Consider the following 57,671-nt stretch of genomic DNA (forward strand, 5'->3'; position numbering starts at 1 on the left):
AGGTCTGCCGATTTGGGGAGAAATTGAGCTTGGTTATTATTTTGAAAAGGGCCGAGTGCTTGCAATCACAGGGACAAATGGAAAGACGACGACGACGGCTTTACTAGGTAAGATTATGGAAGCGGCATACAACCATTCTTTCGTAGTTGGGAACATTGGAATTCCATATACATCGATTGCGGACCAGACGATGGAGGATTCTGTTACCGTGGCAGAAATTAGTAGCTTTCAGCTTGAAACAGCAATTGATTTTAAGCCTCAAGTGAGTGCAATTTTGAATATTACGCCGGATCATTTAAACCGCCATCATACGATGGATTGTTATGTAGATGCCAAGATGGCCATTGCGAAGAATCAAGGACCATCGGAATATATGATTTTGAATTATGAAGATGAAATACTTCGCAAAAGAGCGCAAGAAGTAAAGGCAAAAGTGATTTATTTTAGTTCAAAACGTCGCCTTGAGGAAGGAATTTATCTGGCAAATGACCAGATATTTCTTAAAATCGGAGACGATTATGAGATGATTGCCAAGGTGAAAGAATTGCAACTGATTGGCAATCATAATTATGAAAATGTGATGGCCGCTGCTGCAATGGCATATTGCGCCGGCGCCGGTGTAGAGACGATTTCGAAAGTGGTGAAAGAATTTGTTGCGGTAGAACATCGTATTGAATATGTGGATACGGTCAATGGGGTTCGTTATTATAATGATTCAAAGGGAACGAACCCGGATGCGGCAATTCAAGCGATCAAAGCGATGCAATGGCCGACTTGTCTGATTGGCGGAGGTTATGATAAACAGTCCGAATTTGATGAGTGGATTGCCAGCTTTGATGGTAAGGTAAAGAAGCTTGTTTTGATTGGACAGACAGCTCAAAAAATTGCGGATACGGCCGAGAAGATGGGATTTAAAGATTATGAATTTGCAGATTCTTTGGAAGAAGCAGTTAGAATATGCGCAGAAAATGCTAAGAGCGGAGATGCCGTATTATTATCCCCTGCTTGCGCAAGCTGGGGAATGTTTGATAATTATGAACAGCGCGGTGATATGTTCAAAGAATTTGTCAGGGAGATGAAGGGATAGCGGATGAGGCGCCAAAAAGCAGAAGGCACAACACGTACAACAAAATATTTTGATTATACCTTGCTGTTTTTGATTATCTTCATGCTGGGATTTGGTTTGGTTTTGTTGTATTCAACAAGCTCGTATGAAGCGATGAACAAATTTGGAGATTCGACCTATTATCTCAGGCATCAGCTTAGAAATATGATGCTGGGATTAGTATTGATGGTGTTTTTTATCGTGGTCGATTACCGGAGATGGAAGCGCCTTGCACTGCCAATCTATGGTTTGTCATTACTTGCATGTGTAGCCGTAATCTTCTTTGGAGTAGAGTACAATGGGTCAAAGCGCTGGCTTGAAATTCAAGGAATTCAGTTTCAGCCGTCCGAGATTGCCAAGATTGCAATTATTCTTTTTATGGCGCTGATCATCAGCAGACGACCCAATTGCCTTGGAACCTTCAAAAACTATTGTAAGATGATTGCGTTTGCGGTACCGCTTGGCGGAATCGTAGCAGTAAGCAATTTAAGTACCGCGATTATCATTATGGGAATTGCGATGATTATGCTGTTTGTAGCCGGACCAAAAGCGCGGTATTTTATAGGGCTTATGGTGGCTGGAGCGTTCGCAGTCGTTGCTCTTATTTTGGCACAGGGATATCGATCTTCCCGTATTGGAGCATGGCTGCATCCGGAAGATTATGATAATGGGTATCAGACTCTGCAGGGATTGTATGCAATCGGTTCGGGAGGTTTGTTTGGAAAAGGTCTTGGAGAAAGTGTACAAAAGCTTGGCGGGGTTCCGGAAGCGCAAAATGATATGATTTTCTCCATTATCTGTGAGGAACTTGGCATCTTTGGAGCAATTTGTATTATCTTGTTGTTTGTTTTGATGCTTTGGCGTTTTATGTTTATTGCAAACAATGCGAAGGATTTATTTGGTTCTATGATTGCAGTAGGCGTATTTGCACATATCGCATTGCAGGTGATTTTGAACATTGCCGTTGTAACGAATACGATTCCGAATACCGGTATTATTTTGCCGTTTATCAGTTATGGTGGAACGTCGCTGATCTTTTTAATGGCGGAAATGGGATTGGTACTTAATGTATCGAGAAGTATACGAATTGAGGATAGATAACAGTTGATTAAAGAAGAACGAAGACAGGAACGAAAAAGAAAAAAAATAGGGAAAATCATTCTTGTGATTGTCATCGTATTTGCACTGTTGGCACTTATTGTCTGGAAGGTATTTACCGTGAAGAATGTGGAAGTGTCCGGTAATGAACTTTATTCCGATACGCAGATTCAAAATAGCGTATTAAATGACAAATATTCCTGGAATACGCTATATGTTTTTTTCAAGTATAAGTTCAAAGATACACAGGTGATTCCATTTGTCGACAGTATGGAAATTAGCATGAAGATTCCACATACAATTAAGATTGAAGTGTATGAAAAAGGGCTTCTTGGTTATGTGACACTGGAGTCGCAAAAGAACCAATATGCATATTTTGATAAGGATGGTCTGGTTGTTGAAGTTTCGAAAAGAAAGATTGAAGATGTTCCAAATGTGACCGGATTGTCGGTTGAGAAGGTGACAGCAAATGAGACGCTGCCGGTTAACAATTCGCTGCTTAAGGATTTGTTGAATTTGACACAGACACTCAAGAAATATTCGATTACACCAACAAAAATAAAGTGTAAAGACAATGGTAGGTTCGTGCTGAAAATAGGCAAGATAAAGGTTAACTTTGGAGATGCGGACAATCTTGAGAATAAGGTATTAAGACTCAATGAAATTCTGCCGCAGCTTGATGGTTACAAAGGAACACTGCATATGGAGAATTATTCAGAACAAACAACAGACATAGTGTTTGAAAAATCAGAATGATGGTTAACAATTGAGATTGTGGAAAAACATGGAAATGGGCAAATTTACGGTTGATAAATTTGCCTTTTCATTATATTATAGAAAAGTGTAAAAAAGTGTCGAGGCCTGTTAACTAAAGGGGCGATGAGGTTAACAATGGGCATGAGACGGCATATAAATAGATAGTGTGAACGTAGGAGGGAATATCCGTGCTGGAGATTAAGACAAATGAAATGGACTCCGGGGCAAAAATTATTGTCATTGGTGTTGGTGGTGCAGGAAATAATGCGGTGAATCGTATGGTTGATGAAGCAATCGGCGGAGTTGAATTCATCGGTATTAATACAGATAAGCAGGCGCTTACTCTTTGTAAGGCGCCAACTTTAATTCAAATAGGTGAAAAATTAACGAAAGGGCTGGGCGCCGGAGCTAAGCCTGAAATTGGAGCTAAGGCGGCAGAAGAGAATGCAGAAGATATTCAGGCTGCAATCGAGGGAGCCGACATGGTATTCGTAACCTGTGGTATGGGTGGCGGAACCGGTACAGGAGCTGCTCCGGTTATTGCGAATATTGCGAAATCAATGGGTATTCTTACGGTAGGTGTTGTAACAAAGCCGTTCTTGTTTGAGAATAAAGCAAGAATGAAGAATGCGGTTATGGGAATTGAGAATCTGCGTGATACGGTAGATACATTAATTGTGATTCCAAATCAGAAATTATTAGAAATCGTAGATCGACGAACAACGATGCCGGAAGCATTAAAGAAAGCGGATGAAGTTCTTCAGCAGGCAGTACAGGGTATTACAGACCTAATTAACTTACCGGCTCTGATTAATCTCGACTTTGCAGATGTTCAGACGGTTATGAAAGACAAGGGAATGGCACATATCGGTATTGGTATGGCGAAGGGAGATGAGAAAGCGATTGAAGCGGTTAAGCTTGCAGTTGAGTCTCCACTTCTTGAAACAACCATTACAGGTGCATCTCATGTAATTATTAATATTTCCGGAGATATTTCTCTTATGGATGCCAATGATGCATCAAGTTATGTGCAAGAGCTTACAGGACCGGGAGCGAATATTATCTTCGGTGCGAAGTATGATGAAACGATGGCAGATGCCGCAACCATTACGGTAATTGCAACAGGTCTTGGCGAGGAAGCTCCGATGCAGCCGGAAGTGCCGGTAGGAAGTATCAGTGCCAACCTTGGTAATGTCACCAGTCAGATGAGATACTCGAATACGCAGGCGCAGCAGATTCCGAACAATGTGCGTCAGTCACAGGCTATGACAGGTGGATTTTTAAATAGAACTGCACAGACAACGCAGCAACCACAGTCGAATGGTTTGCTTAGACAGCAGTCTACAATCCAGACACCGCCTACGACATTGAACTCTATGCCGGAAGTGAAAAAGCCAGAACCTACTGTTCCGCAAAAGGATCTTAAGATTCCGGACTTTTTAAAGAATGCAAGAAAGTAAGAAAATAATAAGAACGCTGTGAAAAAGCATTACGCTTTTTCGCAGCTTTTTTTGTTGTAGTGTAAGATGATTATGTAAAGTAAAGCTAAAAAACATTAAAAGTTGAAATATTCTATCAGACAGTGCTATAATGACAAAAGTCTATGGAAGCAGAAAAAGACGAGGAGATGAACAGATGGCAAAAGTTGCAATTGTAACAGATAGTAATAGTGGTATTACGCAGGATCAGGCAAAAGAACTTGGAATTTCAGTTCTTCCGATGCCGTTTTTTATAAATGGAAAGTTGTTCTATGAAGATATAGATTTGACTCAGGAACAGTTTTATGAAAAGTTAGAAGGTGGTGCAGAGATTTCAACTTCACAGCCGGCAATTGGAGATGTACAGGCTGTATGGGATGAACTTCTAAAAGAATATGATGAGATTGTACATATCCCGATGTCTTCGGGGCTTAGTAGTTCTTGTGAGACGGCACTTATGATTGCACAGGACTATGATGAGAAAGTGCAGGTTGTGAATAATCAGAGAATATCTGTAACCCAAAGAAGAAGTGCATTAGATGCGTTAGAACTTGCCAAAAGAGGAAAAAGCGCAAAAGAGATTAAGGACTATTTAGAGAAGACGAAGTTCGATTCTTCTATTTATATTATGATTGATACACTTGAGTATCTGAAGAAGGGAGGACGTCTTACTGCAGGTGCGGCAGCACTTGGAACGCTTCTTAAAATCAAGCCGGTATTGCAGATTCAGGGGGAGAAGCTGGATAGTTATGCGAAGGCAAGAACAATAAAACAGGCAAAAAAGCAGATGCTTCAGGCTGTGATGAATGATTTGAAGAACCGTTTTGGCAGTGAAGATGGATCGGGCTGTTGGCTGGACATGGCATATACAAAAGACATAGGTCCGGCTGAGGAATTTAAGGAAGAAGTGCTTGCCCAATTAAAAGATGAAGGGTTAGTAATCAATCCATTATCCTTAAGTATCTCGTGCCATATCGGACCGGGAGCGTTAGCGCTTACGGCAACTAAGAAATTACCGGACAATGTATAATTCAATGAGGAACGAGACCGCTGTAAAAACACTTTACAGCGGTCGTGTTATGTAAACTATGACGAGAGATTTAACGGTGGGATCACCACCTAAGATATTAATACAATTTGCACTGCCGCTTATGGGAAGTGTGGCATTTCAGCAATTTTATAGTATTATGGATGGCATAATCGCCGGAAGATGTATCAATGCGGATGCACTTGCGGCAGTAGGGGCATCTTATCCGATTACGATGATTTTTACGGCCATAGCAATTGGGTTAAATAGCGGAGGAATGGTACTTTGCTCGCAAAAGTTTGGAGCAAGGAAGATGGACGAATTTAAGACGGCGGCGTACACCAGCATGATTACAGCCTTATTACTGGGCATGATGGCAATGGTGGTTGGACTTATTATTTGCAATCCGATGATGACACTTTTAAACACTCCTGCCGATATATATGCGCAGTCAGCTGCTTATCTTAGGATTTACTGCGTCGGACTGTTGTTTGTATTTTTGTATAATATTTGCAACGGAATCTTTAGCTCTATGGGAGATTCGATGACGCCGTTTTTGCTGCTGGTCGTTTCCTCTGTGTCTAATATTGTTTTGGACATTTTATTTGTTGTGGGATTTCATATGGGCGTTGCAAGTGTGGCTTTGGCAACCTTGATTGCACAGGCAGTCGGAGGCGTCTTGGCAATTGCTATTTTGCTAAGAAGGCTTAGAAAAATGCAAAGTGAGTCAGCGCAGCTGTTTTCAGCAGAGATGTTTCGCAAAGTTGTGCTGGTATCGATTCCGTCGATTTTGCAACAAAGCTTTGTTTCGGTATGTAATTTATTTATCCAAAGATATGTCAATGGATATGGAGCGGCAGTGATTGCCGGATACAGTGCGGCAATCAAGCTAAATACATTTGCCATTATGTTGTTTGGTTCGCTGTCAAATGCTTTAACGACATTTTCAGCGCAAAATTTTGGTGCACACAAGATGGATAGAATACGCCGAGGATTAAAAGATGGAATCTTGTTAAGTCTTATAATTATTGTGCCGATTACCCTGTTGTATGTGTTGGCAGGCGATCGTTTGATGATGCTTTTTATGACATCGGCAAATGAAAAAGCCGTGCATACCGGGCAATTGTTTTTGCGGATTGCCCCTCCGTTTTATGTAGTGCTGGTGATTAAGGTGATGCATGATGCCGTGCTTCGCGGAGCGGCGGCAATGAAAACATTTATGATATCGACATTTGCGGATTTGTTTTTAAGGATTATATTGGCCTATTGGTTTCAATTTTATTGGGGGTCAATGGGAATCTGGCTTGCCTGGCCGTTTACCTGGGGAATTGGTATGGTGATTGCGGTCGGCTTTTATAAACATGGTGGCTGGAAGAAAAAACATATGATATTGTAGAAAAGAGGTAACAAAATGAGTAACAACGCATGGGAAGAATTTACAAATCCAACACACGGATTCATCAAATATCTGGGTGTTCATATTGATGAGGTAAGAGAGGGATATTGTAAGGGAACACTGAAATTGGAAGATAAGCATGGTAATCCAATCGGTTCTATTCATGGAGGTGTGCTGTTTAGCATTGCGGACACGGTTGGCGGTGTATGCGCAACGGCCGGCGGAAGAATTGTCACGACGGTAGATGCAGATATTCATTATATGAGAGCGGCTTACATTGGGGATACCTTAATTACTAAGGCGCATGAAGTAAAGTCGGGAAAACTTTTATCAATCGTCGAAGTGAAAAATTATAATCAAGATGGTAAATTGCTGACGAGTTCCACCTTTACTTATCATTATTTAAGTAACCAGATGGATGTAGATGTAGAACTTGAAAAGTTAAAACAGTTGTAGACATTAGTTTTTGATAGGTGTATAATCTTAAACGGCTTATTGTTAAAAGCGATAGTGAAAAGCAGGAGGTAACGAAAATGGTAAAAGCAGTCGTTGGTGCAAATTGGGGCGACGAAGGTAAAGGGAAGATTACAGATATGCTTTCGAAAGAAGCAGATATTATCTGTCGTTTTCAAGGCGGTGCAAATGCCGGTCATACAATTGTCAATGATTATGGCAAGTTTGCGCTTCATACTCTTCCATCCGGTGTGTTTTACGATCATACAACCAGCATTATCGGAAATGGTGTAGCCTTGAATATTCCGGTTCTCTTTAAAGAGATTAAGTCAATTACAGATCAAAATGTGCCGATGCCTAAAATCAAGGTATCAGATCGCGCACAGATTGTGATGTCTTATCATATTCTCTTTGATCAGTATGAAGAAGAACGTCTCGGTGGAAAGTCCTTTGGATCAACGAAGTCAGGAATTGCACCATTTTATTCAGATAAATATGCAAAGATTGGTTTCCAGGTAAGTGAGTTGTTCGATGAGGAACTGTTACAGGAAAAAGTGGTTCGCATCTGCGAGACAAAGAATGTGCTGTTAGAGCATTTGTATCACAAGCCACTCATTAAACCGGAAGAATTATTAAAGGAACTGCATGAATATCGCGATATGGTTGCTCCATATGTATGCGATGTATCTGCATTCTTATATGAAGCGATTAAGGAAGGCAAGAACATCTTGTTAGAAGGTCAGCTTGGCTCCTTAAAAGATCCGGATCATGGAATCTATCCTATGGTAACCTCGTCTTCCACATTGGCAGCTTATGGTGCAATTGGAGCAGGTCTTCCACCATATGAAATCAAGCAGATTATCACGGTATGTAAAGCTTATTCATCCGCAGTCGGAGCAGGCGCATTTGTCAGTGAGATTTTCGGAGAAGAAGCAGATGAACTTAGAAGACGCGGCGGAGACGGCGGAGAGTATGGCGCAACAACAGGTCGACCAAGACGTATGGGCTGGTTTGACTGTGTTGCATCTAAGTATGGATGTCGTATTCAGGGAACAACAGATGTAGCCTTTACGGTGCTTGATGTATTAGGCTATCTAGATGAGATTCCGGTATGCGTTGGCTATGAAATCGATGGAGAAGTTACAACAGATTTCCCGACGACCGCCAAGCTGGAAAAAGCAAAGCCGGTTCTTAAGACACTTCCGGGCTGGAAGAGCGATATTCGCGGTATTAAAAACTACGAAGAGTTACCGGAGAATTGTAGAAAATACATTGAATTTATCGAGCAGCAGATTGGATTCCCAATCACAATGGTTTCGAATGGTCCGGGACGAAATGATATTATTTATCGCAATAAATAAAGATAATTTATGCAGAGGTCAATTTGACCTCTGTTTTTTTTCACATAAAAAACACAATAAGGACAGTCTATTTTCACATAGTAAAATTAGAATATTTACTAATGTGGGTACTGTGCATTTCTTATGCAGACTCAAGGTATAAATATATAGTAGGAGGAAATTGTTGTGATTGAAATCAATCATTTGGTTAAAAAGTATGGTGATCATACAGCAGTAGACGATCTGACCATGAAGATTGAACCAGGTAGAATCTACGGATTTTTAGGTCCCAATGGCGCAGGAAAATCTACAACCATGAATATTTTAACGGGATATCTGGGGGCAACATCCGGAGAAGTAAAAGTGAATGGATTTGATATCTTAAAGCAGCCGGAACAGGCAAAAGCATCGGTAGGATATCTGCCGGAGATTCCACCATTATATGGGGAAATGACAGTGGAAGAGTTCTTAAAGTTTGTGGCAGAACTTAAGAAGATTGAAAAGGAAAAACGCCAGGGAATGGTAGAAGAAGTAATGGAAAGAATCGGTCTTGACGACATGAGAAATCGTCTGATTCGAAACCTTTCTAAAGGATATAAGCAAAGAGTTGGCCTTGCACAGGCAATCATAGGATATCCGGAAATTATTATTTTGGATGAACCGACGGTTGGTCTTGATCCGCAGCAGATTATTGAAATTCGTAATCTGATTCGTGAACTTGGAAAAGAGCATACGGTAATCTTAAGTTCTCATATCTTAACGGAAGTAAAGGAAGTCTGTGATTATATTTTCATTATTTCGAATGGTCGTCTGGTGGCAAATGATGATAAGGAAACGTTATTGTCCCAGATGGACGGAGAACAGCATGTGCATATGTTTGTTGAAGCTTCTGAAGAAGAAGTGAAAAAGACACTTGCACAGGTGGATCAGATTGATGAAGTGAAGGTATTAGAAAAGGAAGGTGGCTGTGAAGTCGTTGTAGTGATGAGCGCCAAGATCGATCTTAGAAGAGACTTATTCTTTGCATTTTCGGACAATCAGCTTCCGATTTTGGAAATGTATGTTCAAAAGAAGTCACTCGAGGAGGTATTCTTAGAGCTGACCGGAGAGCAAAGCACTAACGAAATGGATTTTCCGACCGTATCTTCCCTTGATGATTCCGCAAAGACGCAGGGGGACAATAAGGAGCAAGAAGTTCCGGCTATGACAGTAACAAAAGTGCTTGAGCAAGAACAGCAGGAAGGAGATGAACAGTAGTGAGCGCAATTTTTAAACGAGAATTTAAATCCTATTTTCAAAATGTAATTGGATGGGTATTTATTGCGGCAACGATGTTTTTCTTCGGGCTGTATTCTTATGCATATAATATGGTCAATACCTATGCAAAGATTGATAGTGTATTGCAATCCATTACATTTTTGTTTTTGATAACGGTACCAATTCTAACGATGCGTGCCATGGCAGAAGAAAGAAAAAACAAAACCGACCAGTTGATTATTACGGCGCCGGTTTCGGTTGGTAAGATTGTAATTGGTAAATACCTTGCGATGGCAGCAGTTTATACGATTACCGTGGGAATTATATGTATATTCCCGGTGATTTTGTCACGCTTTGGCTCAATCGCCTACGCAGAGACCTATGTGGGAATTGTCGGACTTTGGTTATATGGACTTTTATGTCTGGCAATCGGCCTGTTCATTTCTTCCTTGACAGAAAGTATTGTGTTAGCAGCCATCATATCCTTTGCGGCATTATTTGTAGCCTATATGATGGGATCTATTTCCAGCATGATTTCCGCAAGCGGAATTCTGGAAAAGATTATGAGTGCGCTTGATATTACAGCTGGAATTGAAGATTTTACAGGAGGTACCTTTAGTGTATCAGGGCTTGTTTATTACGTTTCGGCCGTAATCTTGTTTTTGTTTTTGACTTGCCAGTCTATCCAGAAGAGAAGATGGAGCGGTGCAAGCACAAGAAAATTACAGCTAAGTATGTTTTCCGGCAGTCTGATTGCAGTTGGTGTGGTAGTTTGTATTTTGGTAAATGTAGTAGTGGCACAGCTTCCGGAAGCTGCGAAAAGTATAGATATCACATCCAATAAGGTATATACATTAACGGATGATACACTTGAGTATCTAGATACATTAGAAGAGGATATCACCATTTACGTATGGATAAAGGAATCTTCTTGTGATGAAACTCTTGCCAAGACATTGAGTCGCTATGAGGATGCATCAAAACACATTACGGTTGAATATGTAGACCCGAATGTATCGCCGACATTCTATGAGAATTATACAGATGAGGCACCGACAGAAAATTCGTTGTTCGTTGTAAATGGAGATACTTCTAAGGTTGTTTCTTATGATGATATTTATGAGACGGAAGTTGATTACACAACCTACCAGTATGAGACAACCGGTTATGACGGAGAAGGTCTGATTACAAGTGCAATTAATTATGTAACAAGCACGGAGCAGCCAATCATCTATACGCTGGATGGACATGGTGAGACATCATTAGATGACAGCTTTACACAAGCAATCGAGAAGATGAATATTGCAATCGAGACAATCAGCCTGTTGCAGGAAGATGCAGTTCCGGATGACTGTGAGCTGCTCGTTATCAATGGACCGACATCGGATCTGAATGAAGATGATGCACAAAAGGTAATTGATTATATAGACAATGGTGGTAAGGTCTTAATTACACTTAGTTATACAACAGAGGATATGCCGAATTTTGAAGGTATATTAGAGTCTATGGGCATGGGAACCGTGGAAGGCGTTGTAGCGGATAGTAATTCAAGTTATTATTATCAATATCCGTACTATCTGATTCCGGAAATCTTATCTACAGACCTGACATCAGATGCAGCAGATGGATATATCTTTATGCCAACAGCGATTGGTCTTGATTATTCGACGGATGATTTATCTGATAATGAGACCATCACACCGCTTTTGACAACCTCAGACGATGCCATTTCGAAGGTAGATGTTGCAAACGCAACGCCCTATGAAAAAGAAGATGGTGATATTGAAGGACCATTTAATCTGGGATTGTGGTATCAAAATACCGGAGATGATGGAGAAGGTACCGGTGAGGCGGTTGTAATTTCCTCCACGATTACATTCTCTACCGATGCAGATGAGATTGTATCCGGAAACAACCTGACGCTGTTTAGCAGCATTGTCGAGGAAATGGTAGACACAGAAGGAACCAACACCGTATCCATTGCGGTTAAGGATATGTCTACAAGCTATCTTACGGTAACACAGGCAGTTGCAAGAGCTTATGGAGCAATCGCAATTTATCTGCTTCCAATCGCTCTTTGCGTAGCTGGTATCATAATCTGGATTAAGAGGAGAAGAAACTAATGGAAAGACAAAAGAAAAGTATGTTCATCCTTCTTATTGTGATAGCAGCATGTATTGCCATGTATTTTATACTGACCAGAGTAAATGCGGCTTTAGAAGAAGCAGATGAAGAAGATACACAATATGCGCTGTCGATTGACAGCGCAGACGTGACAGGATTTTCTTATATCTATGGTGATGAGACCTATACCTTTACACTTGCGGATGAGGAATGGACCTGCGATCAGATGGAAGGTGAGGATCTAGATGAGGATTCTGTCATGGCAGTTGCACAGGAACTTTGTGCAATTGAAACAGAGCAAGTGATTGAAGCACCGGATGACCTTGAACAATATGGTCTTGAAAATCCGTCCAATACCTTTACCGTAACTTATGGTGACGAAACGGTTACCATCCTGATTGGCGACTATAATGATACAACCGGTTATTATTATATCAAGAATGCAGATGCGGATGATGTATATGTTGTGGATTCTTCTGTGATTACTTCGATTGAAACTGACCCATCCGGCTTGGTGGCAGAGGAGGAAGAAGAGTCAGGCAGTACAAGCGAATAAGGTGCTAAAGTGATAAGACGCATACGAGTTTTGAAAAATGAAATATAAATCGAGATGATAAACGAAGGCTATCGCCATAGATGGGTTATGACCTGTCTAAGGCGAGGGCCTTTTTTTGTTGTGTTTGTGGGAAATATTTATACAAAAAAGGGCAAAATCCTTGTTTTTAGTATAGTTAAAGTTTATATTATATATAGGACTTTAGTAGGAGGATGAGAGATATGGATTATGAAATGATAGCTGCTCTTATTGTATTTATAGCTTCTCTTATTGGATTTTTATATGGGGTAGTTACCATTGTCGTCAGAAGAAATGCGTTGTATCTCAAGATGATAGCACTGGGAATAGCTTGTATTATGATAAGTTATTTTTATTTCACGCTGCAGCTTCTTACAAGAGAAATGATACCGTCCGGGTTTAATGTCGGTATGTTAGGACTTGTAGGGTGTTTTTTGTTTTTGCTTAGTGCCAATTACGGACAGATGGATTCATTAGCAGATGATGGTAGCAAAACATTTGCCAAATACAGATATATCAGTTATGTCGCACCGATTGTGCTGGCAGTTGTTTTTGTGTTTGCATATATGACAAGCGCAGAGCTTGCCAAAAAGATTTCTTATACGCTTGTTGCGGCAATCGTGGTGGCGGCATCTAGATTTCACCTCAAACATATTATTTTTCCGGATGTTGATTATGGAGTAATCAAATGCATTCGCGGCTATAATATGATCGCTTTGGTATTGTGCGCAGCGACCATAATCATGATGGTTTCAGATTGTGCCCAAATAGCGGGATTATATATCGTTTCCAATATCATCATAGCAGGATGCTGCGTGATTGTATTGCCGGTGCTGAAAAGAGAGGTGGCAAAATGGACAATATAATATATATACTATTTATCTGCATAATCGTACCACTCGTTTTGATGCTTCCGCTTCTTACCGGAAGATCGAGACTCTATGTAGGATATATGATTATAGGCATCTGCGCATGTTTGTTTGCAGCAGAGATTAATGGATATGTCAGCAATCTAATGGATCGTGATATGTATTATATTACAACCAATATTACGCCGGTGATAGAAGAAATTATAAAAGCACTTCCGGTGCTGTATTTTGCGTTTATATTTAGTGACAATAAAGAGAAACTGATTCCGATTTCATTTGCCGTGGGAGTGGGATTTGCCGTACTTGAGAATATGGTTATTCTGGTACAGAACATAGACAGCATCAGCATATTCTGGGCATTAGTAAGGGGATTTGCATCAGGAGTTATGCATGGAATCTGTACCGCCTGCGTGGGATTTGGTATTTCTTATGTAAGAAAGAGAAGGAAGTTATTCTATTGTGGAACCTTTGCATTACTTGCACTTGCCATTACGTATCATGCGTCATTTAATACTTTGGTGCAGTCGGATTCGTACAAATACTTTGGATTTGTAATGCCGATGGTTACCTATGTACCGGCAGTCCTTTTCCTGGTCAAAAATCAGAAATTGCCGTCTTTCAGAAAACAAGGCTAGCGCCGGGGTGATAGGATGGGATTTTCGCACATCGTACAGATGACAATTGAAGGATGGGGCACCTTTTTTTGCATAGTTGCGGCGATTGTGATCTGGCAGACTAAGGTAGCCGACAAAAATAAAGCAATCGGACTGATCCGCTTTGTGCTGGCGGATGGACTGTTATTGCTAAGTGATGCAATAGCAATTGGATTTCGTGGCAGAGAAGGGGAAGCTGCGTTTTACATCGTACGTATTTCCAATTTTTTGGTGTTTGTTTTAGGATATCTTGTTATTGTGGCAGGGGTAGCATACTTTAGCAGGATGATAGAAAAACGAGCCAAAGTATCTGTGAAGAATTGGAGAAATATAGAATATATCATTGGAATTATCGGAATTATAGCGATCAGCATGAATGCGATATATCCTTATTTATATGATTTTGATGAACATAATCGATATTTCAGACTTCCCTATAACGGGATTATTACCTTTACCTATATGGTCGGCATGCTCCTGATATTAGCGCTTTTGCTTAATTTCTTTAAAGAACTTGGAACGCTAGAAAAGGTTGCAGTCTTATCGGCACTGATATTTCCCTTTATATCGCTGATATTTCAGCTAAATCATTATGGGATTTCATTTGTAAATATTGCATCGTGCGTTTCGGTTATCTTTACCTTTGTCGCATTCATGATGGATTACACGAAGGAAGTGGCAGCAAGAGAACGCGAAAGAGAGCGCTGGATTACAGATGAAAAGATTCGACTGCTTCATAATCAGATTAAGCCACATTTTATCTATAATACACTTACCAGTATTTATTACGGGTTGGATGAAGATACGGAAAAATCCAAAACGATGCTTAAGAATTTATCGGGATATCTTAGGGGGAGTCTTGATGTTCTAGATGTTACGGATTGTATAGAATTTGCCCGTGAATTAGAGACTGTAAGATGTTATTTAAATGTAGAGTCGGTTAGATTTGAACATCAGATAAGTTTTGATATGGATATTCAAGACCTTGCTTTTAAGGTTCCGGCATTTTGTGTGCAGACATTAGTTGAAAATTCTCTAAAACACGGGATACGAAAGAAGAATCCACCGGAAGGCAAGGTTATCATAAGGAGCCGCGAAAAAGAGCGGGAACATATCATAGAAATCGAGGATGACGGAGTAGGATTTGACGTAGAATTACTCGCAAAACAAGAAGGAAAGCATATAGGTGTTGTGAACACGATAAAGAGAATCAAGCTTATGTGTAATGGTACGATGGAGATTGACATAAAGCAGGGGATAGGAACTTTAATCACCATAAGGATTCCGAAGGAGCAATGATTATGAAGATATTAATTGCGGATGATGAAAAGATGATGCGCACCGGTATGCAAAAAGAAGTGAGCAAGGTGTTTGCACCGAAGGTGCCGCAATTTTTTCTTGCAAGTGATGGGAAAGAGGCCGTAGAAATATTTGAGAGCGAGCCTGACATTGCGCTTGTTTTTTTGGACGTGGAGATGCCAAGGCTTAATGGACTTGAAGTTGCCAAGCGCATCAAGGAGATTTCTGCGGATGTTGATATTATTATGACGACTGCATATAGCGAATATGCAATGGACGCGTGGAGGCTTCATATTGGCGGATATTTGTTAAAGCCGGTGGATGCACAGGATATTAAAGCGGAGCTTGACCATCTCAAAATAACGCCCGAAGACAGTAAGGATGATAACGGCATTAAGATCACATGCTTTGGAGAATTTCAAATAGAAGCAGATGGTGTGCCGCTTCATTTTTCAAGAACCAAGTCGAAAGAGATGGTGGCCTATCTGGTTGCTAAGAATTCGGCTACGGCAACAAGAGCACAAATCAGTGAAGTTCTTTGGGAAGGAAAAGGCGGCAAATCCAAAAATTCATATATGAGTGCCCTTGTTTTAGATATTAAGAATACACTAAGGGAAGTTGGATGGGAAGAAATCTTTTATCACAGCCATAATGAATACCGGTTGCTTAGCGATAAAGTATCATGCGATTATCATGAGTTTTTGAAGGGGAATCCGCTTGCAATAAGAAAGTACAGAGGCGAATTTATGAGCCAGTATAGTTGGGCGGAAGAATATATCTGGGATTTGGAGAGTATGAAAAGGACTGATCATTAGAAAACGCAGGTTTGAGGTGCCCCTTTTGGTGCATCACAATCTGCGTTTTTTTGTAACAGATTTGTAACAGGCGCTGTGATAAGATTGGCATAAGATAACAGGAAAGACTTGATTTGGAGGTGCATACTCTATGAGAATCATAAAAATGTTTCCGCTAATAGGTATATTGATGCTGCTTTTGTTTTCGGTGTCGGTATATGCAAAGGAAACAGATCGCGATTCCTTTACTTATGAGGTTGTAGCCGCTGACAGTAAAGAAGAGGCGAGAAAAATATTAGAAGCAAATGGATATACGCTGATCGATAAAAATGTTGCAGACTATGAGGATGCCATTTCAGATAAAGCGGTATATGTTGGATATCGAATCGTAGACGAAGCACAAGCTGATAAAGCGGGAGCGTATAGTGCAAGCGCATTTGGAAAATCATCTATCGTTATGATCGGTGGAACCGGCGTGGTAGTTGGTGTGATGATAGGGATGCTGTCTATGAAGTACAAGAAGATAACGAAGGAGAATGCAGATGAAACATAAAATGATTAAGAAAATATCTGCAGTCATTCTTACGGCGGCTCTTTGTATAGGGCTTTATCCGGGAGGAATGCTTAGCGCGAAAGCGGATAATAGCGCAAGCTATATTACGGATTTGCAGATTATGAGTGGAGCAGATGCCATAACGAAGTTAGAAGATGCCGGATATACCGCGATGAGCATAAGTCTGAATCCGGTAAGCAATGCAGAGGAATCATCACTTCTATATCTTGGTTATAAGATGGGATCAGCCGACAATGCAATAACAGATATCAGAGTTGGAAGCGGCACGAGCCTTAGCATAGATGGATGTAACTATAGCAAAGTCAGCAATCTAAGCTTAAATCAAGGTACCGGCGGCAGCAACATTTATCTGTATGCCAGTCGAAGCTTAGATGCCGGTGAGCCGATAAGAGGAATTGCATTTCAGGTTATAAAAAGCCAGGATGGATTTGAAACAGACCATAAGATTCTTAGCTCGGACGGTTCTTTTGTTGTTCGAAATGCGCAAGATGAGGTGGCGGATTTTGATGAAGGGATATCCGCTTCCGAGATGTATCTTAAGATGTATAAGGGAAATATCTACAAGCCTTATATCGACAAGGTCGTAGCAGTTAAGGCATCAGATGAAAGTGCCGCAGCTAAAAAAATCGCATCGCTTGGTTGCAATTATTATCTGGGATATGCGATAGAGGCTACAGATGCAAATGTTTATCTGGGTTATACAAGAACGGACGATAAAAAAAAGGCGATTAGATCCTTGATCGCAGCGCCGGGGAAAAAAGAAATACAGGTAGAGGAAATAACTTATCAAAAGGTTTCCGGAGGTGGCAATAAAGCATTAGACGGATATTCGTTTTATGTGACTTATGATCAGGATGCAGGAGAGCCGGTCATGGATCTTATCGCATATGGATACGGACCGGAAAATGCACAGATAAAAACAAAAAAGGAAGAATCAAAAGAGACGAAGGAAGATAATAGCGATAAAGAAAGCACAGACGAAAGTGAGAAGACCACAGAGCAACAAGAAGAGACTAAGCAAGAAGAAGTAAAAGAGTCTGAAACTAAGGAGAGTGATACTTCCTCAGATGATGAGAATGCACAGACACAGTCACAAGAGGTATCGTCAGACGAGTCAAGCCAAAGTGAGGAGACAAAAGGAGAATCGTCTGAGGAAGAGACAAAGGAAACAGAGGATGATGTGCAGCCTAAGACGACAAAGGAAGATAGCTCGCAGGAGGAAAATGAAAATGAGGTCTCGCAAGAAAATACGAAGATAAACAGTAGCGACGCTGAAAGTGATAATGAAAATACTAAGGAATCGGCGGACGAAGAGACCAAGGAAGAAGATAAGACGCAGGCAAAGGAAGCAGACAGTGAGGAAGAAACGATCCAGGAAGACGAAGAACAATCGACACAGGATGATGAGGATACGATTTCCTATGCGCCGGGAATAAGAGTATATAAAGAGATTTCAACAAAAGACTATATCTCTCAATATTACCTTAAAGGAGGGGATGTAGGTGCGATCCAATATCTATATGATGAAAAGGAGTATCAAAGCGCATCAAACAGTGATAAAGTGCTGTGGGTTTCCAACATCTATTGCAGCGACAAAGATGGAAACCAGTTTATAAATAATATTGGTTATGTCACAAGCGCAGATAGCGTCAAAGATGCTCCATTTGAAACGTTATACAGCATAGATGATAAGAGCACCATGACAACGGCAAGTGCAATTTCAAAGAACTCTTCGGCAATACCGATTATCGTAATCGCAATTATAATTGCCGCAGTATTTGGAGCAAGTGGGATAGTGAGAAAAAAAGCGAAAGGATAAGATTATGATGAAAAAGATGGTAAAGAAAATAACATCAATTGTATTAATAGCTGCATTAACAGCTTCTGTATCCGTTATAAGTGAACAAAAAATTGCAGAACCGCTAACAGCATATGCAGCCGAAAAAGAATACGTAAAAGCAATTAAGATTAGCTATGCAGACACAAAGGAGAAAGCAGCGAAAGAGATCGGAGATGAGTATACCATTTTGGATAAAGATTTTAATGATGGTATGAAGTCACATGCCTGGATTGGATATTCGACAACGTCGGATCCGGATTTGGCAATAACCGATATTAAGGTTATGAATATGAACGGTGGATTTAATTATTCCGATTATGAAGCTCTTTTAAACGAGCAAAAGGCGGCGATTAAGGAACAGGTTGATACTGTAGTTCCGGCACTTGTAGAGTATGCCAAAAATTATGATGTGGGAATGGATACCGCAAAAGGAATCTATGAGATGCTGAATGTATTTTACGAAGATGACAGCGAGAAGAACCTGGGTGATTTTCTTCTAGAAGCAGGTAGAAAGCTTGTAAAAAACTCGTCTGATTCAGAGGCAAGAGAAGATGTGGAAAAGGTATTTCTTCAAGGAAATGATACCGTAGTAACGGATATAGAGAATCTGTTGGTATTGGCGCAGGATACGAAAGTTGTAAAAAAAGGTTCATGGCTTAGCCGCTTAAGCGACTTAGGACCAGATGGCCTTGTTGCAATCTATAAAACGGCAAAACCAAAGCTTAGCAATGAGAAAATCAAGGCGCAGATCAAGAGTGATTATGGGGATGACGCAAAAGCGATTTTAAATGAAATAGCAAGTGTCCAAGAGACTTTTAAAGATTATGAAGAGACGTCTCTTGCAACGGCGATTGAAAATGGTAATGAAACTGCGATAGAAAAACAGATGGCAGAGGCAATTGATGTATCAGATAGTGTTACAGAAGATGAGACCTTCAGTGATGAGGAGGATGCAATTGAGTCATATGTAGAGCACACAAGCGAGGCAGCGGATGTGGTAGAAGCGGGCGAAACGCTCGTTACGGCAGGGATTGTCGAGAGTTTAAAGGCGGCATCATACGGTAGCATAAGCGCATATGAGTTCTTTATGAGAGAGGATCTTACGGCTGAGGATTTGTATCCGGTTGCATATGTGATGAGTAATGGGCAAAAAAGTATTATGCAGGATACGGGACTTTATGGAGTTTTTGAGAGCGTTCTGGCAGAAGATTGTGAGGAAGCAGACGCCACCTGGGATACTTCCCTTGGAGAAGGTGTTCAATCAATCTATGAAGGCGTTGACAGAAGCATATTTGAATCGGATACCGCGATAACCGGAGAGGCATTAAAGCGATTATCATCGAAAGGTGATTCTATTGTATCGGACGTTGTATTTTTTGGAGTTTCTGCTACCGGATTGTTGGTTTGTGGTATGGCAGGAATGAGAATTGTAAAATATTCAAAGGCGCTTTCGAAACTTACACAAGAGGGAGTGTTATTAGAAAATAGTACCATTGAAAAATCTTTGAGTGAATATGCAGAAAATCTGACAAAAGAAACAAAAGCACTCTATCAATCGAATCAAGCGTATCAACTTAGCGTAATGCAATCTGAAGGAATGCTTCGCGGAAAAAACATTACATTTCATATAAAAAATTTCGCCAAGTTGTCGGAAACGGAACAACGAGCTATATGGCTGAACGCAAAAAAAGGACTTACTGATTATGAAAAAATGCTTCTTTGGACTAAGAATGATTCGAGGGTGAAATCTACTTATATTAAGCTGTGGGTGAAGAATGACACTGAGGGAAAAATTGCCTCGAAAAGGACGCAGCTTTCAGAGCTTAGAGAAGCGAAAATTTCAACCAACCGAACGGCACAAGCAACAGCTAGAAAAGCGATTCTTGGGGCAAGAGTTGTATTTGCAGTGGCAGCAGTGGTATCCATAGCATCTGCAGTATATGAGATATACAATCTGTGTAGTGAGGATAACACGGAATTTACGAACATTCCTTTTAATATGGTGGATCGTACCTATCCTTCAGGATCAGAAGCAATAACCTATGTATATTACACTCTTGTTACAACAAAAGATGATTCTAAGGCTGATCTTCACAATAAAAAGGGTAAGGAATGGATTGGCATTTACACCACAACGGCAAGTAGTGCAGGAGATCCGATTTTGGCGGAATCGCTCATGGTATCGGAGGAAGATACAACAGCGAATGCAAATTATGAGCCGGTCACCCTTTTTGGAGAGGCAGGAGCGTACAATCTTTGTAACAAGGACATCACTGGTAAATCTATTGATAGTACATATATTTTCTATACAAAAGATGCGGATAGCGTGGTTGACAATGAGGAACTTGAAGAAGCCGACGAGACAACAGAGGGCGATGTTTCCGATGTAAGTGCAACAGGTTCGACATTTGCAGATGGTGGGCTGATCTGGATTGTGCTTATCATAGTTGCAATTGCAGCGATTGTATCTGGAATTACTGCATACAGGAGAAAAAACAGGGGCTAATATCTTGTGCGGCGAGACTTTTGTACATTTCTAAAGGTGAGAGTATGAAAAAACAAAGATTTCGTAAATTATCGATAACAGTGGCAGCAGTTCTTATGGGAGTGATACTCTTTGGACAGCCTGCAGGCATATATGCGAATTTGATGCCGGGATTTACCGAAACGGTTTATGCCGATGAGGTGGAGGAAGAGACATCATCTGAAGATTCGGATAAGGATTTGGTTTATGTAAGTGATGTGCGTCTTTTTGATTCCAATGACAGCAAAAAGGCCAAGCAGGCTTGCGAGGACGCCGGATATACACTTGTAAATTCTGACCTGAATCAGGGCACAGGAAAGAATGTGGTAGAAGATTGGGTTTCGGATGCCGGAGACGGGGCATATGTATATCTGGGTTATAAAACCACTAAAAACAGGGATGAAGCGATAACGAGTATGAAGATGGTTGAGATGGATACGGGCTATACTTCATTCGACTATGAGAGCGTAGAGGAGAGTATGAGTCCGTCCATGGCTTACCTGGCGGAAGATATAGTTTCAGCAGCTTGTGAGGTTATAAAAAACAAAGCACAAGGAGATATTTGTGCTTCAAAGGCTCAAGAGTATCTGAATCTATACTATATACCATATCTGAGAGATAAGGGACTTGGCGATTTTTTGATTGGAGAAGGTGCAGATGTAAGTGCGGTAACAAAGCTTTTAAAAAGAAGCAATCCTTCTGTGATAACATCTATTATGTCGGGACTTACTCTTGGCGTATCACAAAGCGATGTGACCGGATATTCCGGAAATCTTGCCAAGAGGATTGCGGATGCTTCTAGCAATCTTGAGGGATTGAAAAAAAGCGATTATATCACATTGGATTCGTATTATAGTGATGATGTAAGAACATTAAAAGAGCCGTTGCAATCATTTTCTAATGAATTAGAATCGGCGCTTAAGACCTATTATGATAAGGGAAGCGTATTAGATGAGGATTTTATTAAAGATTATCCATATGAAGCTCTTTATGTGCAGGCTTATAACAGATTGAACGAATATACGATGGCGGATGAAACAGGCGTGGGAGATTATCTTCTGGCACTTGGTTCCTCTTCGCTTAGTGCAAAGTCAGATATCAGACAGGGGTATGCGCTCATGATGGCACTTAGTGCGGGGCAACTTCTTATGATGAAATATTCAGGGATTCTTGAGGCTGTTAATGATATGGATGCATCATCAGATTCGCTCGGTTATTGTGATGAAAGATTTCGTGCAGCACAAGAAAAAATAAAAGCGGTAGGTCTAGATGCGACGAAAGATGGTACGGTGCCGGTTTATGCAGGAGATAATGATACCCTCTATAAATCAGAGGTTGCTATGAGTGATGCGGCAAAAAGAGCGGCCTCTGCAAAAAACGAGTATTATGCGCTGACGCAGTTTGATAAGGATATGGAGCTTTGGGAAGAAGTATTGAAATGGAGCAGTGCAGTTATAAGTATCTCGATGGGAGCTTATTTTATGGGAGCACTAGCGGTCAAAGCAATTGTCTATTTCGTTGGTAAAGAGGTCTTAAAAAGATTTCTGGCGACTTCTGTAGGAATGATATTTAGTGCACTTGGATGGACCGTTAAAGCATTGGGATATAATCTTATCACACTGGTAGTTTATGTAGTCGTTATGGTGGTCTGGTATGTTGCGGTGAAGATTAAAGGCTATATAGATAAATACAATCCGGATATGTCTACGGTGCCACACTTCCTTTATGATGTCGCTACATATAAGGGAGAAGATGGCAAAAAGCAAACAAAATATACCTTATATACGTCAACCTATAATGTGCATGATAGTTACGACTCATCTGAGAATTGGATTGAGTATTATTTGACGGATTCAGCGGATACAATTAAAAAAGCAAAGAAAGCGAATTCGAAGCTCTACAATGACTTTAATGCAGGGCAGGGCAAGAAGTGGAACGGACTTTATGTCACAAAAGATCCGGATGTTGGAAGCCCGATTTGTGCGGAGGATGTAGAGGATATCTTTTTAGTAAAGAAAGGGGAATACAAAAGGAAAATCAGTGGTTATGAAGCATTTAGCGAGATTGGAAGCAGCAATCCGGTAAATCTTAATTCGAACCAGTATCATGATACTGTAAATGGAATATATCTCTATTACAAGACCGAGAAGACGATTGAAGAGCCGGATTGTGCGATGTTTGGGACAGATGGCAAATACGTATCCGACCTTGTTATCGTATCTGAGAAGAAGGAAAATAAGGCGAAAGCCGAGATTAAGATGAAGCAGGGAGATTACGAGTTTATCGACTATAATCTGACACCGGACAATGGCTATTATACTTATCTTGGATATGCGACAACCGATAATGTAGAAGATGCCCTAAGAGATATCAGGGTAGACGTAACACAGGTAGCAAATGCAGCATCGGGAGGATATACGAGAGGAAATATCAGTTATGGCTATGTGGGCACGACCGGTACAGGCATATCCTTGTATCAAAGTGCGGTAGCATCAAATGAAAGTGACTCGGATACCTATATATCTGCTCCGGGTGCACCGATACTTGCAGATTTTGTTGTTACAGATGGTCCTTATAAGGCGCCGGCAGGATATGAGCCGATTATCTTGGGAAGTGGATCTGCACCTTATAATTTTAATACGCAGTTTGACTCAAAAACAGATAAGAATATGCGTTTTGTCTATTTCCAGCCGTCCGTGGCATATGTGCCGGAGGGAACTGAGGTGGAAGAAAAAGAAGGCGTAACCTATATTACCTCTGACACGAAGTATCTGGCGGGCGTCACAACGGTTGTAGGAGGTATGAGCGGAAACGTTGTAAGAGAAAAGGCTAAGAAACTTGGATATGAAGTAGTAAATATCAATGTGCTTCGAAACCATGATTATAAGAACTGGCATTCGTTCTATGGATATTTTTGTTATGCTACGACCTACAATCCGTATCGAGCCATAAGCGATATCAGATATTTCAAGGGCTCGGCCTATGCAAATAGTGTTCCATATACAGCAGGATCTGAGGATGGCGCATATCTGGCGTCGGATGTATATATCTTTGAATGCAGTAATTTGATAGACGGATACCAGGGACTTGCCAAATCAAAGGCTTATAGCGGATTTTCGGAAGAACTTTTAAGACTTTATCCAAATTACGATTATCCTTATGAAATGTCGGAAAATTATGAGAGCTGGCAAAAGGTGAATCTGGACAGATATTTTGGATTTGCGGCTAGAGGATTGTATACGCTTGGCGTGGATGAAGACCACCCTGCCATAAAAGCATCGGACTTTAACATAACCAAGAATACCACTGCTCCTTCCGGTATGCTTCCAATTGCTTATATGACAGATAAGTATTCCACATACAATTACGATCTGGCAGTGGCAGATTATGAAATTCATTTCTATTTGAAAAGGCAGGCAGTAACGAAGGGCAAATATATAAGCAAAATTAACGTTTCAAGTTTTTCTATGCCAAGTGGAGCTACGGGTGTTGCGAAAATACTTGCATACAAAGGCGCGGATGATTCTACGATGCTTCGGGCTGCGGCATATGGAGGAGAAGTGCTTTCGACAAATATTGCGGTTACGCCTAAGTATGCCTGGTACAATTATCTAAAACACAACAATAAGGTTTTGAAAAAAGGAACCGGCATTGTGGCAAAATACGATGAACTAAGGGAAAGATATCTATATTCATTTAGTTATTCTGCTATGAAAGATTCTTTGCCTGATATAGCATGCAAATTCTCTTATGTCGGGGTATCAAGAACAGATGATGCGAGTGAGGCGATAACGGGAATTATCAGATACTATGTAGCAGGGAAAGAGGCACCAAATAAGATAAGTGTCGGAGGCGTGAAGTACACAAAGGCAGGAGATAAGGTTGGAGATTACTGCTATTATTATACGAAATCTGCAAACGCCACACCGGGAGTTCCGATTACGAATCTTGAATTTACCGAAAAATCAGTAGTTGGCGACAGCAGTGCAGTTTTGACGGCAGAAAAGGCAGATCCAAGTGACCTGCAAGAACGCCTTGCAGCAGTGGATGATGATGATGACCTTGAGCCGTATGAGAAGATTTTGAAAAAGGCTGAGATAAAACAGGATGCAGCCAGTCTTGAAGTGAAGCCGCAAAACAACCTGTATGGCAAGCTGTCCATCGATTTGGAGGATTCATTTATAACGGATTTCTATGTAGGAACAGGTTCAAGCTATAATGCCGCGGCATCGGATGCATTTCGCCAGGGAGCCTCTTTTGTATACAGTTACAACACTAATATGGAGCTGATAGGACATAAATGTGCCAATCGGTCAAAGACTACAAAAACATATGTATGCATCGGCTATGATTTGGTGAGCGAAAAAACGTGTGACGAAGAAGAACTAGAAGAGAACCTTATGCTCGCAACAAAAGATATTTTGTTAACGGTAGGTAAGCCGTATGATGAGGATGGATTTGTTAAGAACGGCTGTGAATACTATCCGGTATCTGAGATATCATTAAATGAAGGAACGGATGGTAAGGAAATCTATATGTATACGACGATAGATGAGACTTCACAAACGAGCTCGCCGCTTTGTGCTTTGGCGTTATCGAAGGCCGATTCGATCCCTTCAAAGGCGGGAAAGGTGCGATATGAGTACATTCTTACGGATGAGGGAGCGAGAGCGAATCTTAATGACTCAGCTACGGCATTGGACGGCAAAAAACTTATAGATACGCGTCTTTGGCTCTTTGCCGCAAGATATGATAACACGGTAAAGTCTGCTGCAAGGTATGACATAACAGACTATGGAAGAAATACGTTAAGGTACGATGTTAAAGTAAGATAAGAATCGGAGGGAGAGCATAAGATATGGGAAAGACATTAAATAAAATAATCTTTATCATAGGCTTTATATTTGGCATAGGCTGTGCTTTTTCATTTGCAGCTCCCGCCTGCGCTTTTGCAGCTGTGTGCGAGGTGACGACATCCGATGGACAGACGGTAGGATTTGATACATTTAATCAGGGATGGGCCTATACCTGCTATAAGTCATCAAGCAATAAAAACACTACTACGGTATTTAAGCTGCTGTCTGATTGGGAATCATGGACATCAAAGGGAAAGCATTCGATGAATGGCAGTAATTATAGCCACTCCAAGTATGATCTTGGTGTCGATGTTAAGAGAAAAGATGTACCGGGTCTTGATGACTCCAAAAGTAAAGTGGATTGCTTTGACGATGGATTCATTTGGGTTCCGCATGACAAGAGTATTACAATAGACTTAAATGGTCATAATATAAACCGGCAAAGAGGCAATGACCAGACGGATGACGGGGAAGTAATTAACGTGTCATCAGGAGCCGTTCTTACGATAAAAGACTCCAATCCAAACAGACAGCAGACGCTTTATGGCTACGATGTGAAAGGCGGCGCGATAATGGGAGGTGCAAGTGAGGACGGTGCAGGTGGTATTCATATTAAGAACAAAGCCACTTTGATAGTAGAAGGCTGTAATATCTGTGGGAATCAGACAAATGATCACGGCGGTGCGATAAAGCTGGAGGGTAAAAAGTCTAAGCTTGTCATGAATAATTCTACCGTGTTTGCCAATAAGACCAGGGATGCCAAGAGTAATACCAATGGCGGAGCAATCTATTGTGACGGTGGCACGGCAACCATTACAAAAACTACTTTTATCGGAAACGAGAGCGAGGATTATGGAGGAGCCATCTTTTCGGATGAAGGTAACGTAAATCTTACGGTTACAAACTGTGTCTTCCAAAACAATTATTGTAGGGATTCAGGCGGAGCTATCTATATGGATGCAGGAAAGCTTGAGATGAGCGAATGTGAGTTTTTGGGAAATTCATCGGGCGATGACGGAGGAGGCATTTATATTGACGGTGAGGAAGGAACTGTGATACGAAATTGTCAATTTAAGTCCAACTATGCAAAGGATTCAGGTGGAGCAATCTATGTCTACGATGATTATGTTTCGTTGCTTGATTGCATTATAAAAAACAATTCCGCTGGAAAGGATGGAGGCGGCATCTATGTAGATGGCAAATATAGAATCTCAATCCAAGGCGTGATGGAAGTGTGTGACAATACCGCAAGCCATGGCAGAGCGGATGATTTGTATCTAGAGGATGCCAAAGAGAATGCAACCGTCTATTCCGGAGGTCTTATGGATGGATCAAAGGTAGGAATTCGAACCGGAGGTGATGATCCGAAGTTGAAAAATGTAACGAAACAGGAAGTAGAGGAGTATTTCTTTACTAATTCCGGAAGTTTTTCGTCGACAAAGAACAGTGAGAAGAATGAGTCCTATTATGCTAGTGTTTTTGCAATCGGTAATAGATTTGTGATTGTGCTCGTGACAATTTTGGTAGCTGCATTTTTGGTTGCAGGTGCTGTTGTTGTAAGGAGAATAAGAAGTAGATAAAGGTGTAAAGATACAAGAGAAATGAAAAAGCCCTGAAAAACAAAAAGCTGTTTTTCAGGGCTATCGTTATCAATTTTATTTTGTTGGTAATTCAGAATCTTTATAAACGATTACAGTAGAATCCTTTACTCCGTTTGAAGGAGGAATCATACCGAATTCTTTTACATTGTCAAGAGTCATCATAGCAACATTTTCTTCTAATTCGCAGTCTACAAAACCATCACGTGATGAGAAACGATCCCACTTTTTAGCAGCACGTTCATCTGTGAACATACGGAATAAACCATCGAAATAAGGAGGCATATCGCCTTCTTCAATCTGTCCGTAAGGAATCAGCATTGCAAGGAATTTGTCACATCCTGCTTCAGCTGCAGCAGAAGCAGCCTCTTCGTTTCCAACAATTGTATAATCCGTTGTGCCTGCAAAAGCATCTTCGTAATTAGCACGCTGTGCACTGTTATCTACTTCATAAACAGTGTGCTGTACACCATTTACAGTGAAGTCATACAAAGGCTCTTTGTCAAGCTGGTATTTGTTCTCCATTGTCTTAATATAATCCTGATCTTTGTAAGCGATGATAGCTGGAACAGTCTGAACCTTAGTATCCTTGATTTCAGCTGTAAGCTTAGCGCAAGCAGACTGATCAGAATCCTGATGTCCTTTGATAACGTGAGAAACATATTCTTTTACATCAGCAGCTGCAATAACAGCAACGTATGTTTTGTATTTTGCAACCATGCGATATACATAGTATGCAGGATCATCGACCTGTTTTAATTTGCCTTCTTTTAATTTTACTTCAACTTCTGAAGCACCCCAAGTTGCTGCGATTTCTACATCATCCTTTGCCGGACGAATTGCAGAAAAAGGTATCATGTTTGCCATTTTAAACTTCCTCCATTTATTAAATATATTTATGTTTAAACCCACCTATGGCTATTATACCCTTTTGCAATTGTATGCAGATATTCGATAATTTTGATTTGTTATGCGGAAATGGAATAATCTACCTAACAGGCAAGAAAATTATTCATTTTCCTTTTTTTCCTCGAAAGAAGGATCTTCCTCGAAAGAAGAATAATTCTTCTTAAGCAGGCGGGCAATCATGCCCATTGCCCAGATGAGCACCGGGATGATGACGGTTGCATAGATAGAAATCTTAAGCATAGCAAAGGAATTAGGAGAATCTATTAGGGCGAAGACCAGTGTGGAAGCATATAGGGCAACCAATAAAATGACACCGATCAAAGCACAGATCTGCCTTGCTTTTTTCATATTTATCACCTCGCGATTTGTTTCATGATAGTTCGGTTACATAATATATAGAAAGAACGCTTTCGTCAAGATAGAAAGGTATTCATAAATTGTTTACAGAATTCTAACAAATGAAACATATCACAGTCATAATTCATGCATACAATATAATTGTCCGAAAGATAGTAATTAAGCTCTACTATTCTCGCGGTTTTTGCTATATAAGCGAGAGCGAAGGGATGATGTTAGGGCTTCGTTACGATACTTTATAAGAATCTGCAAGACTTGCTTTTTCACACACAAAACTTTTTCATATGAAGGCCGGTGGCATCATAAGCTGCCGGCTTCCTCTTTTTTGTGGATTGGAAAATGTTTGTTTTTGTTAGTTGAATATGATAAAATCAAACAAAAAAATAGGAGGGGCACAGTGATGGATCAAGAACAAAATCATAGCAATGGAACAGGTGAAAACCAGCAGCAACATCCATACGGGAATCCGACAAATCTTAATGCCACAGTAGATGAGCAAAAGACTTCTACTGATTGGGCACAGGGTTCGGAAGAATATATTAGAAAAGAAGAAACTACACACAGTCAAGGATATGATGGAAAAGTATATAACAATCCTAATATCAATAAAGCTTCTACGTTTTCGCAACAGAATGCTCAAAATAACAATTATTCGCAGGATTATGAAGAGAATAAAAATGGTAACGGATTTGCAGTAGCATCCTTGGTACTGGGAATCATTTCGCTTGTGATATTCTGTGTGGGATTTAATATCATCCTTGCAATTTTGGCAATTGTATTTGGTGCAGTCGCACTTCATAAATGCAACAAGAAAGGAATGGCGATTGCTGGTATTGTGACAGGAATTGTTTCGATTGCATTATTTTTGGTTGTTTGCCTGGTGATTGGAGCCAGCTTTATGTCAGTTATAAATGAGGGTGGCTTTGAGGATTTTGATGATCTTTATAACTACTATAATAATGGTGGAAATATCGATGAGATGCCGGGATATGATGATATCGAAGAATATGACGGGAATACCGTTAATTACGAATTTAACAGTAATGGAGAAGCCTATACCGTTTACTTTGATTAATTAGGATACGACATGGCAAAAGAAGTATCTTGACAAGATTGAGAGCATTTGGTATATTCTTACCGATATTGAAAAGACGATGACGAAGACAGTAAGGTAAGCGTGAAGCTATCAGAGAGTCGGCGGGTGGTGTGAGCCGGTACAAGTAGCATTTATCTGAAGATCACTTCTGAGTCGCGGGCTGAACATATAGTAAGCCTCGCCGATTTCATCCGCGTTAAGGATGACGTGTATGCAGATGCTTAAGGGCTCTAAGTACAATGTAAACAGGTGGTAGTGTAAGTTATGCTTGCATCCTTTTTACAAGGATGCAAGCATTTTTTTATCTCGAAATTCGAGGAATGGAACAAAGAAAGGAAAGAAAGAGCATGTATAACAAGGTATCGGCAGATATGAATTTTGTTGACCGCGAGAAGGCAACAGAAAAATTCTGGGAAGACAATCAGATCTTTGAAAAAAGTATGGAACAAAGAAAACAAGGGGAGACTTATACGTTCTATGATGGACCGCCAACAGCGAATGGTAAGCCACATATCGGACATGTACTGACCCGTGTTATTAAGGATATGATTCCAAGATACCAGACTATGAAAGGAAAGTATGTACCACGTAAGGCTGGATGGGATACACATGGACTCCCGGTAGAACTGGAAGTGGAAAAACTTTTAGGACTTGATGGGAAAGAGCAGATTGAAGAATATGGCTTAGATCCATTTATTACCAAGTGTAAGGAAAGTGTCTGGAAATACAAAGGCATGTGGGAAGATTTTTCTCACACGGTAGGATTTTGGGCAGATATGGATGACCCATATGTAACTTATGATGATAACTTTATTGAATCTGAGTGGTGGGCACTTAAGAATATTTGGGATAAGGGTCTTTTATATAAAGGATTTAAGATTGTGCCTTACTGCCCACGTTGTGGAACACCGCTTTCCTCACATGAAGTTGCACAAGGATATAAAGATGTAAAGGAACGTTCTGCAATTGCAAGATTTAAAGTCAAAGGGGAAGAAGCCTATATTCTTGCATGGACAACAACACCTTGGACGCTTCCGTCGAATGTGGCACTTTGTGTAAATCCGGATGAGAGCTATGTAAAAGTAAAGGCAGCAGATGGTTATACCTATTACATGGCAGAGGCGCTTCTTGACAATGTACTCGGTTCTCTTGCAAATGAAGAAGAAGGCGTGAAAGCTTATGAAATCTTAGAGCGTTATATCGGCAAGGAATTGGAAGGAAAAGAATATGAGCCTCTCTTTCCTTTTGCAGATGAAATCATCGAAAAACAGCATAAGAAGGCATATTATGTTACCTACGCGGACTATGTCACAATGGGGGATGGTACCGGCGTGGTTCATATTGCACCGGCTTTTGGTGAAGACGATGCGCAGGTGGGACGCCGCTATGACCTTCCGTTTGTGCAACTTGTAAACGGAAAAGGTGAGATGACAAAAGAGACGTCTTATGCAGGTGTCTTTTGTAAAGATGCCGATAAGATGGTGCTCAAAGACTTAGAAGAAGCTGGATTATTATTCTCAGCACCGAAATTTGAGCATAGCTATCCACATTGCTGGAGATGTGAAAGCCCACTGATTTATTATGCAAGAGAATCCTGGTTCATTAAGATGACACAGGTAAAAGAACAGCTTGTAGCCAACAACAATACTGTAAACTGGATTCCGGAATCCATTGGTAAAGGTCGTTTTGGTGACTGGCTTGAGAATATTCAGGATTGGGGCGTGTCACGTAACCGTTATTGGGGAACTCCTCTTAACATCTGGGAATGTGAGTGCGGTCATATGGAATCGATTGGAAGCCGTGAAGAATTATTTGAAAAATCGAAAGATGAAAGAGCTAAGAGTGTAGAATTTCACAGACCATATATCGATCAGATTGAGATTCCGTGTCCAAAGTGCGGTAAGGCTATGCACCGCGTACCGGAAGTAATTGACTGTTGGTTTGATTCCGGAGCAATGCCGTTTGCGCAGCATCATTATCCATTTGAAAATAAAGAAAAGTTTGAGCAGCAGTTCCCGGCTAAGTTTATTTCGGAAGCGGTTGACCAGACACGTGGATGGTTCTATTCTCTGATGGCAGAATCTACACTTTTGTTTAACAAAGCACCATATGAGAATGTTATTGTACTTGGTCATGTGCAAGATGAGAATGGACAAAAGATGTCGAAGTCAAAGGGAAATGCCGTAGATCCGTTTGATGCGCTCAAAGAATATGGAGCGGATGCCATTCGTTGGTATTTTTATATTAATTCTGCACCATGGCTCCCGAACCGTTTTCATGGTAAGGCAGTGCAGGAAGGTCAGAGAAAATTCATGGGTACCTTATGGAATACTTATGCATTCTTTGTACTTTATGCCAATATTGATCAATTTGATGCGAGCAAATATGCTCTAGAATATGGTAAACTATCAGTAATGGATAAATGGCTTTTGTCTAAGCTTAATACTTTGATTAAAGAAGTGGATCAAAACCTTGGAAACTACAGAATTCCGGAAGCAGCAAGAGCGCTTGATACCTTTGTAGATGAGATGAGTAACTGGTATGTACGCCGAAGCCGTGAGAGATTCTGGGCAAAGGGCATGGAGCAGGATAAGATTAATGCCTATATGACGCTTTATACAGCGCTTGTAACCGTTTCAAAGCTGGCAGCTCCAATGATTCCATTTATGACAGAAGACATTTATCAAAACCTGGTTCGAAGCCTTGATAAGAGTGCACCGGAAAGTATTCATCTTTGTGATTATCCGGTTGCGGATGAAGCTGTCATTGATGCAGGACTTGAGCAGAATATGGATGAAGTACTTAGAATCGTGGTTATGGGTCGTGCAGCAAGAAATGGTGCCAATATCAAGAATCGTCAGCCAATCGGAGAGATGTATGTAAAGGCTTTGTTTGAACTGCCGGAATATTTTGTTCAGATTATTGAAGAAGAGCTGAATGTAAAGAAGGTTGAATTCTTAGACGATGTCTCAGCATTTACCGATTATACATTTAAGCCACAGCTTCGTACGGTTGGACCAAAGTATGGTAAGTTCTTAGGACAGATTCAAAAGGCTTTGGCACAGGTGGATGGTAATGCAGCGATGGCTCAGCTGAAGAGTGAAGGTGCAGTAAAATTCCCTGAGATTGGAGACGGCGTAGAACTTGCCGAGGAAGATCTTCTCATTACCATGACACAGCAAGAAGGTTACAAGACAGAAGGAGATAATGAGATTACGGTTGTTCTTAAAACAGAGCTTACCAAAGAACTGTTAGAAGAAGGATTCGTTCGCGAGGTTATTTCCAAGATTCAGAACATGCGTAAGGATTCCGGTTTTGAAGTAATGGATCATATCAAGATTGGATTTATTGCGGATGAAAAGTCGGCAGATATTATTTTGGCAAATGCTGAGGTAATTAAGACAGATGTACTAGCCGAGAGCATCGAAAATGGTGTATCCTTAGAGCATGAGAAAGAATGGAACATTAACGGAGAAAAAGTAACGCTCTCAGTAGAAAGGAAGTAATGCCATGAAAAGCCCATTTGAAAAAGAAAAGTTCAAGACGGACGTAAAAGACGCACTTAAGATTTTGTATCGTAAGAATCTAGATGAAGCAACGCGTCAGGAAGTTTACCAGGCCGTTGCATATTGCGTAAAAGATGTAATCATTGATCACTGGATGGCGACGCAAGAGGAAGTTAGAAAAAAAGATCCGAAAATCGTCTATTATATGTCCATGGAATTTTTGATGGGCCGTGCACTTGGCAATAATTTATTAAATCTGACGGCGTATAAGGAAGTAAAAGAAGCGCTTGAAGAGTTGGATTTTGATTTGGTAAGCGTGGAAGATGAAGAACCCGACCCGGCTCTTGGCAACGGCGGACTTGGCCGTCTCGCAGCATGTTTTTTGGATTCGCTTGCAACACTTGGTTATCCGGCGTATGGATGCGGTATTCGTTATCGCTATGGAATGTTTAAACAACAGATTCAGGACGGATATCAAAATGAGGTTCCGGATAATTGGCTAAAGAACGGCTATCCGTTTGAACTTTGCCGGCGAGAATATGCGAAGGAAGTTCGATTTGGCGGTTACGTAAAGACGATAGATGACGGACATGGCAATGTGCGCTTTGTGCAGGAAGGATATCAGGCTGTTACGGCAGTGCCTTATGATATGCCGATTGTAGGATATAACAATGGGATGGTTAATGCGCTGACAATCTGGGATGCAGAGCCGATTGAAGTATTCCAGCTGGATTCGTTTGATAAAGGTGATTACAAAAAGGCTGTGGAGCAAGAGAACCTTGCCCGCAATTTGGTTGATGTTCTCTATCCGAATGACAATCATATCCAAGGTAAGGAACTTCGTTTAAAACAACAGTACTTTTTTGTGTCTGCAAGCGTGCAAAGAGCGATTGCCCGATACAAAAAAACACATCCGGATCTTCGTAGGTTTTATGAAAAAGCAGCATTTCAGCTAAATGATACGCATCCGACGGTAGCAGTAGCAGAGCTGATGCGTATCCTGGTGGACGAAGAAGGTCTCTCCTGGGATGAAGCCTGGAACGTAACGACAAAGACCTGTGCTTATACCAATCATACCATCATGGCGGAAGCACTGGAGAAGTGGCCGATTGAGATATTCTCGCGTCTGCTTCCGCGTGTTTATCAAATCGTAGAGGAAATTAACCGGCGATTTATTTTGGATATTGAGAAGAAATTCCCGAATAATCCAAAAATGATTGAGAAGATGGCAATTATTTATGATGGCCAGGTTAAGATGGCGAATCTTGCAATCTGTGCAGGTCATTCGGTAAATGGTGTAGCGCGTCTTCATACAGAGATACTAAAAAATCAGGAACTTCACGAATTCTATGAGATGTTCCCGGACAAATTTAATAATAAGACAAATGGAATCACGCAGCGCCGGTTTTTACTTCATGGCAATCCACTTCTTGCAAGTTGGGTGACAGAACGAATCGGTGATGACTGGATTACAAATCTTAGCCATATGGAGAAACTTGCAATCTATGCAAAGGACAAAAAAGCGCAGCATGAATTTATGAACATTAAATATCAAAATAAACTGCGGCTTTCGGAATATATTCTCGAGCATAATGGCGTAGAAGTTGATCCGCGTTCAATCTTTGATGTGCAGGTTAAGCGTCTACATGAATATAAGAGACAGCTGTTAAACATTTTGCATGTGATGTATCTGTATAATAAGATCAAAGAAAATCCGTCTATGGATTTTTATCCAAGAACATTTATTTTTGGTGCAAAAGCAGCAGCGGGGTATAAGATTGCAAAGCTGACAATCAAACTGATTAATAACGTTGCGAAAGTAATCAATCAGGATGCAAGCATAAAAGGCAAGATTAAGGTTGTGTTTATTGAGGATTATAAGGTGTCAAATGCCGAGTGGATATTCGCGGCGGCAGATGTCAGTGAGCAGATTTCAACGGCCAGCAAGGAAGCGTCCGGTACAGGCAATATGAAGTTCATGCTAAATGGAGCATTGACAATTGGAACCATGGATGGAGCGAATGTCGAAATTGTAGAAGAGGTTGGAGAAGACAATGCCTTTATCTTTGGTATGAGTTCAGATGAAGTAATTGCACATGAACAGGCAAGAGATTACGATCCGATGGAGATATTTAACACCGATCAGGAAATCCGCCAGGTGCTGATGCAGCTGATTAACGGTTATTATTCGGATAATGATACAGAAATCTTCCGGGATCTATACAATTCTTTGTTAAATACACAAAGTACGCAGTATGCCGATACCTATTTCATATTGAAGGATTTTCGTTCGTATGCGAAAGCACAAGAAGAAGTAGAAAAGGCATACCGGGATGAAAGGGGCTGGGCCGAAAGCGCAATATTAAATGTGGCGCATGTCGGTAAGTTTTCTTCGGACCGAACGATTGAAGAATATGCAAAAGAAATCTGGGAACTGGAAAAAATCAAAGTGCTTAAGATAAAATGAGAATAAAGTACCGATTTGAAAAACGAGACTCTGGGAAAATAATCCCAGAGTTTTGTTGGATATGTTGAAAAAGCATAAAAGAGTTGAAAAAACAGATGTGGTTTTTTGTTCAATATCACGGTGAAAATCACATGAAAAATATGATAAAATATGTCGTAATGGTTGCGTAAAATACGCTTATGATATGAAAAGAAGCAGGTAATTAAGGAGGAGTTAACCATGGCATTAAAGCATGCTGTAGGAAGAAAAGCATTTGAGACTGCATTCAACGCAGTGTACAAGTACATCAATAAGGATCGAGAGAAGAATATGGTCAAGTTGCTGAACTTGGCACATAAGGCAACAGGAGATTCATTCCCTGAATTTTTCTGGGACAATGCAATTAATATGTTGTCTGATCCGGAGCAGAAGTGGACTAAGGTAATTTACAATGCATTTGAAAATCTCAACCCGAATGTAGTTAAGATGCATGTATTGAATCTTGCTTATGAAGCAGGACTTACAGGATTTAAGGAAGTTCGTGCGAACAGAGAAAAGTATCAGTGTAATGTGCCTTGGATTATTTTGATGGATCCAACAAGTGCCTGTAACTTAAAGTGTACAGGATGCTGGGCTGCAGAATACGGTCACAAGATGCAAAGAACATATGAGCAGCTTGATGATGTTATCTGCCAGGCAAAAGAATTAGGTATCCATTTCTTCATTATGACAGGTGGAGAACCTTTGACTCGTAAGGCAGATATTGTAAAATTAGCTGAAAAGCACAATGATTGTGCATTCCATATCTTTACAAACGGTACTTTGATTGATGAACAGCTTTGTAAAGATACCGTAAGACTTGGAAATATTTCCTATGCTTTATCTGTTGAAGGATACGAAGAGACAAATGATGACCGTCGTGGAGATGGTGTGTTCCAGAAGGTTATGAACGCAATGGATCTTATGAAGTCATATGGTCTTGTATATGGCGTATCAATCTGTTATACAAGCAAGAACTATAAAGTTGTAACATCAGATGAGTTCCTTGATATGTTGATTGACAAGGGATGTATTATGGCATGGTTCTTCCATTACATGCCGGTAGGAAATGACGCATCTGTTGATTTGATGCTCACACCGGAGCAAAGAGAATATATGATTCATCGTGTCAGAGAGATCCGTGCTATGGAAGGTGGTAAACCACTGTTTTGTATGGATTTCCAGAATGACGCTGAGTGGGTTGGAGGATGTATCGCAGGTGGTAAGAACTACTTACATATCAATGCAAATGGTGATGTTGAGCCATGTGTATTTATCCATTATTCCAATGCGAATATTGATGATATGTCATTACTTGAATGTCTGCAGTCACCACTGTTTATGGCTTATCATAATACAATGCCGTTTAATGACAATCCATTCCGTCCATGCCCGATGCTTGAGAATCCTGAATACATCAAGAAAATGGTAGAAGAAAGTGGAGCTCATTCGACAGACTTTACTTCACCGGAAGCCGTTGATGATTTGGTTGCAAAGACGATTCCGTATGCTGAGACATGGAAACCGACAGCAGATCGTATGTGGGAAGAGCGCCAGGCAGAGAAGGCAGAAGCGCTTGCAGCACGTGAAGCTAAGTATGGTCCATCAAAATAAATAAGAACATAATAGTACCGCACCGAAGATGTTGTATCAAACAGACGTCGCAGGGCGGTACTTTTTATGCATAAATATCTGATTACAAGGAGAACAAACATGAAAAAACAAATGATTGACTTAACAACATGGAATCGTACTCATCTATTTCAGTCTTATCTTGGAACGGATTATCCGTATATTAATGCGACTTGTAACATTGATGTTGCACCGCTTTACAAGTATTGTAAGGAAGAGGGGATTTCTTTTTACTTTGCCATGATTTACATTACGGTAAAGATGTCTAATGAAATTGAGAATTTCCGTTATCGATTTGAAGGGGATACCCCTTATCTTGTAGAAGAAAATGTTGCATTTGCGACGCATTTGGAAAAAGGCTTTGATGTATTTCAGATGGTCGAGTGTAAGAATTATCCAACAATAAAAGAAGCGGCACAAAAAAATCGGGAAAATGCGTCTATAAAGCTTAAGGAAAGTGGATTATATCAGCTGGAAGGAAGAAGTGATTTTCTTCATATTAGTTCTATTCCGTGGATTCATTATTCGGCATTTGATAGAACCATTGCGAAAATTGGGGAAACCAATATTCCAAAGGTGACATATGGAAAGTTTAAAAAAGAAGATGATAAAATCTGGATGCCGTTTTCTGTTTTGACGCATCATGGTCTGATGGATGGCTATCATGTGGGATTATTTGTTAATAAGATAGAAGAATATATAGGCAATAATTTTTCGCGATAATTCGCCATTTCACCACTTGTCCTATACGATGTTGTGTAGTACAATTTTCCTATAAATGTTAAGGGAAATGGATGAGAGGTATTAGGTATGGCGAAAAAAGAGAAGACAATATTAATTGCAGACGATCAGGTTATTGAGCATAAGAAAGATCCGCTTAGTCGATTCGTGATTGTAGTATCGAATCTGCTAATTGTGGTGTTAATTGTCTTGTGTGTGCTTATGTTCACACACCTTTAGGTATATGGAGGTGGGGTGAGTAATGGAACACAATATTTCTTTTAAAAAGAGACTTTATGAGATTATCGAGGTTTCCAATCCGGAGGATAAAGCGAGCAAGGCGTATGATTTTATGATGTATGTCGCCATTGCGGCGGGACTGTTACCATTAACGGTGAAAACCAGTAATACTTATACGCATTTGATTGATATTATTACGGTACTATTGTTTTTGGTTGATTATATAGCACGTATTGCAACGGCAGATTACAAGATGGGCTATAAGCATTATCGTGCCTATTTTGCTTATGCGCTTACACCGCTTGCAATTGTCGATTTGCTTTCGGTATTACCGATTTTGAACCTCTTTTTTCCGTCCACGGCGGTATTTGGCGCATTTCGTGTATTTCGAGTGTTAAGAGCACTTAAGCTTGCACGATATTCCAAAACGATGGTAGCAATTGTCAATGTTCTTAAGTATGTCCGCCATCAGCTGGTAGCAGTTTTGGTGCTTACGGTGCTATATATTGTGATAAGTGCGATGGCAATCTTTCAGGTAGAACCAGATCAGTTTGGCAACTTTTTTGATGCGATATATTGGTCAACGATTTCAATCACGACGATCGGTTATGGAGATATTGTTCCGGAAACGGTGATCGGCAAGTTGATTACGATTGTTTCGTCGCTGGTAGGTGTGGCAATTATTGCGCTTCCAAGCGGTATTATTACAGCGGCATATATCAGAGAAATGAAACGAAAGAAAAGTGAACATGAAGTGAAACATCTGTAAAAAAGACACTGGATATTTCTCAGTGTCTTTTTGCATGATGAAACCATTTGCATAGAGTCAGAGCAAGTAATAAGATTCCGGCTAAAATTACAGCGTTGATTATAATCTTAGAGCCGTCATAGTATGGAAGATATTGACTTACCAAAAGACCGACTACGTTGAACATAATATGCAGGTGAATAGAGGCGCGGATGGTTCCGGCTGATTTGCGGATATATCCGAAGAATAATCCACAGACAAATACATAGACGCCCTGAATCAAGTTCATGTGAAGCAGTCCGAATAAGGCGGCCTGTAAGATATTGGCAATCCAAAATGGTAGCGCTTTTCGTGCGTAAGTTAAGGTGACGCCGCGAAAGACAAGCTCTTCGCCAATTGGTCCAAGGACAAGCGCATAAATAACCATAATCGGGGAGAGCTGATTGCTTGTAAGCCCGGCTTGATCAATCAGGTTATTGTATGTGGTTAGCGCATTCGGGAAGAATGCAGCGGTAATCGTCGTAACATAATTGGAAGAGTAATACAGTACAATGCAAAGAAGAATCAATACGCCGTTTGAACGGATGGAAAAAGAAGTGTGTTCACGTAAAAGATGCTTCTTGTTCAATTTATGATACCAGATGCCAAACAAGATGATTACGACAATCGAATAAGCGAAGCTGATGCCACCGGTAAAGTTGGTGTTGGAAAAATATTCCATAAGACTTTCCGGAAGTGCATTAAAGAAACCTGCCTGTCCTTTAGAGAAGGTACGAAGCAGAGCAATTTCGATAAACGGAATGCTGATGAGAAATTCAAGACCAAGGCAGATTACAAAGGGCAGTATACTTAGAAAGAAATATTTGACTTTATTCTTTATCATAGTGTTTGTCTTTCGACTCCTTTTTTGTTAAAATTTTTAATATGTTATCTATCATAACATAAGATGACAGATAATGTGTGAAATAAAAATGGAGTGATTGATATGTCATTTACGCATTTACATACCCATACCGAATATTCTCTTTTGGATGGTTCGAATAAAATTAAAGAATATGTTGCCAGAGTAAAAGAACTCGGGATGGATAGTGCTGCAATTACGGATCATGGTGTGATGTATGGTGTAATTGATTTTTATAAAGAAGCAAAAGCGGCCGGAATTAATCCGATTCTTGGCTGTGAAGTTTATGTGGCACCGGGGTCGAGATTTGACAGAGAAGCCGGTGCCGGAGAGGAACGCTATTATCATCTGGTCCTTCTTGCAGAAAATAACACGGGATATTCGAATCTTGTGAAGATTGTTTCCAAAGGATTTGTGGATGGTTTTTATTATCGTCCAAGAGTGGACTTTGAAGTGCTAGAGACTTATCATGAAGGAATTATCGCGCTTTCGGCATGCCTTGCAGGGGAAGTGCCAAGAGCGTTGCAAAAAGGACAATATGAGCAGGCAAAAGAAGTTGCACTTCGTTACGAGGCCTGTTTTGGAAAGGGCAATTATTATCTGGAGCTTCAAGACCATGGCATTCCGGAGCAGCGACAGGTGAATACACAGCTTCTAAGACTCTCACAGGAAACGGGTATTGAGCTGGTTGCCACGAATGATATTCACTATACTTACGCAGAAGATGCGCAGGCGCATGATATCCTGCTTTGTATTCAGACCGGTAAGAAGGTTAGCGATGAGAATCGTATGCGCTACGAGGGCGGTCAGTATTTTGTAAAATCCGAAGAAGAGATGCGTGCCCTGTTTCCATATGCACAGCAGGCGATTGATAATACGCATAAGATTGCTGAGCGGTGTCATGTGGAGATTGAATTTGGCAATACCAAGCTTCCGAAATTCGAAGTACCGGAAGGTTATGATTCGTGGAGCTATTTAAACAAATTATGTTTTGACGGATTAAAAGAGCGTTATCCGGACAACTATCAGGAACTGGAAGAGCGCTTAAACTACGAACTTGGTGTAATTAAGAAGATGGGTTATGTCGATTACTTTTTGATTGTATGGGACTTTATTCATTTTGCTAGAGAGCACGATATCATGGTGGGACCCGGAAGAGGAAGTGCAGCCGGTTCCCTCGTTTCTTATACAACAGGTATTACCAATATTGATCCGATTCGTTATCAGCTCTTGTTTGAGCGATTTTTAAATCCGGAGCGTGTTTCCATGCCGGATATAGATATTGATTTTTGCTATGAAAGACGAGGCGAGGTCATCGATTATGTAGTAGAAAAATATGGAAAGGATCAGGTGACGCAGATTGTAACATTTGGAACGATGCTTGCAAAAGGGGTTGTTCGGGATGTTGGTCGCGTGATGGATTTGCCGTATTCTTTTTGTGACAGTATTTCCAAATCAATTCCTAATGAGCTTGGAATTACGATCAAAAAAGCCCTAGAGATGAATCCGCAGCTAAAGAATCAGTATGACACGGATGAGGTAGTGCGAAATCTTCTTGATATGTCGATGCGCTTAGAAGGCCTCCCGCGTCATACGTCCATGCATGCAGCGGGGGTTGTGATTTCGCAAAAAGCGATGGATGAATATGTGCCGCTTTCGCGAGGTTCGGACGGGACTCTTCTAACACAATTTACAATGACAACAATCGAAGAACTTGGTTTGTTGAAAATGGATTTTCTGGGACTTAGAACGTTGACCGTAATTCAAAATGCAGTGAAAATGGTGCAGCGCTCAACCGGTAAGAAGATTGATATCGATCATATTGATTTTGATGATAAAGCGGTATATGCATCCTTGGCAACCGGTAGGACAGACGGAATCTTTCAGCTTGAAAGTGCCGGAATGAAAAGCTTTATGACGGAGCTTAGACCGCAGAATCTAGAAGATGTAATTGCCGGAATCTCATTATATCGTCCGGGGCCTATGGATTTTATTCCGGCTTATATCAAAGGAAAAAATCATCCGGAGGATATTGTTTATGATTGTCCACAGCTAGAACCGATCTTGAAGCCGACCTATGGATGTATTGTTTACCAGGAGCAGGTTATGCAGATCGTACGTGATTTGGCAGGATATACACTAGGACGAAGCGATCTCGTTCGAAGAGCAATGTCGAAGAAAAAAAGCGAAGTCATGGAACGAGAAAGACAAAACTTTGTTTATGGGAATGAGAAGGAGGGCGTTCCCGGTTGTATAGCCAATGGTATCGATGAGCGTGTTGCCAATAAGATTTATGATGAAATGATTGATTTTGCAAAATATGCATTTAATAAATCTCATGCGGCAGCATATGCTGTAGTAGCTTATCAGACAGCATATCTTAAATATTATTATCCGGTCGAATATATGGCGGCGCTTATGACTTCTGTGGTTGGTAATTCGGCCAAGATTGCAGAGTATATACAGACGTGCCGGCAGATGAAGATTCCGGTGCTTCCACCGGATCTCAATGAAGGGGAAGCTGGATTTTCTGTTTCAAATGGAGCCATTCGCTTTGGCCTTTGTGCGATTAAGAATGTTGGCCGTCCGGTGGTAAATGCACTGGTTTTGGAGCGTAGAAATGGCCTGTATACTTCGCTGGAGGATTATATTTCCCGTCATGTAGGGCGTAATTTGAATAAGCGAATGGTGGAGAACTTTATCAAAGCCGGTGCTTGTGACAGCCTTGGAGGTAACAGACGCCAGTTTATGATGGTTTATGAGCAGATGATTGACAGCGCAGCCAAAGGAAGAAAAGATGAAGTGGCCGGTCAGATGTCCTTTTTTGATCTTGCTTCAGAAGAAGAAAAAAAGGAGATGGCCATGAAACTTCCCAATGTTCCGGAATTCGAAAAAGAGCTCATGCTTTCCTATGAAAAAGAAGTTATGGGCGTGTATATCTCGGGGCATCCGCTTGAGGAATATGAAGAAAAATGGAGAAAGAATATTACGGCTACGACGACGGATTTCATTCGTGATGAGGAAACCGGTGAAACAAAAGTACGAGACAATTCTCGCGTTGTGGTTGGAGGAATCATCGAATCCAAAACTATCAAATATACAAAGAACAATCAAATCATGGCATTTCTTACGATTGAGGATCTTGTTGGAACTGTTGAAGTTATCGTATTTCCAAAGTCGTATGATCGATATGTGGCACTTTTGAATGAGGATGCCAAGGTGTTTATTACCGGCAAAGTGCAAGTGGAAGATGAAAAAAACGGCAAGCTGATCTGCGATTCCATCATCGGATTTGACGAGCTTTTGCATGAACTTTGGCTTCAGTTTGAAACGAAAGAAGAATACGAAAAGAAAGCTCCGGCTATTCAAACGATACTAGATTCCTCCGATGGAAGCGATCGGATTGTTATCTATCTTAAGAAAGAAAAACAATTGAAACGAATACCGCCTTCTAGGACGATTTGCGTAGAGGAAGCACTGCTTAAAAAACTCTATGAACAGCTAGGGGAAAATAATGTTAAGGTCGTGGAAAAGCCCATTGAAATTAACAGATGATTGGAATAAAATGATAATAAGTTTTTTGGTAGGAAATGAAATAGTATCATAAGGGGGAAATGCCTTATGGCAACGAAGAAAATAAAAACAATAGGGGTCCTTACAAGTGGTGGAGATGCACCGGGGATGAATGCTGCGATTCGGGCTATTGTACGACAAGGAATCACAAAGGATCTTCGGGTAAAGGGGATTCAGCGGGGATTTGCCGGACTTTTACAAGGTGAGTTTGTAGATATGAAGGCACGTGGCGTTTCAGACACCTTACAACGCGGTGGTACGATTCTAGGAACAGCTCGTTGCCCGGAATTTATGACAGAAGAAGGACAAAAGCTTGGTGCTAAGATATGCAGAGAAAATGAAATCGATGGTATTGTCGTCATTGGTGGAGATGGCTCGTTTCGAGGAGCACAAAAGCTTGCAGCACTTGGAATTAATACAATTGGAATTCCGGGTACAATCGATCTTGATATTGCTTGTACGGATTATACCATTGGTTTTGATACGGCTGTTAATACAGCGATGGAAGCCATTGATAAGGTACGTGATACCTCTAGTTCACATGAAAGATGCAGTATTATTGAAGTGATGGGTCGCGGTGCGGGGTATATCGCATTATGGTGTGGCCTTGCAAATGGAGCAGAGGATATCCTGCTTCCGGAAATATATGATTATGATGAGCAGAAATTAGTGGATAATATCACACGTAATTTTAAGCGAGGAAAGAAACATCATATTATCATTAATGCAGAAGGAATCGGTCATTCCACAAGTATGGCACGTCGAATTGAAGCCGCTACAGGAATTGAAACCAGAGCGACGATTTTAGGTCATATGCAGCGCGGCGGAAGTCCGACTTGTAAAGATCGTGTGTTTGCCACGACGATGGGTTGCAAGGCAGTCGATTTGTTGTGCGAAGGTGCAAGTAATCGAATTATTGCAATTAAGAATGGCGAACTTGTAGATTATGACATTGATGAGGCACTTGCAATGAAGAAGTCAATACCGGAATATTTTTATCAAATTTCCCGTAATTTGGCAATCTAAGAGCGGTGTTATAAGCTCAGCCTGAGAAATCCCTCACCTCAAAGCGTTAGCATAGGTGGGGGATTTCTCAGGCTGAGAGAAACACTTTGCAATGATTTTAGTAAAGGAATATATGGATGAATCCAAAGAAAAGATTAAAGAAAAATCTGGCCCTAATGCTTGCCGTTATAGCAATGATTGGCGGGAGCTTAGGAGTGGTAGAGCAAGGAGCAGATAAGGTTTATGCTAGTGATACGCTTAGTCTAAGCTGGGAGAGCGAGGATATTGTGCCGGAGAATAATACCCTTACCAAAGATGAGATTACGGTAGAATTTAGCGGCGATACCGATGAGGATAACTGGACAGGAAACGTATTGTCTAACACAAGCGGAACATTTACATTTACAGCGCCAAACTATGAAGCGTTTGAAAAAATCGAGGTATACGCTACCGTGGAAGGATCCTATGAGATCACCGGGGAAAATGAGGATAGCTGGATGCTGCAAAGTGGATATTATGAGTGGAGCGGCGATGTATCCGGCAGTGTGGTGATGCATTGTATGGCCTGTGAAGATAGCGAATTTACAATAAACTGCGTGAAATTTTATTTTGATGAAGACAGTGTGAATGAGCAGGTGAAAAATGTCGTAACATTAATTAATTCGATTGGGGATGTGACATATTCCGCACAGTGTTACCAGTTAATTACAGCGGCAAGCACGGCGTATGCTGCACTGTCAGCGTCGGATCAGGCACTGATTAGTGATGCAACATATCAGATTTTGACAGATGCAAAGGCAGCATATGAAAAAGCTTTGAAAAATACCATGGTAATGGTCAAAGTATCAAAGAATTATTATACGCTGCTTAACGAATCCAAAAAAACCGTAGCCATTGTCGGAACAGACAAGACGGGGACGTTAACAATACCGGATACCATTACGGTTGCGGGCTTTACTTATAAAGTGACGCAGATTAGCCCTGGAGCATTTGCCAAGAACAATAAGATTAAGAAGGTTGTCATTGGATCGAATGTTGTTAAAATCGGGAAAAATGCATTTTATAAATGTGAGAATCTCAAAAAGGTTGTCATTGGAGCGAATGTAGAGTCAATAAAGGCGAAAGCATTTTACCAATGTACAAATCTCAAGAAGTTAACAATCTACTCAAAGAAGCTGTTGGCCAAAAATATTGCGACAAAGGCATTTAAGAAGACCTACAGTAAAATGACGATTACCGTTCCTAAGGGGAAGAAGGCCGCTTATAAAAAGATGCTTAGGAAAAAAGGAATCACTGCGAAAGCGACATTTAAGGTATAACTTTGTTTTGAGACTATGCATAAAGAAAGAGGAGTAAGGAATGATTACGAGCACTTCATCCAAACAGCTAAAAGCAATTGTGCAGCTCAATAAAAAGGCGAAGATAAGAAGAAAAGAAGGTCATTTTGTGGCAGAGGGGCTTCGCATCTTTCAAGATGCACCGCGCGAGCTCATAGAACAGGTTTATGTATCGGAGCATTTTTGGGAAAAAGAAGAGCATAGGAATTTGCTTCATGATTATCCTTATGAGGTTGTGGCAGATCATGCATTTGCATCCGTTTGTGATACGAAAACACCGCAGGGCATTTTGAGTATTATTAAGATGCCGACTTATGAAAAGGAAGCGCTGTTTACAAAGGCATCGCCGCTGTTTATGATATTGGAGGATCTGCAAGATCCCGGTAATCTAGGAACCATCCTAAGAGGAGCAGAAGGCGCAGGTGTGGACGGTGTGATTATGACAAAGCAGACAGCAGATTTGTTTCAGCCGAAAGTAATTCGTTCGACGATGGGTTCTATCTTTCGGATGCCATATCTTATTGTGGAAGATTTGCAAGAGACCTTGCAGGAACTTAAAGAAAGAAAGATTAAGACTTATGCGGCTTATTTAGATAAAAGTGCAGCGGATTATGGTACATTTTCGTATGAACAGGGGACGGCTTTTGTAATCGGAAATGAAGGGAATGGTTTAAAAGAAGAGACCGCAAAGGCCGCGCAGGAGAGGATTATGATTCCAATGCATGGCAGCTTAGAGTCTTTAAATGCAGCTATGGCAGCAACAATCCTGATGTATGAAGCAGCACGTCAGAGAAGGTAAAATTTGAGAAAGTAGTACTTACGTGCTATAATAAGCTTGAAGAAAGGAGGAATCATAATGAGTCTTGCGATTAGTCCAATTTCGTCGGTAAGTACAAAAGTGGTGCAGCCGATTAATTATGCACTGAAAAATGAAGCGGATGTCTCGGATGCTTATGTGTCTCAAGTAAAGCAGCAAAATAAGATTGATGATGTGTCGCCGGTGATTTATCCGACCTCACAAGTGATGAAGCAGACTGAGAGCGTGGATCTTTCTGCACGATTAGAGAAAGCACAGCAAGTGGCGCAAGGGTATAATGAGATTGCTTCTTCCTTTGGGGGCGCAACCGTTGGCTATGCAAGTGATCGCAGTGCACTTGCTTATCAGGCAATCGGAGCCGGATTTGATATGTATGCTTAAAGATTGGAGCTTGCAGGGGAATATCGGATTCTAATACATAAATTTTTTTAAATTTATTGTTGACAGATTGTAAGAGCGTATAGTAGACTATACAACAAGTGAAAACAATGAAAGTCATTGAGCAAAAGTAGTAGCCTTTGATGAAATCTTTTCAGAGAGCCGGCGGTTGGTGTGATGCCGGTAAGATATGCGCTTAGGTGAATGGATTTGTTAGACGCAAAGTGAAAGCCGATGGTAAGTAGCGGATGCCGTGTCCTCACGTTACAGGGGTAAGATATCGAAGATTGAATCTTCCGTATTGGATTGAGAAGTAATAAGGGTGGTACCACGATATATTCGTCCCTGGTTGTAGTTTGCAACCAGGGGCTTTTTTATTTAGTAAAGCCGATTACCGAGCAGTCCAAATCAGAAAGGATCGGATGTACATGAAGAAGAAACTAAAGATTTATAAAAAGACAGTTAGCATTGTAAATGAAGCAGCCATAGACATGTATGAAGCACTTGTGGGAAATGGCAAAGGCTTCATGCTAGAAAGTTATAGTAAGGACTATGATCGGTTTACATTTTTTGGAGCAGAGCCGACGGCGATTATCACTTCTGTTCCGGAAGGATTAAAAATTGTGAATATCCGGGGACAGGAACGAATTCTACAGGGAAATTCATTTACGCTGTTAAAAAAGTATTATGACGAGTTTGATGTTTCGAAAGGACGAGAAGATCTGGCATTTCACGGAGGACTGGTTGGAAATCTTGGATATGATTTTGTCAGATATACAGAAGTGCTTCCGGATGATAACCCGGATGAGATTGGAATCGAAACCATTCAGATGATGCTTGTAACAGAGTTTGTGATGGTCGATCAGGTGGCAGAGACCTTAAGCGCCATTGTACTTGAAGAAGATTCAAGAGAAGGCGAGATGAGAGCCGGCAAAAAAATCGAGAAGATGCTGAGCAAGATTCGAAATGCAAAGCCGCATGAAAGAGAGGCATTTAGCCATGATGGCAAGATTGTGAAAAAGTCGGATACCCTCGAAGAATATGGACAGAAGGTAGAAAAGATTCGGGAATATATAAGAGAAGGACATATCTTCCAGACAGTGCTTTCGCAGAGATGGACGATTGAAACGCAGCACGATGGATTTACCTTATACCGCGAGCTGAGGCAACTGAACCCTTCGCCGTATCTGTATTACTTTAACTATGGACAGTTCGAAGTGATCGGAAGTTCTCCGGAGATGATTGTAAAGCAGCAGGGCAATCGGGTGTATACTTGTCCAATTGCGGGAACAAGGCCAAGAGGCAAGACGCCGGCGGAAGATGAGAGGTTAAAGGAAGACCTTCTTGCAGATGAAAAAGAACGCGCAGAACATGTGATGTTAGTTGACCTTGCAAGAAATGACATGGGACGCATCTCAGAGTTTGGAACCGTAAAAGTATCGAAGTTCATGGACGTGCAGTATTACTCACATGTCATGCACATCGTATCACTGGTAGAAGGAAAGAAAAAAGGTGAGTATAAACCGCTCGATTTGGTAGCTTCTTTCTTACCGGCTGGAACACTTTCCGGAGCACCGAAGATTCGGGCGATGGAGATTATCGATGAACTAGAAACAGTAAGAAGAGGACTGTACGGAGGCGCAACCGGATACATTGATTTTTCAGGAGATATGGACTTTTGCATCACGATTCGTACGATGGTGAAAAAAGGAAAGCAGGTATATCTGCAGGCAGGAGCCGGAATCGTGGCAGATTCACAGCCGGAAAAGGAATACAACGAGTGTTGTAATAAAGTGATGGCACTTGCGAAGACCCTGGTAGAGGAGGAGAACTTATGATATTACTGATAGACAATTACGATTCCTTTACTTACAACCTGTACCAGTACATCGGAGTCTTTAACGAAGATATTAAAGTCGTACGAAACGACAAAATCACAATAGACGAAATCAGGCAAATGAATCCGGAGCGCATTGTTTTGTCACCGGGCCCAAAAAGTCCAAAGGAAGCGGGCATCTGTATGGACGCCGTAAAGGAATTTGCCGGTAAGGTGCCAATCCTGGGCATTTGCCTGGGACATCAAAGCATCGGAGAAGCATTTGGAGCAACCGTTTCTTATGCGAAGGAGTTGTATCACGGAAAACAGTCACTGGTAGAACATGATGCAGATGGAATCTATGAAGGAATCGAATCGCCGATTAAGGTGGCAAGATATCATTCGCTTGCAATTATAGAAAAGACGCTTCCTGAGTGCCTGGTGGTAACCGGAAGAACCGAAGATGGCGAGATTATGTCCATCAAACATAAGGAGTATCCGGTTGTGGGAATTCAGTTCCACCCGGAATCCATTTACACGCAGCATGGAAAACGCATGATTGAAAATTTCTTAAATATGTAAGGAGACGCGAGATGATTTTAGATGTAATCGTGGAAGACAAGAAAAAAAGACTAATAGAAGATAAAAATAGAGTGCCGTTTGAAGAAGTAAAAAGGGAGGCACTTAAGCTGGTGGAGGCAGATGCATTTACCGGTGGCCGCTTTTATGAGGCGCTTGCGAAAGAGGAACTTTCGATCATCGGAGAATTCAAAAAAGCATCTCCGTCACTTGGCAATATCAAAAAGACCATGGAACTGACAGACAGAATTGATGATTATAACGCATCTGTGGATTGTATCTCCTGTCTGACAGAACAAGATCATTTCCTTGGAAATATTGATTACTTTAAACAGATTCGAGCGATTTCCAAGCTGCCAATGATCCGAAAAGACTTTATGATTGATGAGTATCAGTTTTATGAAGCAAAAGTAATCGGAGCAGATGCAATCTTACTGATTGCGGCAATTCTAGACGATGCGCAGATGAAAGATTTTTATCAGCTGGCTGAGAGCCTTCACTTAGATGCACTCGTGGAAGTGCACGATGAAAAGGAAATGGAACGCGCGCTTAAGATTGATCCAAGGATTGTCGGTGTTAACAACCGTGACTTAAGAGACTTTACGATTCGCCTTGATAATACGAAGCGCCTTTCGCCGATGGTGCCGGAAGGAAAAGTCTTTGTGGCAGAAAGCGGCATTGTGGAAGATGATGATGTGAGATTTTTAAAAGAGTGTAATGTGAATGCTTTCTTAATTGGAAGAGCCTTTATGGAATCGGAGAATCCTAAGGAAAAAGCAAAGCACTGGAAGAACATCTACGCGGAGGCTTAAGAGATGAGCGCAGGAGTAAAGATCTGTGGGCTGACCACAAAGCAGGATATTGCGTATATCAATGAGCTTAAGCCAAAGGCGGCAGGATTTGTAGTCGGATATCCAAAGAGCAAACGAAACTTACCCTTATCAGAAGCTGAATTGTTGATGAAGGAAGTCGATCAAGAAATTTTAAAGGTGGCCGTAACTGTATCGCCGGAAGTTGCATTTGCCATGGAAATCGAAGAGGCAGGATTTGACGTGCTGCAGATTCACGGAGAATTTGATAAGCGTATCTTAGACGAATGCAAGATCACAATCTGGCGGGCTGCGAATATCAAGGAAAGTTTAGACGCCTATCATGAGGCGATGAAGTTGCCAAAGCAGGTAAAAGCCGTTGTCCTTGATGGGGCAAATGCCGGCGGCGGCAAGACATTTGACTGGGAGCAGGTAGTATCCGAAATCAAAGAACGGACAAAACTACTGATATTGGCCGGCGGATTAAATCGTGATAATGTAGCGCAGGGGATTAAAACCTTTCACCCTGATTTGGTAGATGTAAGTTCCGGCGTAGAAGGAACTTGCGGAAAAGATAGAGAAAAGATTCAAGAATTTATGACGGAGGTAACGAGAAATGGATAAAAGATATTATGGAGAATTTGGTGGACAGTTTGTTGCTGAGACACTGATGAATACATTAAAGGAACTGGAAACAGCATTTGAAGAGGCAATTCAAGACCCAAAATTCTGGGAAGAATATAACTATTATTTAAAGCAGTATGTAGGACGCGAGACGCCGCTTTACTACGCTGAGAATTTGAGCAAAAAGTATGGCACGAAGATGTATTTAAAACGTGAAGATCTGTGTCATACGGGAGCACATAAGATTAATAATGTAATCGGTCAGATTCTTCTTGCCAAGCGCATGGGTAAGACTAAGATTATTGCTGAGACGGGAGCCGGTCAGCACGGCGTGGCAACCGCAACGGGCGCAGCGCTCTTTGGCATGAAGTGTACGGTTTACATGGGACAAGAAGATATCGAGCGTCAGGCGCTGAATGTATTTCGTATGAAGATGCTAGGTGCTGATGTGGTCAGTGTCCGTTCCGGCAGCAATACTTTAAAGGATGCGACAAATGAAGCAATCCGTACCTGGGCGAAGACAGCAGAAGATACGTTTTATATCATCGGTTCGGCTGTTGGTCCATATCCATATCCAAGAATGGTTAAGGAATTTCAGAGCGTGATTTCCAAGGAAGCCAAGGTGCAGCACTATGACGCAGAAGGAAGACTTCCGGATGTGGTTATGGCATGTGTCGGAGGTGGTTCGAATTCCATCGGTATGTTCGCAGACTTCATTGAAGAAAAGGAGGTAGAACTGATTGGCGTTGAAGCAGCAGGACTTGGAATCGAAACCGGAAAGCATGCATCTGCAATGGCACTTGGACAGCCGGGAACGCTTCACGGCATGCGCTCTTATCTGCTTCAGGATGAAGATGGTAATGTACAACTTGCGCATTCCATTTCTGCAGGTCTTGATTATCCGGGCGTTGGACCGGAACATGCCTACCTTAAGGATTCTGGCCGCGCAACTTACGTATCGATTACCGATGAAGAAGCGATGGATGCACTGATGGAACTGTGCGAGGTAGAAGGTATTATCCCGGCAATCGAGAGTGCGCACGCACTTGCATATGCATTTAAGAAGGCAAAAGAGATGACACCGGATCAGAGCATGATCTTATGTCTGTCAGGCCGCGGAGATAAAGACGTACCAACAATTATCGACTACATGGAAAAGAAGGACAATTAGGAGGAGAGGCAGATGAACCGCATCGATCAAAAATTACAGACATTACAAGAAAAAGGCGAAAAAGCATTTATTACATATATGACGGCAGGGCTTCCGGATATGGAGCGCTGCAAGGAACTGATTCGAACACAGGAGAAGGCAGGCACGGATGTGATTGAACTTGGAATTCCGTTTTCAGATCCTGTTGCAGACGGCCCGGTGATTCAGCAGGCTTCTTACGAATCTATATTACTCGGAACGAATATTACAAAGGTCTTTCAGGCAGTGGAAGAAGTAAGAGGAGAAGGCGTAGAGATTCCAATCGTATTCATGCTTTACTACAACACGATTCTGCACTATGGCGTGCAGGCATTTGTAGACAGATGTCTGCAGGTTGGCGTTGACGGACTGTTAATTCCGGATCTTCCATATGAAGAGCAAGGCGAGATAAATGCCTGCTTAGACGGACAAGATACGACATATTTACTTCAGCTGGTTTCGCCGATTTCGGCAGACCGTATTGAGATGATTACCAAAGAGGCAAAGGGATTTGTCTACTGCGTCTCTTCTATGGGGGTTACCGGTCAGGCGGCTGACTTCCATAAGGAAGTTCGCTCTTATCTTGAGAAGGTAAAGGCGGCATCACCGATTCCGATTATGATGGGATTTGGTATCCGTAACGCAGAAGATGTTGCGAATCTAAAGGATACGATTGATGGTGCAATCGTGGGAAGTTATTTTATTAATCTGATGAAACAATATGGCTATGACATGAGCGTTGCGGAGCAGTATATCCGCAAGTTCAAAAAAGAGCTGAACGAAAACTAGGCACCAGGCAAAGGAGCGTGACTTATTATGGAAATGAAAGAAGCAATTGCAACAACCGCATCCGGAGAGAATCTGACTAAGGCACAGGCTGAAGCAGTTATGGAGATTATGCTGAGCGGAAAAGCGACGCAGGCACAGATTGGTGCATTTTTGGCCGGCCTTCGACTAAAAGGCGAGACAGTAGAAGAAGTGACTGGATTTGCCAATATCTTAAAAGAAAAAGCAATGAAGATTCATCCTAATGTTAAGAAGTTTATCGATTTTGTGGGAACCGGTGGAGACTGTACCTACAGTTTCAATATTTCTACAACTTCTTCGTTCGTGGTTGCGGGAGCCGGTGTTCCGGTTGCCAAGCACGGAAACCGCTCGATTTCAAGCAAGTCAGGAGCCGGTGATGTGCTTGAAGCACTTGGGGTAAATATCTTATCAGAGCCTAAGAGAGTGCAAGAAGAAGTAGAGCAGATTGGTCTTGGCTTCATGTTTGCTCCTAACTTTAACCAGTCGATGAAGTATGTCGGTCAGGCAAGAAAAGAACTTGGCATCAGAACGGTATTTAACATCTTAGGACCACTTGCGAATCCGTCCAATGCAACATATATGTTAATCGGTGTCTATAGTCCGGATCTGACAGAGACAATTGCCAATGTTATGAAGAACATGGGCGTGGAACATGCAATGGTTGTAAGTGGATATGACAATATGGACGAAATCACATTAACGGATAAGACCAGAATATCACAGGTGCGAGATGGTAAGGTAAGAACTTATGAAATTGCGCCGGAAGATTATGGATTTAAGAGAGCGGCAATGGAGGAACTGCAAGGTGGTGACGGAGCAGAAAATGCGAAAATCACACGGGGAATTTTGGAAGGAACCATTACAGGGCCAAAGCGTGATATTGTTCTTTTGAATGCTGGTGCAGCGCTTTATATGGCAGAGGAGGCTGACAGCATAGAACAAGGAATCGAGATGGCAAGACAGTCCATCGATCAGGGGAAAGCACTCTATGTGTTAGAAGAACTGATTCGTGCGCATTGATGTTTAACTCAGTCGGAGTACAAGCTCCGACTGAGTTAAACGCTCCGCGAGGATGCGCACGGATTCGGACAGGAATTTGTCTGCTGAAGCAGACCCGAATCCGGCGCGCAAGACTCGCGAGCGAGTCTTGACGAATTCTTAAAAAGATATCTATGACAGTTGTGTGATAGATATCTTTTTTTGGTATAATAGAACGTAAGAATTAGATAGGAAGAGGAGTATTATGAGAAAGCTAAGACAACTTATACTGCCGCTTATATTGCTGCTGATGCTTATGGGAGGTGGCTGTTCGCAGGCAGAAATTGCCGATGAGAGTTTAGTCGTCAGCAACGAACAAAGTAGTGTCAGCGAAGAAGAGACGAAGACGCAAGCAGCACAGGAAGAAGAGCAAGAACAAGAGTCTCATAAAGAGGCTGCGGATAGTAGCGAGCAGACTTCGAATGCGTTTGATATTACGCAGATTCCGGAGTACTGCGGAGTTGCATCTTATGTGGTGAATAATAATGAACCGTATTTTACGGAGGATGAAATTACAGATGAGGCATTTGAAGATTATGGCGCGCTCGATTCGCTTGGTCGATGTACAACAGCATTTGCCTGCGTAGGAACCGAAACCATGCCGACACAAGAACGTGGATCAATCGGTTCAGTAAAGCCGACAGGCTGGCATACTGTAAAGTACAATGGAATTGATGGTAATTATTTATACAATCGCTGCCATTTGATTGCGTATTGTTTGGGAGCAGAAAATGCAAATGAGAAGAATCTGATTACCGGAACCCGTTATATGAATGTAGAGGGAATGCTTCCTTATGAAGAGGAGACGGCTTCTTATATTGATCGCACACAAAACCACGTTATGTATCGTGTAACACCGATTTTTGAAGAAAATAATTTTTTGGCAAGTGGTGTATTGATGGAAGCGTACTCGGTAGAAGATGAGGGGGAAGGAATCTGTTTTTGCGTATATTGCTATAATGTGCAGCCGGATATTACGATTGATTATGCTACCGGAGATTCGAAAGGAGAAGAATTTACCGGATCTGCCTCTTCTGCATCGGATGAGGAAACATCGCAAAGCAAGGAGTCTGAGAATACGACGGATGCTGATTATGTGATTAATACCAATACAAAGAAATTTCATTTGCCAACTTGTTCGAGTGTGAAAAGAATGGCTCAAAAAAACACTAAGACCTATCATGGTGATAGACAAGAACTGATTGATGAGGGATATGATCCATGCGGGAATTGTAATCCATAGGGGAAAGGGGGATGGACAGTGCTATCACAGGTATTGCGGTCTGTTGAATTTTATGTAGGAATAGAAGTGTGGGCATCAATTTTGTGTTTTGCTGCCGCGCTTTATCGTTTGGTTGGAAGGCTGCCAAAGGATGGACGAACCAAGATGTGTCTGCTCCTTTTCGTTACCGGAATTATGATGCTTGGAGATGTGTTCGCGTGGGGATATAACGGTATTAGCGGTCAATTTGCAAGACATGTAATCATTGTTGGTAATTTTCTGTGTTATTTTGGTCCGTATCTTGTTTGTTATATTTATGGATGGTATATGAGAGACTTTACTTCGAGACGTAAGGTTACGGAGGTTATCAAAGGAATCTTATATCTAGATACGTTCTATGGGATGATTACGTCTGTTATATCGTTGTTTAACGGAATGTACTATTATGTTGATGATGCGAACCGATATGTGAGAGGTCCATTGTTCCTGCTATCGCAGAACATCGGTGTGGTTTTTTTCATTCTCGTGGTCATTATTTTGATTATCGAACGAAAATATATGGGCTGGACGATGTTTTTTATCTTTTTTTGCTATGTAGGATATCCGACGGCAGCAGTTGTGTTTTCGGTCTTTCGGCAGATGCCTTATTCGCAGTTGAACCTTGGTATTTCAATGGCGGTACTGACGATGTTCGTATTTATGATGCATATGCAGCGCGTTCTTTTGGATAAGCAGAGTGCGGAAATTATTATGCAGCAAAAAGAAATCAATGAATTGCAAATAGGTATCGTAATGTCGCAGATTCAACCGCATTTTATGTTTAACTGCTTAAATTCAATTTATTATTTGTGTGAAAAAGATTCGCATAAGGCACAAAGAGCGATTGATAATTTTGCGAAATATCTGCGTGGTAATATGGATTCTATGAAAAATACAGAAGCCATCACGTTTCAGCAGGAACTCGATCATGTTAAGACTTATCTGGAATTGGAAAAAATGAGATTCGAAGAAGAGTTGAAAGTCGAATACGATCTTCAGGTGGAAAGCTTTTTTATTCCGCCCCTGACGTTGCAGCCGATGGTGGAAAATGCGGTAAAGCATGGTGTGGGAAAAAAGATTGGCGGCGGAACCGTAAGCATTCATACGTATGAAACGGAACATGAGTATGTTGTGTGTGTAAAAGACGATGGGGTTGGATTTGAATGTAATGAAAAGAAGAACGATGGACGAACACACATCGGGATCGAAAATGTTCGCCAGCGGCTTAAGGAAATGGTGGATGGAAGATTAATTATAGAATCAGAGGTGGGAAAAGGGACAAAATCCATGATTATTATTCCAAAATAGGCATAAGATTTCGTTATTTTAGAGATAATTTATATTTGTGTGTCCTTTTTGTGACCTAAGTACTAGTATTATGTACTCAGAAAAGAAACAACCCCCCTCATTTTAAAGTTTGTATTTAGTACGAATTTTTATCCCTCATTTCTTTTCTATTACTCCTCAATCGGTGAGCCCCCCAGCTCACCGATTTTTTTTACATTATACGATGCCAAAAAAGATTACCCCTTTGCAAATTCTTTAAATTTAAGGAAGAAATCTTAATATTTCTTAAGATATATTTTTGGGAAAACCGTGCTATAATGATAAAAAAGCAGGGGAACGCATTCAATATGGGAGTATGATATTATGAAAAAAAAGGCAAGTTACATTGCGGCATTCTTATCCTGCGCCATACTGGTTGCAGGTATCTTATTGTCTCCGCTGCAGGCAGAGGCGAAGAGTGGACCAAGACTTTCTGAAAAAAGCTATAGCCTGACGATGGAAGCGGGAAAAAACACCTTTAGCCTGCGCCTGATAGGAGGAAAAGGAAAAAGCAACTGGTCGGTGACCAAAGGAAGCGATGTCATAAGTTTAAAAAAAGAAAATAAGAAAAGATATACAGTCAGTGCAAGAAAAGTAGGAAATGCGATTATAAGCGTAAAAACCGGTAGAAAGGTTTTGCAATGTAAGGTGGAAGTTGTAGATTTGAAAGCACCATCTTTAGGAGTAAAATCCAGTGCCAATTGTGCATTGCTTAAATGGAGCGGTGTAACAGCGGCGGATTATTATGAAATCTATCGCAAGACCGGTAAAGGCTCCTATTATTTACTTCGAACTTTCCGGGATGATAATAACGAACATTATGTATTTGCCGATTATACGGTAGCGTCCGGAGAGGTATATACCTACAAAATCAAAAGCGTATATAAGAATATAAAAAGTAAT

General features: G+C 41.1%; 45 protein-coding genes and 1 other annotated feature (2 of these 46 cut by a window edge). Of the genes, 42 read left to right on the forward strand and 3 right to left on the reverse strand.

Annotated elements, in window-relative coordinates:
* From murD to BLS20_RS02760, 20 genes are all read left to right on the forward strand, one after another.
* Positions 1-1,087, forward strand: the 3' portion of a protein-coding gene (gene murD, locus BLS20_RS02665) for a UDP-N-acetylmuramoyl-L-alanine--D-glutamate ligase (RefSeq protein ID WP_090171908.1). Its footprint begins 269 nt before the window's first position; 1,087 of the gene's 1,356 nt are visible here — the last part of the coding sequence; its start codon lies off the left edge, out of view; it ends in the stop codon at positions 1,085-1,087.
* 3 nt (positions 1,088-1,090) lie between these two features.
* A complete protein-coding gene (locus BLS20_RS02670; RefSeq protein WP_090171910.1) occupies positions 1,091-2,206 on the forward strand; it encodes an FtsW/RodA/SpoVE family cell cycle protein in 1,116 nt (371 codons plus the stop codon).
* Positions 2,207-2,209: 3 nt separating this feature from the next.
* Positions 2,210-2,959, forward strand: a complete 750-nt coding sequence (locus BLS20_RS02675) for a cell division protein FtsQ/DivIB (RefSeq protein WP_090171912.1) — start codon at positions 2,210-2,212, stop codon at positions 2,957-2,959.
* A 188-nt stretch (positions 2,960-3,147) separates the two neighbouring features.
* A complete protein-coding gene (gene ftsZ, locus BLS20_RS02680) occupies positions 3,148-4,419 on the forward strand; it encodes a cell division protein FtsZ (protein WP_090171915.1) in 1,272 nt (423 codons plus the stop codon).
* A 175-nt stretch (positions 4,420-4,594) separates the two neighbouring features.
* A complete protein-coding gene (locus BLS20_RS02685; protein WP_090171918.1) occupies positions 4,595-5,467 on the forward strand; it encodes a DegV family protein in 873 nt (290 codons plus the stop codon).
* A 58-nt stretch (positions 5,468-5,525) separates the two neighbouring features.
* Positions 5,526-6,860 carry an MATE family efflux transporter gene (locus tag BLS20_RS02690; RefSeq protein WP_090171920.1) on the forward strand — a complete coding sequence of 445 codons (1,335 nt, stop codon included), beginning with the start codon at positions 5,526-5,528 and terminating at the stop codon, positions 6,858-6,860.
* A 15-nt stretch (positions 6,861-6,875) separates the two neighbouring features.
* Complete coding sequence (locus tag BLS20_RS02695) at positions 6,876-7,316, forward strand: PaaI family thioesterase (protein WP_090171922.1); 441 nt, start codon at positions 6,876-6,878, stop codon at positions 7,314-7,316.
* A 77-nt stretch (positions 7,317-7,393) separates the two neighbouring features.
* Positions 7,394-8,674: an adenylosuccinate synthase gene (locus BLS20_RS02700; RefSeq protein ID WP_090171924.1), complete on the forward strand. Its 1,281-nt coding sequence runs from the start codon at positions 7,394-7,396 to the stop codon at positions 8,672-8,674.
* Between the two features lie 165 nt (positions 8,675-8,839).
* Positions 8,840-9,910, forward strand: coding sequence for an ABC transporter ATP-binding protein (locus BLS20_RS02705; RefSeq protein ID WP_090171926.1), 1,071 nt, complete (start codon positions 8,840-8,842; stop codon positions 9,908-9,910).
* Positions 9,910-12,033: a Gldg family protein gene (locus BLS20_RS02710; protein ID WP_090171928.1), complete on the forward strand. Its 2,124-nt coding sequence runs from the start codon at positions 9,910-9,912 to the stop codon at positions 12,031-12,033. The genes BLS20_RS02705 and BLS20_RS02710 overlap by 1 nt, the downstream gene beginning before the upstream one ends.
* A complete protein-coding gene (locus BLS20_RS02715) occupies positions 12,033-12,590 on the forward strand; it encodes a DUF4340 domain-containing protein (RefSeq protein WP_090171931.1) in 558 nt (185 codons plus the stop codon). Before BLS20_RS02710 ends, BLS20_RS02715 begins: the two co-directional genes overlap by 1 nt.
* 221 nt (positions 12,591-12,811) lie before the next feature.
* Positions 12,812-13,474 (forward strand): hypothetical protein, encoded by a 663-nt coding sequence (locus tag BLS20_RS02720; RefSeq protein ID WP_090171933.1) that lies wholly within the window; start codon positions 12,812-12,814, stop codon positions 13,472-13,474.
* Positions 13,462-14,112 carry a PrsW family glutamic-type intramembrane protease gene (locus BLS20_RS02725; protein ID WP_176762261.1) on the forward strand — a complete coding sequence of 217 codons (651 nt, stop codon included), beginning with the start codon at positions 13,462-13,464 and terminating at the stop codon, positions 14,110-14,112. Before BLS20_RS02720 ends, BLS20_RS02725 begins: the two co-directional genes overlap by 13 nt.
* Positions 14,113-14,151: 39 nt before the next feature.
* Positions 14,152-15,429: a sensor histidine kinase gene (locus BLS20_RS02730; RefSeq protein ID WP_176762262.1), complete on the forward strand. Its 1,278-nt coding sequence runs from the start codon at positions 14,152-14,154 to the stop codon at positions 15,427-15,429.
* A 2-nt stretch (positions 15,430-15,431) separates the two neighbouring features.
* Entirely contained in the window at positions 15,432-16,244 is an 813-nt protein-coding gene (locus tag BLS20_RS02735) for a response regulator (protein ID WP_176762263.1), read from the forward strand.
* 130 nt (positions 16,245-16,374) lie between these two features.
* Entirely contained in the window at positions 16,375-16,776 is a 402-nt protein-coding gene (locus BLS20_RS02740) for a hypothetical protein (RefSeq protein ID WP_090171942.1), read from the forward strand.
* Positions 16,766-18,616, forward strand: a complete 1,851-nt coding sequence (locus tag BLS20_RS02745; protein ID WP_090171944.1) for a hypothetical protein — start codon at positions 16,766-16,768, stop codon at positions 18,614-18,616. Before BLS20_RS02740 ends, BLS20_RS02745 begins: the two co-directional genes overlap by 11 nt.
* A gap of 4 nt (positions 18,617-18,620) precedes the next feature.
* A complete protein-coding gene (locus BLS20_RS02750; protein ID WP_143010216.1) occupies positions 18,621-21,143 on the forward strand; it encodes a hypothetical protein in 2,523 nt (840 codons plus the stop codon).
* A 44-nt stretch (positions 21,144-21,187) separates the two neighbouring features.
* A complete protein-coding gene (locus tag BLS20_RS02755; RefSeq protein WP_090171948.1) occupies positions 21,188-25,996 on the forward strand; it encodes a hypothetical protein in 4,809 nt (1,602 codons plus the stop codon).
* Between the two features lie 23 nt (positions 25,997-26,019).
* Positions 26,020-27,597: a hypothetical protein gene (locus tag BLS20_RS02760; protein WP_090171950.1), complete on the forward strand. Its 1,578-nt coding sequence runs from the start codon at positions 26,020-26,022 to the stop codon at positions 27,595-27,597.
* Between the two features lie 75 nt (positions 27,598-27,672).
* Here BLS20_RS02760 and BLS20_RS02765 read toward each other — a convergent pair whose 3' ends face one another.
* The gene (locus BLS20_RS02765) at positions 27,673-28,482 is read right to left on the reverse strand and encodes a DUF1015 family protein (RefSeq protein ID WP_090171952.1); all 810 of its coding nucleotides are present in this window, start codon (positions 28,480-28,482) and stop codon (positions 27,673-27,675) included.
* Between the two features lie 141 nt (positions 28,483-28,623).
* Positions 28,624-28,872 carry a hypothetical protein gene (locus BLS20_RS02770; RefSeq protein WP_090171954.1) on the reverse strand — a complete coding sequence of 83 codons (249 nt, stop codon included), beginning with the start codon at positions 28,870-28,872 and terminating at the stop codon, positions 28,624-28,626.
* 409 nt (positions 28,873-29,281) lie between these two features.
* On the opposite strand from BLS20_RS02770, the gene BLS20_RS02775 reads away from it, so the two are divergent.
* The 7 genes from BLS20_RS02775 (at position 29,282) to BLS20_RS02800 (ending at position 39,329) form a co-directional block, all read left to right on the forward strand.
* Positions 29,282-29,956 carry a DUF4190 domain-containing protein gene (locus tag BLS20_RS02775; protein ID WP_090171955.1) on the forward strand — a complete coding sequence of 225 codons (675 nt, stop codon included), beginning with the start codon at positions 29,282-29,284 and terminating at the stop codon, positions 29,954-29,956.
* Between the two features lie 368 nt (positions 29,957-30,324).
* The gene (gene ileS, locus BLS20_RS02780) at positions 30,325-33,483 is read left to right on the forward strand and encodes an isoleucine--tRNA ligase (protein ID WP_090172047.1); all 3,159 of its coding nucleotides are present in this window, start codon (positions 30,325-30,327) and stop codon (positions 33,481-33,483) included.
* A 4-nt stretch (positions 33,484-33,487) separates the two neighbouring features.
* A complete protein-coding gene (locus tag BLS20_RS02785) occupies positions 33,488-35,950 on the forward strand; it encodes a glycogen/starch/alpha-glucan phosphorylase (protein ID WP_090171957.1) in 2,463 nt (820 codons plus the stop codon).
* Between the two features lie 219 nt (positions 35,951-36,169).
* Complete coding sequence (locus tag BLS20_RS02790; RefSeq protein ID WP_090171959.1) at positions 36,170-37,582, forward strand: radical SAM/SPASM domain-containing protein; 1,413 nt, start codon at positions 36,170-36,172, stop codon at positions 37,580-37,582.
* 99 nt (positions 37,583-37,681) lie between these two features.
* On the forward strand, positions 37,682-38,323 hold the full coding sequence (locus BLS20_RS02795) for a CatA-like O-acetyltransferase (protein ID WP_176762264.1): 642 nt from the start codon (positions 37,682-37,684) through the stop codon (positions 38,321-38,323).
* Positions 38,324-38,410: 87 nt separating this feature from the next.
* Positions 38,411-38,560 (forward strand): hypothetical protein, encoded by a 150-nt coding sequence (locus BLS20_RS13655; protein WP_176762265.1) that lies wholly within the window; start codon positions 38,411-38,413, stop codon positions 38,558-38,560.
* 22 nt (positions 38,561-38,582) lie between these two features.
* A complete protein-coding gene (locus BLS20_RS02800; RefSeq protein ID WP_090171963.1) occupies positions 38,583-39,329 on the forward strand; it encodes an ion transporter in 747 nt (248 codons plus the stop codon).
* 19 nt (positions 39,330-39,348) lie between these two features.
* Here the strand turns inward: BLS20_RS02800 and BLS20_RS02805 are convergent, their stop codons facing one another.
* Positions 39,349-40,191, reverse strand: coding sequence for a CPBP family intramembrane glutamic endopeptidase (locus BLS20_RS02805; RefSeq protein ID WP_090171965.1), 843 nt, complete (start codon positions 40,189-40,191; stop codon positions 39,349-39,351).
* Positions 40,192-40,293: 102 nt separating this feature from the next.
* On the opposite strand from BLS20_RS02805, the gene BLS20_RS02810 reads away from it, so the two are divergent.
* From BLS20_RS02810 to BLS20_RS02880, 15 genes are all read left to right on the forward strand, one after another.
* Entirely contained in the window at positions 40,294-43,764 is a 3,471-nt protein-coding gene (locus BLS20_RS02810) for a DNA polymerase III subunit alpha (RefSeq protein WP_090171967.1), read from the forward strand.
* 66 nt (positions 43,765-43,830) lie between these two features.
* A complete protein-coding gene (gene pfkA / locus BLS20_RS02815; RefSeq protein WP_090171968.1) occupies positions 43,831-44,808 on the forward strand; it encodes a 6-phosphofructokinase in 978 nt (325 codons plus the stop codon).
* A gap of 116 nt (positions 44,809-44,924) precedes the next feature.
* Positions 44,925-46,106 (forward strand): leucine-rich repeat domain-containing protein, encoded by a 1,182-nt coding sequence (locus tag BLS20_RS02820; RefSeq protein ID WP_090171970.1) that lies wholly within the window; start codon positions 44,925-44,927, stop codon positions 46,104-46,106.
* Positions 46,107-46,146: 40 nt separating this feature from the next.
* On the forward strand, positions 46,147-46,923 hold the full coding sequence (locus BLS20_RS02825) for a TrmH family RNA methyltransferase (protein ID WP_090171972.1): 777 nt from the start codon (positions 46,147-46,149) through the stop codon (positions 46,921-46,923).
* Between the two features lie 57 nt (positions 46,924-46,980).
* Positions 46,981-47,322, forward strand: a complete 342-nt coding sequence (locus BLS20_RS02830) for a hypothetical protein (RefSeq protein WP_090171984.1) — start codon at positions 46,981-46,983, stop codon at positions 47,320-47,322.
* 108 nt (positions 47,323-47,430) lie between these two features.
* Positions 47,431-47,669: a binding site (T-box leader), on the forward strand.
* Positions 47,670-47,747: 78 nt separating this feature from the next.
* On the forward strand, positions 47,748-49,157 hold the full coding sequence (trpE, locus tag BLS20_RS02835; protein WP_090172049.1) for an anthranilate synthase component I: 1,410 nt from the start codon (positions 47,748-47,750) through the stop codon (positions 49,155-49,157).
* Positions 49,154-49,717, forward strand: coding sequence for an anthranilate synthase component II (locus BLS20_RS02840; RefSeq protein WP_090171986.1), 564 nt, complete (start codon positions 49,154-49,156; stop codon positions 49,715-49,717). Before trpE ends, BLS20_RS02840 begins: the two co-directional genes overlap by 4 nt.
* A gap of 11 nt (positions 49,718-49,728) precedes the next feature.
* Positions 49,729-50,526 (forward strand): indole-3-glycerol phosphate synthase TrpC, encoded by a 798-nt coding sequence (gene trpC / locus BLS20_RS02845; protein ID WP_090171988.1) that lies wholly within the window; start codon positions 49,729-49,731, stop codon positions 50,524-50,526.
* Positions 50,527-50,529: 3 nt separating this feature from the next.
* Entirely contained in the window at positions 50,530-51,147 is a 618-nt protein-coding gene (locus tag BLS20_RS02850) for a phosphoribosylanthranilate isomerase (protein ID WP_090171990.1), read from the forward strand.
* Complete coding sequence (trpB, locus tag BLS20_RS02855) at positions 51,140-52,318, forward strand: tryptophan synthase subunit beta (protein ID WP_090171991.1); 1,179 nt, start codon at positions 51,140-51,142, stop codon at positions 52,316-52,318. Before BLS20_RS02850 ends, trpB begins: the two co-directional genes overlap by 8 nt.
* 12 nt (positions 52,319-52,330) lie before the next feature.
* Positions 52,331-53,125, forward strand: a complete 795-nt coding sequence (trpA, locus tag BLS20_RS02860; protein WP_090171993.1) for a tryptophan synthase subunit alpha — start codon at positions 52,331-52,333, stop codon at positions 53,123-53,125.
* Positions 53,126-53,152: 27 nt separating this feature from the next.
* Positions 53,153-54,163 carry an anthranilate phosphoribosyltransferase gene (gene trpD / locus BLS20_RS02865; protein WP_341443177.1) on the forward strand — a complete coding sequence of 337 codons (1,011 nt, stop codon included), beginning with the start codon at positions 53,153-53,155 and terminating at the stop codon, positions 54,161-54,163.
* 223 nt (positions 54,164-54,386) lie between these two features.
* Positions 54,387-55,424, forward strand: coding sequence for a DNA/RNA non-specific endonuclease (locus BLS20_RS02870; protein WP_090171996.1), 1,038 nt, complete (start codon positions 54,387-54,389; stop codon positions 55,422-55,424).
* A gap of 18 nt (positions 55,425-55,442) precedes the next feature.
* A complete protein-coding gene (locus BLS20_RS02875; protein ID WP_090171998.1) occupies positions 55,443-56,750 on the forward strand; it encodes a sensor histidine kinase in 1,308 nt (435 codons plus the stop codon).
* A 342-nt stretch (positions 56,751-57,092) separates the two neighbouring features.
* A protein-coding gene (locus BLS20_RS02880; RefSeq protein ID WP_090172000.1) for a fibronectin type III domain-containing protein crosses the window boundary here: on the forward strand, positions 57,093-57,671 show its 5' portion. The gene runs 66 nt beyond the window's last position; the window shows 579 of its 645 coding nt (coding positions 1-579); the start codon lies at positions 57,093-57,095; the stop codon falls past the right edge of the window.

It is taken from the genome of Eubacterium oxidoreducens, assembly GCF_900104415.1.
Taxonomy (GTDB): domain Bacteria; phylum Bacillota; class Clostridia; order Lachnospirales; family Lachnospiraceae; genus Eubacterium_C; species Eubacterium_C oxidoreducens.

Coding starts and splice junctions, on each gene's coding strand:
- BLS20_RS02670 (WP_090171910.1), top strand. CDS start 1,091: ATGAGGCGCCAAAAAGCAGAAGGCACAACACGTACAACAAAATATTTT.
- BLS20_RS02685 (WP_090171918.1), top strand. CDS start 4,595: ATGGCAAAAGTTGCAATTGTAACAGATAGTAATAGTGGTATTACGCAG.
- BLS20_RS02690 (WP_090171920.1), top strand. CDS start 5,526: ATGACGAGAGATTTAACGGTGGGATCACCACCTAAGATATTAATACAA.
- BLS20_RS02695 (WP_090171922.1), top strand. CDS start 6,876: ATGAGTAACAACGCATGGGAAGAATTTACAAATCCAACACACGGATTC.
- BLS20_RS02700 (WP_090171924.1), top strand. CDS start 7,394: ATGGTAAAAGCAGTCGTTGGTGCAAATTGGGGCGACGAAGGTAAAGGG.
- BLS20_RS02715 (WP_090171931.1), top strand. CDS start 12,033: ATGGAAAGACAAAAGAAAAGTATGTTCATCCTTCTTATTGTGATAGCA.
- BLS20_RS02720 (WP_090171933.1), top strand. CDS start 12,812: ATGGATTATGAAATGATAGCTGCTCTTATTGTATTTATAGCTTCTCTT.
- BLS20_RS02725 (WP_176762261.1), top strand. CDS start 13,462: ATGGACAATATAATATATATACTATTTATCTGCATAATCGTACCACTC.
- BLS20_RS02730 (WP_176762262.1), top strand. CDS start 14,152: ATGACAATTGAAGGATGGGGCACCTTTTTTTGCATAGTTGCGGCGATT.
- BLS20_RS02735 (WP_176762263.1), top strand. CDS start 15,432: ATGAAGATATTAATTGCGGATGATGAAAAGATGATGCGCACCGGTATG.
- BLS20_RS02740 (WP_090171942.1), top strand. CDS start 16,375: ATGAGAATCATAAAAATGTTTCCGCTAATAGGTATATTGATGCTGCTT.
- BLS20_RS02745 (WP_090171944.1), top strand. CDS start 16,766: ATGAAACATAAAATGATTAAGAAAATATCTGCAGTCATTCTTACGGCG.
- BLS20_RS02750 (WP_143010216.1), top strand. CDS start 18,621: ATGATGAAAAAGATGGTAAAGAAAATAACATCAATTGTATTAATAGCT.
- BLS20_RS02755 (WP_090171948.1), top strand. CDS start 21,188: ATGAAAAAACAAAGATTTCGTAAATTATCGATAACAGTGGCAGCAGTT.
- BLS20_RS02760 (WP_090171950.1), top strand. CDS start 26,020: ATGGGAAAGACATTAAATAAAATAATCTTTATCATAGGCTTTATATTT.
- BLS20_RS02765 (WP_090171952.1), bottom strand. CDS start 28,482: ATGGCAAACATGATACCTTTTTCTGCAATTCGTCCGGCAAAGGATGAT.
- BLS20_RS02770 (WP_090171954.1), bottom strand. CDS start 28,872: ATGAAAAAAGCAAGGCAGATCTGTGCTTTGATCGGTGTCATTTTATTG.
- BLS20_RS02775 (WP_090171955.1), top strand. CDS start 29,282: ATGGATCAAGAACAAAATCATAGCAATGGAACAGGTGAAAACCAGCAG.
- ileS (WP_090172047.1), top strand. CDS start 30,325: ATGTATAACAAGGTATCGGCAGATATGAATTTTGTTGACCGCGAGAAG.
- BLS20_RS02785 (WP_090171957.1), top strand. CDS start 33,488: ATGAAAAGCCCATTTGAAAAAGAAAAGTTCAAGACGGACGTAAAAGAC.
- BLS20_RS02790 (WP_090171959.1), top strand. CDS start 36,170: ATGGCATTAAAGCATGCTGTAGGAAGAAAAGCATTTGAGACTGCATTC.
- BLS20_RS02795 (WP_176762264.1), top strand. CDS start 37,682: ATGAAAAAACAAATGATTGACTTAACAACATGGAATCGTACTCATCTA.
- BLS20_RS13655 (WP_176762265.1), top strand. CDS start 38,411: ATGGCGAAAAAAGAGAAGACAATATTAATTGCAGACGATCAGGTTATT.
- BLS20_RS02800 (WP_090171963.1), top strand. CDS start 38,583: ATGGAACACAATATTTCTTTTAAAAAGAGACTTTATGAGATTATCGAG.
- BLS20_RS02805 (WP_090171965.1), bottom strand. CDS start 40,191: ATGATAAAGAATAAAGTCAAATATTTCTTTCTAAGTATACTGCCCTTT.
- BLS20_RS02810 (WP_090171967.1), top strand. CDS start 40,294: ATGTCATTTACGCATTTACATACCCATACCGAATATTCTCTTTTGGAT.
- pfkA (WP_090171968.1), top strand. CDS start 43,831: ATGGCAACGAAGAAAATAAAAACAATAGGGGTCCTTACAAGTGGTGGA.
- BLS20_RS02820 (WP_090171970.1), top strand. CDS start 44,925: ATGAATCCAAAGAAAAGATTAAAGAAAAATCTGGCCCTAATGCTTGCC.
- BLS20_RS02825 (WP_090171972.1), top strand. CDS start 46,147: ATGATTACGAGCACTTCATCCAAACAGCTAAAAGCAATTGTGCAGCTC.
- BLS20_RS02830 (WP_090171984.1), top strand. CDS start 46,981: ATGAGTCTTGCGATTAGTCCAATTTCGTCGGTAAGTACAAAAGTGGTG.
- trpE (WP_090172049.1), top strand. CDS start 47,748: ATGAAGAAGAAACTAAAGATTTATAAAAAGACAGTTAGCATTGTAAAT.
- BLS20_RS02840 (WP_090171986.1), top strand. CDS start 49,154: ATGATATTACTGATAGACAATTACGATTCCTTTACTTACAACCTGTAC.
- trpC (WP_090171988.1), top strand. CDS start 49,729: ATGATTTTAGATGTAATCGTGGAAGACAAGAAAAAAAGACTAATAGAA.
- BLS20_RS02850 (WP_090171990.1), top strand. CDS start 50,530: ATGAGCGCAGGAGTAAAGATCTGTGGGCTGACCACAAAGCAGGATATT.
- trpB (WP_090171991.1), top strand. CDS start 51,140: ATGGATAAAAGATATTATGGAGAATTTGGTGGACAGTTTGTTGCTGAG.
- trpA (WP_090171993.1), top strand. CDS start 52,331: ATGAACCGCATCGATCAAAAATTACAGACATTACAAGAAAAAGGCGAA.
- trpD (WP_341443177.1), top strand. CDS start 53,153: ATGGAAATGAAAGAAGCAATTGCAACAACCGCATCCGGAGAGAATCTG.
- BLS20_RS02870 (WP_090171996.1), top strand. CDS start 54,387: ATGAGAAAGCTAAGACAACTTATACTGCCGCTTATATTGCTGCTGATG.